We start from the raw sequence: 57,418 nt of genomic DNA on the forward strand, positions 1-57,418 counted from the left end.
GACTCGGTCAGACCGGCTAACATCGGCGTGTTCTCTATCCCACCAGCCTCAGGAGTGCCCGGTACGTATGGCCACCACGATCCAGCATGTTGTCTTCCCTCTGGACAACGATCCCGACATCCTGCCGCTGTACGCCGACCCGGAGACCTGGACCAAGGTCGGTCACGACACCGTCAGGGTGTCTGCGCTGGCCCACATGGACAATGTGCTCTCGCGCAGCAAGGCCCGGGTGCCGGGTGGACGCAGGGTTTCCTATGCTAGCTATTTCAACGCCTTCCCCGCCGCCTACTGGCAGCGCTGGACGACCGTCGACGAGGTGACCCTCACCGTCACCACCACCGGTGCGGCCACCGTCATCGTCTACCGCTCCAATGCCGGCGGCGCGGCTCAGCGCATGGAGTCACGGCTCGTCTCGGGCACTGTGACCAGCGAGTTCGTGCTGCCGGTGAAGAACTTCGGTGACGGCGGGTGGTACTGGTTCGACATCGTCGCCGACGATGGTGACGTCGTGCTGGAGGGCGGGTCCTGGTCCACCGACCGCGAGCCCCGTACCCAGGGCAATGTCTCCCTGGCGATGACCACCTTCAACAAGCCCGGTTACTGCGTCGAGACTCTGCAGACCCTGGCCGCCGAGACCGATCTGCGGACCGAGATCGACAAGGTCTATGTGATCGACCAGGGCACCGAGAAGGTCTCCGACGCCGAGGGTTTCACCGAGGTTGCCGAGGAGCTCGGGGATCAGCTGCAGATCGTCCGCCAGGACAACCTCGGAGGCTCCGGTGGCTTCTCCCGCGGTATGGCCGAGACGGTCCGTGCCGGCAAGAGCGAGTTCGTCCTGTTGCTCGACGACGATGTGCAGATCGAGCCCGAGGGCATCTTCCGCGCGCTGCAGTTCTCCCGCTTCGCCCGCAACCCGATGCTGGTCGGCGGCCACATGTTCGATCTGTTGGACAAGCCGATCCTGCATGCCTTCGCCGAAGTGATCGACATGCGCTACTTCTTCTGGCGCTCGATGTTCGACGAGCAGATCCGTCACGACTTCCGGCGTACCAATCTGCGGCAGACTCCGTGGATGCATGCCCGGATGGATGCCGACTACAACGGCTGGTGGATGTGCATGATCCCGGTCGAAGTGATCAAGGAGATCGGTCTGTCCGTACCGGTCTTCATCAAGTGGGACGACTCGGAGTACGGTCTGCGGGCCCGCGAGGCCGGCTACCCCACGGTCTCCCTTCCCGGTGCGGCCCTGTGGCACGTCTCCTGGGTCGACAAGGACGATGCCTACGACTGGAACGCCTACTTCCATGCCCGCAACCGGATCCTGGCCGCGCTGCTGCACTCCACCCACCACCGCGGCGGCCGGTTGATGTCGAACAGTCGGCGGATCGACCTGAAGCACCTGCTGTGCATGCAGTACTACGCAGTCGACGCCCGGCACCAGGCGATCCGCGACCTGCTCAGCGGCCCGGACCATCTGTACCCCACGATGCGGTCGCGGCTGCCCGAGTTGCGGGCGCGGGCGGCGAAGTATCCGGAGATGCGGGTGATCCGGGGCAACGAGGAGGAGATGCCCAACACCAATGAGGGCAAGCGGATCTATCCTCCCTACCCCGAGCAGCCGCCGATGGGGTCACGGCTGGTGGCCTTCGGCGCCATCAGCGCAGCCCGGCACTTCTTCACCAAGCCGAAACCGAAGAACATCGACCATCCCCAGGCCGAGCTGGCGAAGAAGGACGCCGCCTGGTGGCGGGTCCCCTTCCTCGACAGCGCCCTGATCTCCACCGCCGACGGCAGCGGCAAGTCGGTCTACCGGCGCGATCAGCGCAAGTTCCGCCGGATGTGGCGCGAGGGCCTGGAACTGCACCGGCAGCTGGAGTTGCGCTGGGACGACCTGGCCAAGGAGTACCGCCGACGGATGCCGGAGCTGACGTCGCTGGAGACCTGGGAGAAGCATTTCGGCACCCGCGAGGACTGAGGTTCAGCCGATCCGGTCCACCAGCTCGCCGAGGACCGATGCCTCGGTGTCGGCATGCACCGAGATCCGGATCCGGTCCGGTGCATGCAGGGTGGTACGCAGGCCCGCCGCCAGGGCTCGGTGGTGACGCACCGGCGCATCGGCAGCCCGCACCACCACGATGCCGGCCCGGTCGCCGGGGTCGACCGGTGAGACCACCTCCAGGCCGGCGGCCTGCAGATCGCTCAGCAGGCCGTCGATCAGTTGCTCGATCCGGGTGGCGATGGCCCCGGCCCCGGTGCGCTCCACCAGTTCGACGCCGGCTGCCAGGGCCGCGGCGGCGAACGGCGACTCCCGGGAAACGGTGAACCTCCCGGCATCGGCACGGTGCGGCTGGGGCGTACCGGCCATGCTGCCGGGACGGTCCACACCGGTCCAGCCACTGAACAGCGGGCGGGCCTGCTCCAGCAGCCGGGGTGAGCAGGCCAGGAAGCCGGTACCCCAGCCCGACCGCAGCCACTTCTGTCCCCCGCTGACCACCGCATCGGCCACGGTCCAGTCCTGAGCGACCACCCCGAAGGCCTGGATCGCGTCGACCAGCAGCAGCCGGTCGCCGATCGCCTCGCGGGTTCCGGGCAGGTCCGCCCGGAACCCGGTGCGGTAGTCGACCGCGCTGACCACCACCGCAGTCACCGGATGATCGGCTGCGGCCAGCCGGGAGGCGACCAGCTCCGGTGTCACCGGTCGGGGATGGCGCGGGTCGGTCAACGTCACGACCTCGATCAGGCCGGCCTCGGCCGCCCGCCACCAGGGGTGCAGGTTGGCCGGGAACTCACCCGGTGAGACCAGCACGACCGCACCCGGCAAACCCGAGGCCAGTCCGAAGATCCCACTGGAGGTGTTGGGTACGAAAGCGTGCTGCTCGACCCCGAATCCACTCAACCGGGACACCGCGGCCAGTGCAGCCGTCGTCCACTCCTCCAGCAGCTCGGTCGGCTCACCGTGGGCGGCCTGGTCCATCACCTCGGCGGTGGCGGCCAGTACCGCCTCCGACGGTGGACCGTAGCGGGCGAAGTCGAGGTAACCGCGAGGACCGCTGAACTCGGCGCCGTAGGCGGCCAGCCGATCCTCGCTGCCGATCACTCGGCCGGCTTGCCGAAGATCGGGCGCACCTGATTGCGGTACATCGAGAGCGCCGAGCCGATCGCCATGTGCATGTCGAGGTACTTGTAGGTGCCCAGGCGTCCGCCGAACAGGACATTCGGCTCACCGTTCTGCAGCTCCCGGTAGGCCAGCAGACCCTCGCGGTCGGCGGCTGTGTTGACCGGGTAGTACGGCTCGTCGTCCTTGGTGGCGAAGCGGGAGAACTCGCGCATGATGACCGACCTGTCGTCGGGATAGCGGTCGGCCCGCTCGGGGTGGAAGTGCTTGAACTCGTGGATCCGGGTGAACGGGTAGTCGGCGTCGGCGTAGTTCATCACCGAGGTGCCTTGGTAGTCACCGGTCGGCACCACCTCACGCTCGAAGTCCAGCGTCCGCCAGGAGAGCTCGCCGGCGGCGTAGTCGAAGTAGCGGTCGACCGCCCCGGTGTAGACGACCGGAACCTGGCCGACGGTGGTCGCCTTGGCCACGTCCTGGGAGGTGTCGAAGAAGTCGGTGTCCAGCCGTACCTCGATGTTCGGATGGTCGGCCATGTTCTCCAACCAGGCGGTGTAACCGTTGACCGGCAACCCTTCCCATTTGTCGTTGAAGTAGCGGTTGTCGTAGTTGTAGCGGACCGGCAGCCGGGTGATGATCTCGGCCGGCAATTCGGTCGGGTCGGTCTGCCACTGTTTCGCGGTGTAATCGCGGATGAACGCCTCGTAGAGCGGCCGCCCGATCAGGGAGATGCCCTTCTCCTCCAGATTCCGGGAGTTCTCCGCGGAGAACTCACCGGCCTGTTCGGCGATCAATGCCCTGGCCTCGTCCGGGGAGTAGGCGGCATTGAAGAACTGGTTGATGGTGCCCAGGTTGATCGGCAGCGGGTACACGATCTCGTTGTGCCGGGTGTAGACCCGGTGGACGTAGTCGGTGAAGGCGGTGAAGCGGTTGACGTAGTTCCAGACGGTCTCCACCGAGGTGTGGAACAGGTGCGCCCCGTACCGGTGGATCTCGATGCCGGTGTCCGGATCGTCCTCGCTGTAGGCATTACCGCCGATGTGGTCACGCCGATCGATGACCAGCACCTTGATTCCCAGATCAGCAGCGGCACGTTCGGCGATCGTCAGGCCGAAGAAGCCAGAACCCACCACCACCAGATCAGAATTCATGTTTCAGGCACTCCTGTCGTTGATTCGCGTCTGTTCCGGTACCCGAGGCCGGCCGGCCGTGGCACCGTGCACCCGTGCGAGTGTAGCCGCAGGAGGCGGCGGCAATTCGCCGTCGATCGGGTGTGTTCCGTATGGTGTTCACGCTTCGAACCGTCACGACCAACATCTGAGCTCACGAAATGGATCGGGTGCTCCAACGGAAGGGTGAACAACGTGAAGTTGTCCGTCATCGGCTGCGGTTATCTCGGCGCAGTCCACGCAGCGGCGATGGCCTCTCTGGGGCACGAGGTGGTCGGCATCGACGTCGACCAGGCGAAGATCGATGCCCTGGCCGAGGGGCGCGCCCCGTTCTTCGAACCCGGCCTGCCCGAACTCCTCACAGAGACCCATGGCAGCGGGCAGCTGGTGTTCAGCACCGATGTGGCAGCCGCCGCCGACTGCCAGGTCCATTTCATCGCCGTCGGCACTCCGCAGCAGGTCGACGGGCCCGGCGCGGACCTGCGGTTCGTCAATGCCGCGGTCGACTCCCTGCTCCCCCACCTGAAGCCCGGTGACCTGGTCGTCGGCAAGTCGACCGTCCCGGTGGGTACCGCCGATTCGTTGGCACCCCGGATCGAGGCCACCGGTGCCGAACTGGCCTGGAATCCGGAGTTCCTCCGGGAGGGGTTCGCGGTGAAGGACACCATCGAACCCGACCGGCTGGTCTACGGGGTACGCAGTGAGCGCGCCCGTAACCTGCTCGATCAGGTGTACAGCACCGCCGTTGCCGCCGGTACGCCGCTGGTCGTCACCGACTACCCGACCGCCGAGCTGGTGAAGACAGCCGCCAACGCCTTCTTGGCCACCAAGATCTCGTTCATCAATGCAATGGCCGAACTCGCCGAGACCACCGGTGCCGATGTCACCCAGCTGGCCGACGCGATCGGTTACGACAAGCGCATCGGGCGCAAGTTCCTCAATGCCGGCGTCGGCTTCGGCGGCGGCTGCCTGCCGAAGGACATCCGCGCCTTCCGTGCCCGCGCCGAGGAACTCGGACGGGGTGAATCGCTGGCCTTCCTGCGGGAGATCGACGAGATCAACCTGCGCCGCCGGCAGCGTGTGATCACCCTGGCCACCGAACTGCTCGGCGGATCGGTCTACCAGCGACGGATCGCCGTCCTCGGCCTGGCATTCAAGCCGAACAGCGACGACATCCGTGACTCACCGGCCGCCGATGTCGCCGTGGGCCTGAACGGCTTGGGCGCCGAGGTGGTGGCCTACGATCCGGAGGCGATCGAGAACGCCCGCCGGACACACCCGCAGCTGACCTACGCGGCCAGCACGAAGGAGGCCCTGGCCGATGCCGAGGCAGTCGTGCTGGTGACCGAGTGGGACGAGTTCAAGCAACTCGACCCGACGGTGGTGGCCGATCAGGTCAGCCAGCGGGTGATCATCGACGGCCGCAATGTGCTGGACCGGGAGGCCTGGCGCGCAGCCGGCTGGCGCTACGCCGGGCTCGGCCGCAGCTGAGCCGCCCGGTGTGGCCCGGGCCGTCAGCCCCGATCGCCGGCTCGGCCGGTGAAGGTGGTGACGCCGGTGAAGGTGGTGACGATGGCCCGGGCCATGGCCGGCCAGCTGTTCTCGGTGACGAAATCGGCCGCAGCTGCGCCCTTGACCCGGCACTGCTCGGCGTCGATCCCGTCGATCACGGCGGCCAGCGCCGCTGAGTCGTCGACCGGGAACAGCCAGCCGGTACGGTCGTCGACCACGTCGTCGAGCCCCGGCACATCGGAGGCGATCACCGGTTTGCCGTGATGGTAGGCCGAGGCGACGATGCCGCTGCCGGTCGCTGAGCGGTACGGCAGCACGACCGCATCGGCCCGTTCGAAGAACTGGGCGGCCTCCCCGTTGCTGACATAGCGCAGGACGAGTTCGACATCCAGATCGGCCGCGGACGCGATCAGGTCCGCCGGGTCGTCCCAGGACTCCCCCACCACCGACACCGCGATCGCCGAGGGATCCTGCACCTGCCGCAGCGCGTCGAGGAAGACGTCCAGGCCCTTGTAGGGACGGATGAAGCCGAAGAAGAGCAACTCCAGCCGACGCCGCCGAGGCAGCGGATCGGTGACCGCCGGGTAGTAGTCGTAGACCGGATGCGGCCGCTGCAGCACCGGGGTACCGGGGCTCAGTTCGGCCAGGATCTCGCGTTGCCGGGCGCCGTGCACGACGTACCCGTCGGCGCAGGTCAGCAGCTTGTGGCTCACACGGGTCTGGATTCCCGGGGCGTCATGATCGGCCAGATTGTGCACCAGGTAGACGACCTTGATTCCTCGCGCCCGCAGGTACCGTGCGATCACGAACCAGGCCGGTTGCCAGTAGACGGTCCACCAGTTGATCAGTACCAGGTCGGGCTTCGTGCGAGCGACGGCGGCAGCGGTACGCAACCAGCTGATCGGGTTCAGGGCATGCAGGCTGTAATGCGCATCGTCTCGGCGGGCGGCGCCCTCCTCCACGTCACTGGCCCCGGGATAGAGCCGCTCGGGGTAGAGCTTGTCGAACGACCAGACGGTGAGGTCGCTGACCGCCGACAGGCCATCGGCCAGACTGGTCGTGTACTGGGCGATGCCGCCGCGGTACGGACGCACCGGGCCGATCAGGCTGATTCGCGGCGTGCGGGTTCCTGGCGTGGTCGCGGATTGCATCAGCTGCTCCTGGCTGGATCGGTTCGCCGGTCGTCGACCGTCGACGGGGTGGACGTGGGGATCACGAGATGGTCGGCGCGGCCGGCTCGGTCCGCCGCCGGTGCCGCCGCTGCCAGCGGTCGATGCCGAACCCGAGGGCGGCGAAGCCGAGATCGGCCAGGACGAACAGCACCCGGGTGAGCAGCCACAGTGCACCGAGCGCGCCGGGGGCGAGTGCGCCGGTCAGGGCGATCTCGATCACACCTTCGCGGATACCGGCGCCGGCCGGTGCGGGTATGAACAACAGGCCGGCTGCCCAGGCCAAGGCCCCGACACCGATGGTCGTGATCACCGATTGCAGGTCGAGGCCGATCCCCAGGCCGACCCCGACGACGAACAGTTGCAGACCGCAGGCCACCCAGCCGGCCAGGCTCAGCAAGGTGGCGAGCCCCAACTTGCCCCAGCTGATCGGTTGCGGCGGTTCCATCCGGGCCAGCCGGAAGGCGAAACGGAGCAGCCAGTTGAACACCGGGGGCAGGAGGCAGATCGAGAAGGGAATGATGAACCAGGCGACCCAGCCCCAGTCCTGCAACAGCTCGGAGGGGGCGAAGATGAAGGTGAGGCAGCCGACCGCCAGTGCCGTCACCAGGCTCATCACCGTGGCAGTCGCCATCGCCGCCGCGGAGGTCCGGCGCGGGATCTGCCGATCCGCGCCCAGTTCGGCGGCGGCCAGGATGTTCCAGACTCCCCCGGGCAGGTACTTCCCGAGCTGACCGATGCCGTAGATCACCGTGATGTCGGCCAGTCGGGTCGGTGCCCCCATACCGGCCAGGAGCACCCGCCAGGCACACATCATGCAGAAGACGTAGACGAAGGTCAGGACCAGGGCACCGACGACCAGCGACGGCGGCAACTGGACGACAGCGGCGGTGAACTGCTCCCACCGGGTGGCCAGCGCCCAGCCGGCCAGTCCGAGGACCAGCAGCAGGAACGCGGCGCGTACCCAGGGAGAGCGGAGGAACGCCAGTACGCGATTCAGCAACGAACGGTCCTCACTTGACCCTTCCGTCGGAGACGAGGTCGTCGGCCGCCTCGAGGGTCTGATAGCCCTTCGGCGGTTGGTCGGCACCGCCTGGCTGAAGCTCCACGGTCGGCTCGGCATCAACCGGGTCGAGGGCCGGCCGGACCTCGCTCCAGGCCGGACCGGCAGGTGGGATCACCCGTTCGGGGTCGTACTGGATCTCCTTCAACCGCTCCAAGGTGTCCTCCAGCAGGGTGCGGTTGGTACGCAACATGTCCGAGATCACGAGCAGGGCGACCGAGATCAGGGCGCCGGTCAGCATCGTCGAGCCGAAGATGAGCGACTGGATGTAGTTCCCGTCGTACCCCATCAGTCGCAGCACCAGGAAGCGCACGAACGGGATCGCGGCGCCGAGGCCGAACAACGCCGCCAGGGTCAGGAACACCGCATGCGGCTTGAACATCACGTAGCTGCGCATGATCGCCTGCCCGGAGCGCGACATGTGCTGGAAGATGTTGTCGAACAGGCGTGATTCGCGGGTCTTGGCATTGGTGGTCACCGGAATGCTGGCGATCCGCAATCGCTTGTTGCCGGCCTGGATGATCGTCTCCATGCAGTAGGAGAACTGGGTGACCACATTGAGCCGGATCAGCGCCTCCGCGGAGTAGGCGCGGAAACCGCTGGCGGCGTCGGGAAGGTCAGTGGTGGCGGCGAAGTTGACCACCTGGCTGCCGAAGGACTGCATCGCCTTCTTGAACGGGGAGAAGTGCTTGATGGTCTTCGTCTGCCGGTCGGCGATGGCGATGTCGGCCTCGCCGCGGATCAGCGGCTGCACCAGGTCGGCGATCCGATCCTGCGGGTACTGGTTGTCGCCATCGGTGTTGACCACGATGTCGGCCCCGTGCGCCATCGCGTAGTCGACACCGTCACGGAAGGACCGGGCCAGCCCCATGTTGCGCGCATGCCGGACGAAATGCACCACACCGAAGGACCTGGCGACCTCGATCGTCCGATCGGTCGAACCGTCGTCGACGACCAGGACGTGGATCTCGTCGATGCCGTCGATCTGCTTCGGGATGGACGACAGCACCAGAGGTAGCGTCCCCTCCTCGTTGAGGCAAGGAATCTGCACAAACAGGCGCATCGGGTCTTCCTACTTCCTTCCGTCGTCGCATCTCGCAGCGAAGTCTGCTGCCGTCTCCGCGGATTCGCCAAACTTCGCGGGCGGCTGCTCACCGTGGTACCCCACGATATGCCGATCAGGCGGACGGAGGCGAACAGTGGGCGCGTGTCGGGTGACGCCGCGTCGGTGGCGTCATGACCCAACCATGATGGGTAGTATCGGTGAACCGTGACGACGCCAGCCCAGACCTCAGCGCCTTCCGACCACCCTGCCGGTCGGAAGGCCCGCCCGATGAACTCGACGGCGGCCCCCCTGGCTGTGGCTCCGGCCGACGACCTGCCGGGAGGACAGGCCGCCGCCGGCGGTCGGATCTGGCAGGTCGTGGCCGCTGGCGCGGTTCTGGTCGCCCTGCTGGTGAACCTGATCGTCGCCTGGAGCGCCGAAGCGCCATCCTTCCCCTTCGACGAGATCAGCCAGCTGCAGATGAGCCGGATGCTGGCGGGTCTGGACACACCGGCCATGCGTGGCGCCGGTTACTACCCCGGCTGGTCGGTGCTGCTCACACCGCTGTGGTGGATCACCGACGACCCTGGCTTCGTCTACCGCGCATCAATCTTCATCGGAGTCGGTGTAGCGATGCTGACGATCTGGCCGCTCAGCCGGCTGGTGGCCATGCTCGGACTGGGCACGGCACAGGCGGTGACGGTGGCGGCCATCGTGATGACGATGCCGAGCCGTGCCTTGCAATCCGACTACGCGATGAGCGAGAAGCTGCTGTTTCTCCTGGTGGTCTGCACCTTTCTGATCTCCTGGCGGCTCTGGCTCCGTCCACGGTGGCAGACTGCCGTGCTGTTGTCGCTCACCGTCGCCGCCGTCCTCTTCACCCACGCCCGAATGCTTCCCTTGGTGGGTGCTGCAGTCATCTGGATGCTCCTGTTCGTCCGCCGCAACTGGAAGATCGCCCTGGTCGGACTGCTGACGCTCGTTCCCCTCGCCTATCTGGCGCAGTTGGGCGGTTCCGAGCTCAACGAGGAACTGATCGGTTCCTTCACCCAGGGAGAGGGAGCCCTGCAGGAGCTCAGAGACAGCCGCCCCTCGCTGTTCGTCCGGGTGGCGCTGGGACAGGCGTGGATCCAGGTGGTCGGATCTCTGGGCCTGATCCTGGTCGGCTTCGTCGGACTTGCGGTGATGCTGTGGAAGGAGCTTCGACGATTCACCGTCGGCCCGGGTGGCTGGCTGATCGCCGGGACGGTCGCCACCTGGTTGGTGTCGTTGATGTCATGGGCCAAGGACGACTCACTGTTCTCCCCTTACTGGCCGCGGCTCGACGCCTGGATCTATGGGCGCTACGTCGATCCCGTGACTGCGGTCGTGGTGGCGGTCGGATTGGCGATGGTGGTCCGCGGGCTCACCAATGCCGGGCCGATCCTCGCCTCGCTGATCGCTGCGCTGACACTGTTCGTCCCCGTCTACTTCTGGCTGGCCCCGCAGGCCTATACGTGGGGCTATGTGACACCGGCACACATCCCCGGCGCGATGCCCTGGTACTGGGCGTTGCCGACTGAAAGATTCCCGGAGGGCAGCTGGATCCTGCCGACGCTGACGAACGAGAATCGCTTCTGGCTGATACCGATGCTGTGCACCCTGCTCGTGCTGGTGGTGATCATGGTCTTTCGGCGGTGGACCAAAGCGATGGCGGTTGGGCTGTCGGTTACCTTCGCTGCTGCCTCACTGGTGGCCAACCAAGCGAGCGATCATTTCCAACAGGTCGAGGGTGATCCGGGTCAGGTGGTGGCGGCTGTGGACGAGATCGAGGCCGAGTACGGTCCGGTCAGCATCGGCTATGACCGCGGTTGCCCTCGGGAGGGCTTCTACGGCGGAGTCGGCCAGATGGTGAACTCGTACTGGGTTCTGCCGACCGTCGTGACCGAGGTGGACCGGGAGCAACAGACGGTGGCAGAGATGGACGTCGACCTGGTGCTGAGCTGTGATGACGGCTGGCCCGAGGGACGGGCCGAGGGGGCGCTTCGTTACAAGGACGCCACCGACCGCTACAGCGTCATCTGGGTGCTTCCCGGTGCAGTGCAGGACGGACTGCTGGCCGAGGGTCGAGTGGACTGACGAGCCGTCCTGCGTCGGGGAGCGACGGGACTGACCTCAGCCAGCCCCGGACTCGTCACGGGGGGGGGTCGGCTCAGCCGGCCAGCATCGCGTCGATGGCCTGCTCGGTCGGCCCGTCGAAGACCTTCTTCCCCTGCCGGATCACGATCCCCCGGTGGGTGAGCTCGCGGACCAGGTCCTGGTCGTGGCTGACGATCACCATCGTCTTCCCGGCCGCCGAAAGCTCCTTGATCTTGGCCTGGCACTTCTCCTGGAAGGGGCCGTCGCCGACCGACAGGATCTCGTCGATCAGCAGGACGTCGAGCTCGGTGTGGATCGCCACCGCGAAGGCCAACCGCATGAACATACCCGAGGAGTAGTGCTTGACCTCCTGGTCGATGAACTCCTCGATCTCGCTGAAGGCGACGATGTCGTCGAACCGGGCGTCGATCTCGTCCTTCTGCATCCCCAGGATGGCGGCATTGAGATACACGTTCTCCCGGCCCGACATATCGGGATGGAACCCGGCACCGACCTCGATCAGGCCGGCCAGGCGACCCCGGATCAGCACCTGTCCGGTGTCCGGTTCGAGGACCCCGGACATCAGCTTCAGCATCGTCGACTTGCCCGAGCCGTTGAAGCCCAGCAGGGCCACCGACTCCCCCTCGTTCACCGTGAACGAGACATCGTCCAGGGCCCGGAAATGGTTGGGCCGCACATCGCGTCCCTTCAACCACTCGACGAAGGTCTCCTTGAACGAATGGGTACGTCGGATCCGGAACTCCTTGGAGACGTCCTCGACGATGATCGATGCCTTGGCCACCTCCGCGGCGGGCAGACTGGTGTCATCAGCGGTCGGCACGGTACTCAGAGCTCCTGGGCGAACTGGCGTTCGCAGCGACGGAAGACCCACTGCCCGACCAGCAGGCACACCAAGGCCACGCCGAGCGAGATCAGCGAGTGCAGCCAGAGGTCGGGAATCAGGGGCAGGGACCGGTCCGAGGTCAGGAACCAGGTGCCCTTGTGGAACAGTTCGACCGCCATGGTCAACGGATTCAGCTGGTAGATGGTGAACATCCACGACGGTACGGTCTCCTGGACCAGGGTCCAGGAGTAGAGCACCGGTGCCGACCAGGTGGCGAACATCAAGATGATCTCGACGAAGTTGGACGCATCGCGGTAGGCGACGTTCAGCGCCCCGAAGAACAGCCCCATCCCCAGCGCGAGGATGCCGACGATCACCAGCGCGAGCACGATGGCGACCAGATTGCCCAGAGTGGGTATCCAGCCCATGAGCACGCAGACCACCATCAAGATCACGAACTGTGGCAGGAAGTGGGTCAGGGCCACCAGCACCGCCGCGATCGGGAACAGCTCGCGGGGCAGGTAGATCTTCTTCACCAGGGCCCCGTTGTCCACGATCGAGTTGGTGGCGTTGCCGAATGCCTCGGTGAAGAAGTTGATCACCACGATCCCGGAGAACAGGTAGACCGCGAAGTTGTCGATGGTCCGGCTCAGGTTCAGGAACTGGCCCATGACGATGTAGAAGACGGCGAACTGGGCCGCCGGCTTCACATACGACCAGACCCAGCCGAGGATCGAATTGCGGTAGCGGGTCTGCGTTCCCTTGCGTACCAGCAAGCGGAGCAGATAACGCCAGTGGAAGACATCCAGCAGACCGCGGCCACGTCCGGGCAGGTGGAACTCGCTCAGATCGGGTGTGGTCACAGTCCTCCATATCCTGTACCGGCGGTTCGTCTGTGCGAACCTTGCGTTCTCGACACCCAGACATCATAGGAGCGTTGCCCGAGCTCGACCGCAAACCCTACCTCAGCGGCGCGTTCAGACATCGAGGGACGCAGGACGGGAGAAGCGGCGTTGGTAGAGCGCCCGGCGGATCCGTACCGGTACGAAGCGGTAGCCACCGCGGATCAGCAGATTGCGAAGGAACTGGAACCTGTTGGTGAAGCCCGAGCGGAGGAACTCACGCTGGATCGCCCACTCGCTGCGGAACAACCGCCAGCCGCCGCGACGGTCGTAGGAACCGGAGTCCACGCGGTACATGACAAGTGGATCGGGCAGGTTGGCCACCTTGGCGCCGCGCTGGATCATCCGCGCGAACAACCAGTAGTCCTCCATCAGGTCGAGCTCCCGGTAGCCACCTGCGGCACGGACCGCCGAGCGGCGATAGACCACGGTCGGGTGGTTGAAGGGATCGTGGAAGGTGGCGAAGGCGGCGATCTCCGCCGACCCCACCGGTGGCGTCCGCCGGGCGGTGATGGTCTCCTCGTCGGTGAACTCGTACATCCCGCTGCCCACCAGTTCCGCGCCCGCCTCGATCACCGGCAGCTGCGCCGCGAAGCGTCCGGGCAAGGAGATGTCGTCGGCATCCATCCGGGCCACCACGTCGTGCCGACAGACCTCCAACCCGATGCTCAGGGCATGACTGAGCCCGGCATTGACGGGCACCCGGTGGTGCACCAGGCGCACCGGTGACTCGCGGCGGAGACGCTCCAGCATCGACGACAGTGCACCGGGTACCGGACCGTCCTGGATCACCACCAGTTCGTCGGGTCGGCGACTCTGCTCGGTGGTGACGCTGTGCACGGCCCGGCGGAAATGGTCGGGGTCGTCGCCGGCGTAGACCGGCAGCAGCACCGAGAACGGTTCAGCCACGACGCCCCCGTCCGGCGGCCGGGGCGCGGTCGGGCCGGTCCACCGCCTCGGCGACCTCGCGTTGGCCCCGCACCAGCTCGGTGTCGAGATCGGCCAGGACCTCGGCATTCGGCCGCGGCCGGCCGGTGATGCCGTCGCGCAGCCCGCGCCGCAGACCGTCGGCCAACAGCCCCCGATTCTTCGAACGGGCGAAGGTCCGGGCCCAGCGACGCAAGGTGGAACCGCCGTACAGCAGCCGCTCCAGCGGGCCCAGCGAGTTCGATCGGGTCAGTAGCCAGACCTTGTTGCGTACCTCGAGGTAGAACCGTGCACCCGGATCGGCGTCGGTGCCGCCGAAGGTGGTTGTCCGGTGCTCGACCACGCTGTTCGTGACCAGGAATCCCTGCCGTCGGCGCAGCACCCGGGTGCTGAACTCGAAATCGTCGTTCCACAAGAAGTAGTCGGCGATCGGCAGTCCGGAGCGGCGGATCGCGCCGGTGCGGAACATGGCCGAGACGAACGAGATCGACCTGATGGGGTACCCGCCGGCGGCAGCCGCGGCCGCACTGACCCGGGTGAACGGACGGCGCCGCGGCATGTTCATCGGATGTTCGCGGCCGTCGGTCCACAGCACCCGGGAGGCGAGCACCGTGGCCTCGGGCAGCTTCGTGCTGAACTCCAGCATCGCCGACAGCGCTTCCGGCAGCGGTACGGTGTCGTCATCCATCACCCAGACCCACTGCGGGTCGAATTGCAGGGCCCGTTCGATGCCCACCGCGAAGCCGCCGGCGCCGCCGGTGTTCCGCTCCAGGGTGACCAGCTCCACCTCGTCGAAATCGGCGCCGACCATGGCCGTGGTGCCGTCGGTGGAGGCGTTGTCGACGACCACGATCCGGACCGGCGCAACGGTCTGGGCGCGAAGTCCCCGCAGGGTCTCGGCGAGCAGCTCTCGCCGGTTGTAGGCCACGACGACGGCGACCACGGACGCTGCAGGCATCGAACTCCTCACCGGATTGCAGGAATGCGGCCGATCCCGCCGCACCGGCGAGCGTACCGGGTCGGGCCTACCGCCGTCCCTGCCAGAGTTGCCGGATCCGGCCGATCATCGGCCGGTCGGCCGGCAGCCAGTCCAGCGACGGCAGGTCGTCGGGCTCGACCCAGCTCAGGCGGTCATGGCTCCCCAGCGGCCGCGGCGCCTCGTCGGAGGCCAGCCGGGCCCACCACAGACGCAGTTCGAGGCGTTCGTCGATCGGCCACGGCCCACCCGCCGGTGCAGTGATCTCGGTGCCGAGTTCGACCTCGACGGCGAGTTCCTCGGCCAGCTCCCTGACCAGTGCCTGCTCAGGTCCCTCCCCCGGTTCGGCCTTGCCGCCCGGGAACTCCCACTTCCCGGCCAATGACGGCGGATAGCTGCGTCGGGCGGCCAGCACTGCGGTGTCGCTGGTGATCACGGCCGCGACGACGAGCTGCCGGCCGGGTCCGGTACCGGTGCTCACGCCTTCTCGTGCTTGGCGTTGCGGGACCAGACGAAGCAGAACAGGCCGAAACAGATCAATCCCAGCGCCAGCAGCGTCAGCAGGTACGGACCGAAGGGCTGTTCGAGGATCATCCGCAGGGCCTGATCGGTGCCACTGGCCTGCTCGGGATCGGCGCTCAGCCCGGCGAAGCCGAAGAGGGCCCCGACGATCAGCAGGGCGATGCCCTTGGCGACGTAACCGGCGGTCCCGAGCCGGATCGCGGTCCGCGACGCACCGCCGGCCAGATCCTCGGTGAACTTCTGCCGGACACCCTTCACGATCTGCGAGACGGCGATGGCCAGGATGACCAGACCGGCGATCACCACCAGTGCCCGGCCGAACGGCATGGCCAGCAACTGCGCCGAGGCCGACTCCTGGGAGGAGTTGGAGTCGCCCTGGCCACCACCGGCGGCGATCCGGGCCGCGCTGAACCCCAGGGCGGCATAGACGACCGCCTTGCCCAGCGAGGCGATCCGCTTGCCGTACCGCTTCGGGGTCGGTACGTGGGAGTGGCCGATCACGGCCTCGATCAGCTGCCACACGGTGAGCGCGAAGAGACCGACGGCGACGATGATCAGCATCACCATGCCGAACGGCTGACCGGCGAGCTGCTGCAGGGCGCCGGTGGTGGAGGCGTCGCCACCACCCAGTCCCCAGGCGAGCTGGATCGCGATCCAGGCCATCAGCAGGTGCACCACTCCGTAACAGATCAGGCCCAGCGTCACCAGCAGTTGGTACGGCTTCGACTGCTGGACGACCTCACCGGCCTTCTCCCCGTGTTCGGCGGCGTTGTCGGCCGCCCGATCGGCTGCATCCTTGCCCTGCCTGGCCTTCTGCTTGCCTGCCTCGACGGCTCCGCCCCCGGTGGAACTGTGCGCCATTGCCCCTCCTCAGTCGGACGCGGCCGCCTTGGCGGCCCGCTTCTGCTCCTTCTTGTGTGCCCGTACCTGCTGCAGTGACGCCTCGTCGGTGACATCGGCCACCGACCGATGACCGGCCTTGCCGTAGTCACCGGCCGCGGCCTGCCACCCGGAGGGTCGGACATCGCGCTGTTTGCCCAGCAGGGCGAGGAAGATCTTCGCCTTCTGCTCCCCCAGCCCGGGCAGGTTCCGCAACCGTTCCAGCACGGTCGCGGCGTCGTCGACTCCCCGCCAGATGTTCCCGGCATCGCCGTCGTAGTCCTCGACCAGGGCCTGGGCCACCTGGTGCACCCGCTTGCCCATGGAACCGGGGAACCGGTGGATGGCCGGTTTGCGCGAGCACAGTTCGACGAAGTCGTCGACCTCGGTGTCGGCGATCGCTGCCACATCGAAGCGACCGCCCATCCGTTCGGCGATCACCGCCGGACCGCTGAACGCCTTCTCCATCGGGATCTGCTGGTCCAGGACCATCCCGATCAGCAGCGCGTTGTCGCTGTCGGCCAACAACTCATCGGCCTCCGGCCGACCCGTCAGCCACATGTCCTACCTCCGGCTCGTGACGGCTGGTCAGAGGTTGATCATGTGTCCGGCGATACCCTCCACCGTCTCCTTCAGCGCCTCGCTGAGGGTCGGGTGGGCGTGGATGTTGCGGGCCACCTCGTCGGCGGTCAGATCCCACAGCTGGGCCAGGGTCAGCTCCGGCAGCAACTCGGTCACCTCGGGGCCGATCATGTGCGCACCGAGCAGTTCGTTGTGGGTGGCGTCGGCCACCACCTTGACGAAGCCGACCGGTTCGCCCAGGCCGTGGGCCTTGCCGTTGGCCGTGAACGGGAACTTGGCGACCTTGACGTCGTAGCCCTTGTCCTTGGCCTGTTCCTCGGTGTAGCCGAAGGAGGCGACCTGCGGCTGGCAGTAGGTCGCCCGGGGGATCATGTCGTAGTTGATCGGCATGGTCTCGGCACCGGCGATGGTCTCGGCGGCGACGACTCCCTGTGCCTCGGCGGTGTGGGCGAGCAACAGCTTGCCGGTCACGTCACCGATCGCGTAGACGCCGTCTACATTGGTCCGCATGTGGTCGTCGATGGCGATCGCGCCGCGCTCGGTGGTCTGCACACCGGTCGCGTCGAGACCGTAGCCGTCCAACCGGGGTGCGAAACCGATCGCCGACAGCACCTTGTCGGCCTTCAACTCCTGGGAGTCCGAGCCGTCGGCCTTGCTGACGGTGACGGTCACACCGTCACCGGATTCGTCGATGCTGTCGACCTTGGTCGAGGTCAGGATCTTCACACCGAGCTTCTTGTAGGCCTTGGTGAGTTCCTTGGAGATCTCCGGGTCCTCCAGCGGCACGATCCGGTCGAGGAACTCGACGATGGTGACGTCGACGCCGTAGTTGGCCAGTACGTAGGCGAACTCGATGCCGATCGCGCCGGCACCGGCGATGATGATCGAGTCGGGCACCTCGGACTCGAGGATCTGCTCCTCATAGGTGACGACCTTGTCGGACTTGGACACACCCGGGAGCAGCTTGGTGGTCGCACCGGCGGCGATGATCACATTGTCGGCGGTGAGCGTCTCGCTGCTGCCGTCGTTCAGCTCGACAGCGATGGTCTTCGCGTCGGTGAAGGTGCCCCAGCCGTCGTACTCGGTGATCTTGTTCTTCTTCATCAGGAAGTGAACGCCCTTGATCATCTGCTCCGAGACCTTGCGGCTGCGGCTGTGCGCTGCGCCGTAGTCGAAGCTGACCTCACCGCTGATGCCGAAGTCCTTGGCCCGGTGGTTGAAGATGTGTGCCAGTTCGGCATTGCGCAGCAGCGCCTTGGAGGGGATGCAACCGACGTTGAGGCACACACCACCCCAGTACTTCTTCTCCACGATGGCGGTTTTCAGACCCAGCTGGGCTGCTCGAATGGCGGCCACATATCCGCCCGGTCCGGCTCCCAGCACGACGACGTCGAAGTGTGCACTCATGGGCCCAACTCTAGGGCCAAACCGACCTCGGCATGCCACCGGGCCACAGGTGTCGATTGTCTGTGGCGAGCGGGCGGGTATCGTCAATGCTGGTGGCACCGTCAGGGCGCCGAGGCCGACAGCCTCGTACGCGCCGAGCACTCCCCCTCACTCCGGTGCCGCGACCCGCCCGAATCCCCGCCGAGTTCGATTTATCTCGTATATGAGTTATCGTGGTGGGCGTGACCATGACCGACACCTCCTTGGACCGAATCGGCTCCCTCATCCGGGACGCGCGAAAGCATCGTGGACTGACCCAGCACCAGCTGGCCGAAGTGCTCGGCACCAGCCAGAGCGCGATCCACCGGATCGAGGCGGGCAACCAGAACCTCAGTCTGGACATGGTCGGGCGGATCGCCCGGGCGCTGGACAGCGAGCTGATCACCGTCGGCCGCAAGGGCCCGGAGCACCTGCGGGTGCACGGTGGCCGCCCGCTCTCGGGCAGCATCTCCGTCCTCACCTCGAAGAACGCCGCAGTGGCGCTGCTGTGTGCCTCGCTGATCAACCGGGGCACCACGACGGTCCGCAACATCGCCCGGATCGAGGAGGTGAACCGGATCCTCGAGGTGCTGACCAGCATCGGGGTGAAGGCGACCTGGCTGCCCGGGACGAGTGACCTGGTGCTGGAGCGACCGGACCGGCTGGACCTGGAGGCGATGGATGTCGAGGCCGCCCGGCGTACCCGCTCGATCATCATGTTCCTCGGCCCGCTGCTGCACTACTACCCCGAATTCCTGCTGCCCTATGCCGGCGGCTGTGATCTGGGAGCACGGACCATCGAGCCGCATCTGCAGGTGCTCCGTCGGTTCGGGCTGACCGTCGAGGCCACCGAGGGCTACTACCACTGCAGGGTCGACCGGGACTCGGTCGAGGGGAATCGGACCATCGTGCTCACCGAACGTGGTGACACCGTCACCGAGAACGCACTGATGGCGGCCGCGATGACCCCCGGTGAGACCACCCTGCGCAATGCCTCGTCCAACTACATGGTCCAGGACCTGTGCTTCTTCCTGCAGGCACTCGGGGTGACGATCGAGGGCGTCGGTACCACCACCCTCAAGATCTACGGTGTGGAGAGCATCAACCGCGATGTCGAGTACTTCCCGAGTGAGGACCCGATCGAGGCGATGAGCCTGCTGACCGCGGCGATCGTCACCAATTCGGAGCTGACCGTCGAGCGTGCACCGATCGAGTTCCTCGAGATCGAGCTGGCGATCCTGACCGAGATGGGCCTGAAGTTCGATGTCAGCGAGGAGTACGTTGCGCGCAACGGCAAGACCCGGCTGGTGGACCTGACGATCCATCCCTCGCAGCTGAAGGCACCGATCGACAAACTTCACCCGATGCCCTTCCCCGGGCTGAACATCGACAATCTGCCGTTCTTCGGCGTGATCGCCGCCTCCGCCCAGGGACAGACGCTGATCAACGACTGGGTCTATGAGAACCGGGCGATCCGGATGACCGATCTGAACCGCCTCGGCGCCCAGGTCACCTTGCTGGACCCGCACCGGGTGCAGGTCACCGGCCCCACCAAGTGGCGCGGCCAGGAGGTCGTCTGCCCGCCGGCGCTGCGTCCGGCGGTCTGTCTGCTGCTCGGCATGCTGGCTGCCAAGGGCACCTCGATCCTGCGCGATGTCTACGTGATCAACCGCGGGTACGAGGATCTGGCCAACCGGCTGAACTCCGTCGGCGCCTCGATCGAGCGCTTCTCCGACTGAGCCGCTCAGGACCCGCTCGCGTCCCATTCGCCGAGTTCGGCCAGGCTGACCGGGCCGGCCAGCGGGCGCCGGCCGACCTGAGCCAGGGATCGCGCGCTCGGGGTGGGCGTGCGTTCGGTCAGACAGGCTGCGGCGAAGCCGCAGATCCGTCCCTGGCACCAGCCCATACCGGCCCGGGACAAACCCTTGGCGGTCCTGCCGTCGCCGGCGGCGAGATCGTCGCGGACACCCACCAGCTCGGCGACGGTGATCTCCTCGCAACGGCAGACGGTGGTGTCGGGCCGCAACCACTGGTCCCAGCGGGCGGGGACCGGTGATGCCTGGTGCAGGGTACGGGCGAAGCCTCGCTGCCGGGCCAGCTTCGCCGGCGGTCGACGCGGCGTACCCGCTGCTGCCGCGCCGGCGAGCCCGCCCTCGGTCAGTGCCAGGTCCACCCCGCCGACCCCGGTCGACTCCCCCGCCGCCCAGATCTGCGGATGTGAGGTGTGCTGCTGGTCGTCGACGACCAGCACCAGCGACCCGTCGGTGTCGGTACGGGTCTGCAGGCCCAGGGACAGGCCCAACTCCAACTGCGGGGTGAACCCCCAGCCCAGGGCGACCGTGTCGGTCTCGATCCGGCGCTGCGATCCGGGGACCGCCGAGCCGTCGGCCCGCAGCTTCGAGGTCACCACTGCCTCCACCCGGTCCGTGCCGAGAATCTCGGTGATCGCGGTCGAGGTGCGGTAGGGGATCCGGTGCCGCAGCAGCGCCAGCGCGTACCCCGCACCCTCGACCGCCTTCGAGACGAGCGTCGCCCGATGCAACCCGGGCAGCCAGCGGCGGATCGGATTGGCCTCGCAGACAGCCTCCACCCGGACCCCGGCGGCTGCGGCCTGGACGGCCACCGGCAGCAGGAACACCCCGGTGCCGGCGATCACCAGCCTCCGCCCGGGCGCGGTGCCGGAGCCCTTCAACAGGGCCTGCACCCCGCCGGCGGAGAAGACACCGGGCAGGTCCCAGCCGGGGATCGGCAGTTGGCGGTCGTAGGCACCGGTGGCCAACACCAGCCGATCCGCGGTGAGATCCGGGCGCGGCCCGGCATCCCTGGGCGAGTGGGTGTGCAGCAGCAGGCCGGTTCCGGTCTCCCGGATCGCGGCGACCTGGGTGTCGGTGTGCACCACGACCCGGCCGGCGGCCCGCAACTCGGCCAGTCGGCGGCGCAACCGCAGATGTTCGGCCCAGTGGTGGGCGCCGCTGTTCACCGGCTCACCCTCGTCGCCGTGCCGGACGCGTTCGCTCGGGTGCCGCCAGAACTGTCCGCCCGGCTGGTCACCGGCATCGACCAGGATCACCCGGGCCCCGTGCTCGACCGCCGCCACGGCGGCGGTCAGCCCGGCCGGCCCGGCCCCGACGACGGCCACCTGCAGCGACTCCTCGGTCACCGTTCGACCTCCCCGTCGAGTTGCACCCGCATCCCTTCGGCGACCTCCACCAGACAGGTACGCCGCGCCGCCACGTCGTCGATCGTCGCCAGACAGTCGAAACAGACCCCGATACCGCAGAAGGCACCGCGTGGCCGGCCACCGTGGCGGGTCCGCCGCCAGGCCACGTACCCGGCCTCCAGCAACGCCGCCGCGACGCTCTGCCCGGCCCGGGCCGGGGTGGGCTCCTGGTTCACGATCAGCTGGATCCGGTCGCCACTCATGCTGCCCCCGCGCTCGCCCGGTCGAAGCGGGCCGGATCGAACGGCAGCAAGGACAGGTCGGGTTCGGCACCGGTGATCGCCTGTGCGAGCAGCTTGCCGGTGCCCACCGACAGGCCGATCCCCGCACCCTCGTGGCCGCCGGCATGCCACAGACCTGGCAGTCGTGCATCGGCACCGATCGCCGGCAGATGGTCGGGCAGATAGGGCCGGAAACCGTGATAGTGGCGGATCGCCCGGACCCGGGCCAGGAACGGGAACAACTGGGTGGCATTGCGGGCCAGGGCGGCCAGGGCCTGATCACTGGGCCGGTCGTCGAACCCGACCCGTTCGCGGCTGGAGCCGATCAGCACCGTACCGGCCGGGGTGCCCTCGATCACCGGTGAGGACTGCAGTGCGCCGTCGCCGCTGCCGACGTCGCCGACATACTCGGCGGCATAGACCTTGTGCCGGATCATCGGCGGCAGCGGTTCGGTCACCAGTACGTACCCGCGGCGCGGCGCGACCGGCAGGCTCACCCCGGCCAGGGCGGCCACCGTGGCGGCCCAGGGTCCGGCCGCGTTGACCACCGCACCGGCATGGACCGGCCCGGCCTCGGTGCGTACCCCCAGCAGCCGGTCGCGGTCGACGATCAGCTCCCGTACCTCGGTCCGGGTGCTCAACTGTGCACCGGCGTCGCGGGCGAGCCGGAGCAGTGCGGCGGTGGCCAGGATCGGCTGCACCTGACAGTCGTCGGGGTAGAACGCACCACCGGCCAGGTCGGGCCGCAGGTGTGGCTCGTGGTCGGCGAGATCCTCGGCTTCGACCAGCTCGACCCGCGTGCCGTGGGCGCACTGCTCCTCGACCAGGGTGGTCAGACCGGCGTACCCGCCGACCCCACGGGCCACGACCAGACCACCCTTGGGCTCGAACTCCCAGCGGTGGGCGTGTTCGGCCAGTTCACCGCGCCAGATGCCCAGCGAATGGTGGGCGAGGTCGAGCTCGGGGCCCGGCTCCTTGTCCGAGACCAGGATGTTGCCCTCCCCGTGCGAGGACGTACCGGAGGCGACCTCGCCGCGCTCCAGCACCCGTACCGACATCCCCGCCCGGGCGCAGAAGTAGGCGGTGGCGGCACCGACGATGCCGGCGCCGATGATCACCACATCGGCGGTGCTCATCCGTTCGCTGCATCCGCACCGGTCGGAGCCGCGGCGGTCCCGGCCCACAGCCCCCGGGCATGACCGATGTGCCGCCGGAGCAGGTCCTCGGCGGCGGCCGGTTCATCGGCCTGGATCAGGTCCAGCAGTTGCTGATGCTCCAGGGCGGAGGCGACGAGTTGCTCATCGGCCAGGTTCCGCAGACCGTACATCCGGGTACGCGAGCGCAGCGCGGTCGCCAAATGCACCAGCTGCCGGTTGCCGAACTGCTCGAGCAACAGCGCATGGAAGGCGCGATCGGCCCCGAGATAGCCGGTCAGGTCACCGGCCCGGGCGGCGGTGACGATGTCGTCGGCGTGGCCGGCGAGTTCGCGCTGCACCGGCTCGGCGAGCGGGCCGGCCTCGGCGACCTGACGGACGGCCGGTGCCTCGATCATCGCCCGCAACTGGGCGAGCTCGTCCAGCTCGGCGTCGCTGACCACCGTCACCCGGTAGCCGCGGTTCTTCACGCTCTCCACCATGCCCTCGGCGGACAGGTCGACCATCGCTTCGCGCACCGGGGTCGCCGACACCCCCAGCTGGGCGGCCAGACCCGGCGCGGAGTACATCTCCCCCTCCGACATCTCACCGGAGATGATCGCCGCCCGGAGGCGCTCGGTGACGGTCTCCCGCAGACTCTGGCGCGGTTCCAGGGGGCGGATGCTGGTTTCGTGGTCGTTCACAACAAGAACCCTTCGGCGAACGGGTCATCGGGGTCGAGGAAGTACTGCGCGGTGCCGGTCAACCAGGCGCGGCCACTGACCGTCGGGATCACCGCCGGCAGACCGGCCACCTCGGTCCGGTCGACCAACCGGCCGAGGAAGCGGGAACCGATGAACGACTCGTTCACGAAGTCGGTGTCCAGGCCGAGTTCGCCGCGGGCGTGCAATTGGGCCATCCGGGCACTGGTCCCGGTGCCGCACGGGGAGCGGTCGAACCAGCCGGGATGGATCGCCATCGCATGCCGGGAGTGCCGGGCGGTGGAGTCCGGGGCGTTCAGGTACACGTGGTGACAGCCGTTGATGTCGGACCGCTCGGGGTGCACCGGCCGGTCGGTGGAGTTGATCGCCTCCATGATCGACAACCCGGCGGCCAGCAGCTCGCCCTTGTGGCTGCGGTCGAAGGGCAGACCCAGATCGGCCAGTTCGACCACGGCGTAGAAGTTGCCGCCGAAGGCCAGGTCGTAACCGACGGTGCCGTGACCGGGGACCTCGACCTTGGCGTCGGTACGCAGGGCGAAGGACGCGACATTGGTCAAGGTGACCCGCTCGGCGTGGCCGTCGTGGACCGCGACCGCTGCCCGTACCAGACCGGCAGGGGTGTCCAGGGTGATCGTGGTGACGGGTTCGACCACCTCGACCATGCCGGTCTCGACCAGCACGGTGGCCACTCCCATGGTGCCGTGACCGCACATCGGCAACATTCCGGAGACCTCGATGAAGAGCACCCCGAAATCGGCTTCCGGATGGGTCGGTGGCTGCAGGATCGCGCCGCTCATGGCGGCGTGGCCGCGGGGCTCGTACATCAACAACCGACGGATCCAGTCGCTGTGCTGCATGAAGTGCAACCGTCGCTGGGCCATGGTGGCGCCGGGAATGGTGCCGACGCCGCCGGTGATCACCCGGGTCGGCATCCCTTCGGTGTGGGAATCCACCGCGTGGAAGATCCGCGAGGTACGCATCACCCTCCTGTCCTGCCGACGGGTCGGCCGCCGACCTGCCGCCGGCGGCCGATCCTATCGCTGCCTGCTGTGGTTCAGCCCTGAAACCTGGGACTACTTGTAACCCTTGGCCAGCACGGCCTCGGTGTCGGCGACCACCTTGGCGCGATCGGTCTCGGCGAGTGCGCCGCGCGGCGGACGGCAGACCCCGCCACGCAGGCCGACGATGTCCATCGAGAGCTTGATCGCCTGCACGAACTCGGTCTTGGAGTCCCAGCGCAGCAGCGGGTGCAGATCGCGGTAGATCTCCCGGGCGGCGAACAGATCCTCGGGGTTGCCGGAGGTGGAGAGCCGGTACAGCTCGATGGTCGAGGTGGGGATCGCGTTCGGGTAGCCGGCGACCCAGCCGACGGCCCCGGCCAGCCCCATCTCCAAGACGGTGTCGTCGGTGCCGATCAGCAGATCCATACCGGGCGCGAGTTCCTTGATCTCGTAGGCCCGGCGGACGTCGCCGGTGAACTCCTTCAGCCCGACCATCAGGCCCTCGGCGTGGAGTTCGGCGATCAGTGACGGCAGCAGGTCGACCTTGGTGTCGATCGGGTTGTTGTAGCCGACCACCGGAAGTCCGGCGGAATTGGCGTGGCGGTAGTGATCGATCACGTCGCGGGTGGTGGCGCGGTAGGCATTCGGCGGCAGGCACATCAGGGCGGTGGCGCCGGCATCGGCGGCCTGCTTGGCCCAGTACTCGGTCTGCCGACCGCCGTAGGCGCCGACCCCGGCCATCACGGTGAAGCCCTCCGGTGCCGCTTCGACAGCGGTGGTGATCACCTTGGCGCGTTCGGCCTCGGTCAGCGACTGGTACTCCCCGAGCGATCCGTTCGGGGCGACGCCGTCGCAGCCGGCGGCGGCGAGCCAGCGGACATGATCGGCGAAGGCGTCGTAGTCGACACTCAGATCGTCGTGGTACGGCAGCGCCGTCGCCACCAGTACTCCGTGCCAGGGTTTGCGGGTTTCGGTCATCGGGGCTCCTTGAGGTTCCACGAGCTCATCGGCAACATGTAACATTGTACATAGTTCTCTGGGTGAAGGGAAGCGGCTGTCAGGGACTCCCTCAGCGCAGCTTCTGGACGGCGAACTGCTCCGGTGGCGAGGCGATCGCGTCCTGCGCCGCGACCAGCGCGAGCTCGGCCTGTCCGGACTCGTCGGTGATCCGGAGAACGGCGTAGACCACCGCCGCGGTGGTGGCCAGGGCCGATGCCGCATCGGCACCCGAGAGATGCTCGGAGAAGAACGTGGAGGCCGTCAGGTCACCCGACCCGGTGAAATTGCGATCCAGCTTCGGCGTGGTCACCGCCCACGCCCCGTGCGCGTCCACGGCCACCATCGACACCCCCGGGCCGTCGGTTGCCAGCTCCGGCACCTCCACACTGGTCACCAGGACCAGACCCGGACCCTGGGCGCGGATCCGATCGGCGGCGGTCAGCACATCGGACAGCGACGCGATCGGGGTGTCGGCGAGGAAGGCCAGCTCGAACTGGTTGGGGGTGACGATGTCCGCGGCCGGGACCACGGTGTCGCGCATGAACTCGGGAATCCCGGGACGGACGTAGAAGCCGCGGCCGACATCGCCCATCACCGGATCACAGCAGTACTCCGCGCGCGGGTTGCGCCGGCGTACCAGTGCCAGGGCCTGCAGCACCGCCTGGCCGGTCTCCTCCGCACCCTGATACCCCGAGAGGACCCCGTCGACGTGGGCCAGTGCCCCGCGTTCGTCGATCCCGGTGACCACGTCGACGATGTCGGCGGCCTGCAGCACCGGGCCGCGCCAGGCGCCGTACCCGGTGTGGTTGGAGAAGTGCACGGTGATCACGGGCATCACCTCGTACCCGCGACGCATCAGCGGGAAGGTGGCCGCGGAGTTGCCCACGTGCCCGTAGGCGACACTCGACTGGATCGACAAGATGGTGGTCACCCGCTGCATTGTGCCAGCGCCGACGCCGCTGCGTGGTGATGTTCTCCCCCGTGGCCGGGTGGGCGTTCGACCAGGTGCCCGGGGTGGCACAATCCGGGCTGTGATGACCGATCGGTCCGGGGTCCGTCGAATCTATCCCGGTTTCGCCGCACTGGCCCACCGCGGCGGCCCGGGTCTGCCGGCCAGTCGCGGGCGGGAGAACTCGATGCTCGCATTCGGCAACGCGATCGAATGGGGTTATCGGTGTCTGGAGACCGATGTGCAGGCGACCCGTGACGGGGTGCTGGTCACCTTCCACGACGCGACGTTGGACCGTACCACCGACTCCTCCGGCACTCTCACCGCGCTGCCCTGGAGCGAGGTGCGGCAGGCCCGGATCGGTGGCACCGAACCGATCCCGACCCTGGACGAGGTACTGGACAGCTTCGACGCCACGGTGAACATCGACCTGAAGAGCGAGAACGCCACTGAGCTGGTGGCCGGGGCCGTTCATCGTCACCGCGCCGAGGACCGGGTGTGCGTGGTCTCCTTCGACGACAACCGGTTGCGCCGGTTCCGGCGGTTGACCGGTGGTCGGATCGCCACCGTCTGCACCCAGTCGGCCGTCGCAGCGGTGATCGGCAGTCCGAGCGTACGGCTGGGCCGCGGCATCGGCGGGGACGTCTTCCAGGTCCCGGTGACCCATCGGGTCGGGCCGCTGCGGGTCCCGGTGATCAACCGTCGGTTCCTCGAGCGGGCCCATGCGCTCGGCAGACCGGTGCACGCCTGGACGATCAACGACTCCGAGCAGATGCATGGGCTGATCGATCTGGGCATCGACGGCATCATCACCGACCGGATCGACGTCCTTCGCGAGGTCCTGACCGAACGCGGTCTGTGGTGAGCCCCGACCCCACGCCGACGGCACACCAACCCGTGGGCGACCGTCCGGTGCCGAAGTACAAGATCGCCACCTGGGCCCTGTGGGACTGGGGATCGGCAGCCTTCAACGCCGTCATCGTCACCTTCGTCTTCGCCCCCTACGTGGCCTCCTCGGTCGCACCGGCCGACGGCCCGATCAGCGGAAGCGAGTACATCGCCCGGGCGATGGCGGTCACCGGTCTGGTGGTCGCACTGATTGCTCCGCTGATGGGCCAGCGTTCGGATGCCCGCGGTACGCGGAGACGCAGTGTGGCCATCTGGTCCGGACTCACCTGGCTGTCGATGGCGGCGCTCTACCTGGTCGAGGACACCCCGGACCATCTGCTGCTGGCGCTGGTCCTGCTCGGCGTCGGCAACCTGTTCTTCGAACTGGCGGAGGTCAACTACTTCGCCATGATCGGCCAGATCTCCACCCCCGAGAACGTCGGCCGGATCTCCGGGATCGGTTGGGCCGCCGGCTACTTCGGCGGCATCGTGTTGCTGGCGCTGCTCTACTTCGGCCTGATCGCCCCCGATGTCGGCTGGTTCGGTGTCACCTCGGTGGACGGTCAGCGCTACCGGATGGTCGCCCTGCTCGCCGCCGGCTGGTTCGCGATCTTCGGTCTGCCGCTGCTGTTGACGATCGAGCGGAACACTCCGCCGGCGGGTGCTCGGGCGCTCGGGCTGCTCGATTCCTACCGCAAACTGTTCGCCGACCTGCGACGGTTGTGGCGCTCGGATCGGCGCGCGGTCTGGTTCCTGCTGGCCGCGGCGATCTATCGCGACGGTCTGGCCTCGGTGTTCACACTCGGTGCCGTGCTGGCCGTGAGCATCTACGGGCTCTCCGAGGCCGATGTGCTGATCTTCGGCATCGTCGCCAATGTGGTCGCCGGGGTGGCGGCACTGGCCGGCGGGTGGATCGAGGACCGGGTCGGTACGAAACGGGTGATCCTGATCGCCTTGGGGATACTGGTCGCCTCCGCGACGGTGCTGCTGTTCGCCGCCGGACCGACCATGTTCTGGATCTTCGGGTTGATCCTCTGCATCTCGGTCGGGCCCGCTCAGGCCTCCTCCCGGTCCTACCTGGCCCAGATCGCACCGCGCAGCGCCGAGGGTGAGATGTTCGGTCTCTACGCCACCAGCGGTCGGGCGGTCTCCCTGCTCGGCCCCGGGCTCTTCGCGCTGATCGCCGCCATCGCCTCCGAACGCTTCGGCATCCTCGGGATCATCCTGCTGCTGGTGGTCGGTGCGGCGATCCTGTGGCGGCTGCCGAACCGCCCCGAGGAAACCCCCGCGATCGCCGACTGAGCGTCGCTGCGCGCACTGACCCCCACAGGCGTCACGCGCCCCCCGATTGCGTCTGTTCCGCAGCATCTGCAGCTATGAGGCCGGTTTGGCTGCGTTTCCTGCGGAATAGATGGGACGGGCGACACCGTTTCGCTCCAAGCGCCGAGGGCCTGGGAGTCGGCGGGCTGGGAGCCGGAGAGGCTGGAAAACTCGGCTGTATCTGGGGAAAAGCCCCCGGATCCCACCGCCGGGGCGTCGCGCGTGCCACGATGGGAGCAGCTTTCACCGGGAACATTTTCCCGCCGCCCGACGTTGACAACGATGAGTCCACGACCCGAGGAGACATGATGGCCGATCGTTCATTGCGTGGTACGGGCCTGGGCAGCAAGAGCTTCGAGGACGAGGGTGGCGTCGAGTTCGCCGCTCGCCAGGAGCTCGGCTTCGACTGCCCGCGCGGCCACCACTTCACCAAGACCTTCGCTGTGGAGGCCGAACTGCCCACCGAGTGGGAGTGCCCCCGCTGCGGTGCCGAGAGCCTCCGATCCGACGGCGTCCGGGGTGAGGCGAAGGAGACCAAGCCGGTACGTACCCACTGGGACATGCTGCTGGAACGCCGTTCGATCGCCGAGCTGGAGGAACTCCTCAGCGAGCGGTTGACCCTGCTCCGGGCCGGCGAACTGCGTCCGATGGAGATCCACAAGCCGCAGACCACCCGTCGCCGCAGCGCCTGAGCGCGTAGCGCGAAGGCCCCGACGTGACCGGGGCAGCGGCTCGGACAGCGACGAGAACAGGGACCGAGCCCGATGGGGCACGGTCCCTGTTGCATGTCCGGGGTTGCATGTCCGGGGTTGCATGTTCGGGCCCGGTTCGCTGATGATCACCGGCAGCTGGTCCTCGGTGACCTGTCTTCACCTCCGAGCCCGGTAGTCGCGATCGGACGGCGCTCAGGGGATCGCTAGGGCTCGAGCCGACGGTGCTCGGGATCGACGACATCACCGGAGACCACGTCACCCTCGACCACCTCGCCGTCGATCACCGTGCCGCCCATCCGACCGCGCTGGGTCTGGAACTGATCGGTCAGGCCACCGAACCGACGCCGCAGACAGCGCGACAGCAGGCGCCTCGGCAGAGGCCGGGTGAACGGCAGCAGCAGGATCAGGGCGATCACGTCGGTGATCAGACCGGGGACGATCAGGGCGATCCCGCCCAGCATCACCAGGCCGCTGTCGAGCAGTTCGGTGGTTGGGGTACGACCGGCGGCCGAGGCCTCGGCCAGACGCTCCCAGGTCTTGCCGCCCTCCCGCCGGGTCAGCCAGCTGCCGAGCAGGGCACCCACGATCAGCACCAGCAGGGTCCACCAGCCGATCCAGCGCACCACCTGGACCAGGACCAGGATCTCCAACAAGGGCAGCAGCAGGAACAGGGCCAGGACCAACCGGCCCTTGAAGCCGAGGCCCTGCCCGGCCGGTCGTCGGGGCATCGTCCCGTCACTGCTCATGGGTCAAGTCTGCCCGATCGGGCCAACTCGGTGAGGCGGTTCAGCGACCGCCGGAGCGGGAGGAGACCGATGCCCGCCGAGTACGTCCGGCCAGCCGGCGGCCAAGCTGTCGCAGCTGCCCGAGCCGGTGGTTGATCCCCCACCAGGCCGTCCGCAGCATGGCCTCGACGACGATGTCCTTGCTCATCTTCGAGGCACCGTGTTCGCGCTCGACGAAGGTGATCGGGACCTCCACCACCCGGAACCCGCTGCGCAGAGTCCGCCAGGTGAGGTCGACCTGGAAGCAGTAACCGGCCGAGGCGACATCATCGAGCTGGATCGCCCGCAGGGTGTCGGCGCGGAACGCGTTGTAACCACCGGTGGCGTCCTTGACATCGATGCCGAGCCACAGGCGTACCCAGATGCTCGCGCCGCGGGAGAGGATCTCCCGCGAGGCCGGCCAGTTCACCAGTTCGCCACCCGGCACCCAGCGCGAGCCCTTCACCATGTCGGCGTGGTCCAGCGCGTTCAGCAGCCGCGGCAGTTGCTCGGGCTGGTGGGAGCCGTCGGCATCGCACTGGACGATCACGCCGTACCCGCGCTGCAGCGCCCAGTCGAAACCGGCCAGGTAGGCAGCGCCGAGCCCTTCCTTGCCGGCCCGGTGCAGGACGTGCACCTGCGGATCCGCGGCGGCCAGTTCGTCGGCCAGCCGGCCGGTGCCGTCGGGTGAGTTGTCGTCGGCGATCAGCACGTGCGCCGCCGGTACCGCCGAGCGCAGCCGAGCGACCAGGGAGGCAATGTTCTCCGCCTCGTTGTAGGTCGGGACGACCACCAAGGGCGTGGCGGTGCCCGGTTCGGATGCCGTGGGGTGTTCTGCGGACAAGGGTGAGGATCCTCGCTGGTTGGTCGTGCGTACTGCGGCGATGCTACTTGCTGGCACGCCTGCGGCTCAGCAGCGCCATGCCGACCCCGAGCAGTCCGAGTCCGGCCAGAGCCCAGCTGAGCTGGCTGCCGATCACCATGGCCGGGGTCCTGGCCGTCCGCAGCGGCATTTCCACCACCGTCGAGTCCGAGGTACCGGCCTTGGTGGACCAGACGATGGTGCCGTTGCGGTCGACGAATCCGGACAGCGCGTTGGTGGTGGCGATCGCCACCTCCCGGCGGGTCTCCATCGCCCGGGCCCGGGTGATGGCGAACTGCTGGTCGAGCTGTCCGGTGCCGAGATAGGTGGCGTTGTTGGACTGCACCACGAACAGCTGGCTGCTGTCGGTGGCGGCGGCGACGGTGTCGTCATAGGCCAGTTCGAAACAGATCACGTTGCCGATCCGTACCTGCCGCCCGTCGTTCAAGGTGACGTCCAGCACCCCCGGTCCGGTGCCGGGTACGCCTTGGGAGCCGACCAGTTCGAGCATCGGGATCAGCGGCAGAAGCTGGTCGCGGAAGGGGATGTACTCACCGAACGGCACCAGGTTCTGCTTGTCGGTACGGGCCTCGATGCTGCCGTCGGGGGTCCACCACAGGGCACTGGTCTGCCGCTCGTCCTCCCCCGGTCCCTGCATCACCGCACCGACCAGGATCGGTACGGCGGCCACGGCGACGGCATTCTGCACCGTCAGCCTGGTCTGCGGATCACGGGTGGGATCGATGTCGGTGGAGTTCTCCGGCCAGAGCAGGAAGTCGGGCCTGGCCAGTCCCTGACCGCTGTTCACCTTCGCCATCAGACCGACGGTCTCGCTGAGGTGGTTGTTGGTCACCGCCCTGGCCCGGCCGATGGCATAGAGGCCGACGCCGTCGACATTGCCCTGCACGATGCCGACCTGCACCGAACCTGCCGTACCGGCTTCGGGTTCGGGTTGCCAGGCCCGGGCCGCCAGACCGATCACGATGGCCAGGGTGGTCAATCCCACCCCGGTCGCCACGATCCGCCGCCGATCACCCCGCGGCCAGGCCAGGACCGCCGCCGCCAGCCCCTGGGCTGCCAGTGCGGTGAGGAAGCTGAGCCCGCTGACGCCGACGAAGGCCAGGGTGCCGGCGAGCGGGGTGTCGACCATGGCGTAGCCCAACCGGCTCCAGCCGAAACCGTCGAAGGGGATCCGGGAGTAGGCGAACTCGCAGGTGGTCCACACCGCAGCCGACCACAACGGCCACCAGCGAAGCCGACTGGCCAGGGCCAGGCCGATACCGAGCAGCCCGAAGAACAGCGACTCGAAGGCGACCAGCGCGATCGCCACCGGGACCGCGATCACCTGCACCCAGCCGATGCTGACGGTCAACATGCCGAGGCCGAAGACATAACCGATGGCGAAACCCTGGCGCGGTCGCCTGCCGCGACACAGCAGGCTCAAGGCGGCGACCCCGAGCAGCAGCAGCGGCCACAGGGCGAACGGTTCGAAACCGAACCCGACCGCCAGCCCGGCGAGCAGGGCGACACCGACGCGCCGCCAGTTGGTCGCCGGACGTGAGGTCGTGGTTTCGGCAGGTGGGCTGAGCAGCACGGGCCAAGAGTAGGTCAACCGACGGGTTCACCTCACCGCGACGGGCTCAGAGCACCACCCGGTCCTCGAACGGCACCGACAGCACCAAGGTGGTCAGGGTCGCCACCGCCAGTTCGGTCCGGATCCGGGCCAGCAGACCTTCCAGGGCCAGCGGGTGCTCGACCTGCACCTTCAACAGATAGCTCGAGTCGCCGGCGACGGAGTAGCAGGAGACGATCTCCGGTATCGGAGACATCCGTTCGGGCAGATCGTCGTGCAGGCTGGGATTCAGTGGCCGGATCGCGATGAACGCGGTGAGGGTACGGTCCAGTGCGGCCGGGTCGATCCGGGCGTGATAGCCGGTGATCACCCCGCGTTGCTCCAGCCGGCGGACCCGCTGCTGGGCCGCAGAGGTCGACAGTCCGGTGTGCTTGCCGATGTCGGTGTAGGACATCCGGCCGTCGGCGGCCAACAGCGCAAGGATCTTCCGGTCGGTTTCCTCCATCCGGCCATCTTTGCAGCAATCACCACCACGGGTCGCGCAGATCCGATCCGTGGTTCAATCGGCCTCGATGAACTCGCTGATGCTGGTCGACACCGCCTCGCTGTACTTCCGGGCCTTCTACGGCCTGCCCTCCACCTTGCGCTCACCCGAGGGCGAACCGGTCAACGCCGTCCGTGGCCTGCTCGACTTCCTGGCCCGGTTGATCACCGATCAGCGCCCGAGCAGTCTGGTCTGCTGCTGGGACAACGACTGGCGGCCCGGCTGGCGGGTCGACCTGCTCCCCAGCTACAAGACCCATCGGGTGGCCGAGGATGCCTCCGCGGTGGCCGACATCATCGGTGCCGGCGGCACCGGTGCGGAGTCGGGTCAGGCCGAGGAAGCACCGGACGAACTCGGTCCGCAGGTGCCGGTGATCGCCGAGGTGCTGCAGTCCCTGCAGATCCCGATTCAGGGGGTGGACGGGTATGAGGCCGATGACGTGATCGGCAGTCTGGCCAGCCAGGCGGACCGGCCGGTCGACGTGGTCACCGGGGACCGGGACCTGTTCCAGCTGGTCGATGATGCCGAGGGCATCCGGGTGATCTACACCGCCCGGGGAATGAGTCGACTCGCCATGGTCGACGAGGCTTGGATCCGCGACAAGTACGGCATCAGCGCCTCCCAGTACGCCGATTTCGCCAGCCTGCGCGGTGACCCCTCCGACGGCATCCCCGGGGTGAGCGGGATCGGGGAGAAGACCGCGGCGAGTCTGCTCAGCACCTACGGCGACCTGAACGGCATCCTGGCCGCCGCCTCCGATCCGGACAGTGCATTGACCACCGCCACCCGGCGCAAGTTCGCCGCGGCGATCGACTATCTCGGCGTCGCCGGGGAGGTGGTACGGGTGGCCCGCGACCTGCAGCTGCCGGCACCTCCGCCGCTGCCCGGCCCTCCGGGGGCGGCCTTCGACGCCCTGGCCGAACGCTGGGGCCTGGGCAGTTCAGCCGATCGGATCCGTACCGCGCTGGGCGCCACGGCTGACTGAACCGGCGAGCCGCCCGCAAATTCACTGACAATTGGCGCTGCGCTCATTACCCTGTTCCTGTCCGGCCACCGAGGTCGGACATGTTGACCACGTCCGCCATCGGCGGCGCGCAGGCGGAAGGGGGTGCACCCATGGACCGACGGATCGGGAACGGCGGACCGAGGAATCTCGGACATGCCGAGGAACTGACCCCGCGTGGAATGCGTGTGCGGATACCTGTCCGCCCCAGGAGGACCCCGATCGGTGTCCTTTCTGCCGATCTGCCGCCCGCGCCTCGTGCCGGGCGGTTTTTTGTTGCCCGGGTGGATGTTGCCCGGATGCACGCCGGCCGCTGCCGGCATCCCCGACCGCGTTGGAGGAGGTCTCGGTGATGAGTGGTGTGCTGGTTCTGAACGCCGACAACACCGCATTGCACACGGTGTCGGTGAAGCATGCGATCGGGATGCTGGTCCGCGAGGTCGCGATCGTCGAACAGGCCCGCGAGGGGGCGGTGATCGGACCGTACCCGTGGCCGCTGGTGCTACGGCTGGTCCGGTACGTGAAGACGGCCTTCCTCTATTCCCGGGCCCCGGGGTGGACCAAGCGTGGGGTGTTGCGCCGGGACCGGCACCGCTGTGCCTACTGCGGTGCCCACGCCTCGACCGTCGACCACCTGCAACCGGTCTCGCGCGGCGGCCAGAACACCTGGTTGAACACCGTGGCGGCCTGCGGTCCATGCAATGCCCGGAAGGCGAACCGGACACCGCGGGAGGCCGGGATGAGCCTGGCCTGGAAGGCGACCGTACCGACCCGGGCTTCGCTGGTCCGCTGATCCCGACGGGGGTCAGCGGGTCAGTTCGTAGACTGCCGAGCCGGCGCGCAGGTTGGCCACCTTGGTCGACCAGTCGCGTTGGCGTCCCTGTTCGTCGAGGATGATCCGGCGTTTGATCCGCAACCCGACATCGGCGAAGAAGTCCTCCAGGTCGACGATCGTCGCGTGGTGGATGTTGGGCGTGTTGTACCACGCGTAGGGCAGTTCCCGCGACATCGGCATCCGGCCGCGGAGCAGCCGCAGACGGTGCCGCCAGAGGCCGAAGTTCGGCACCGAGACGATCATGGTCGGCGCGATCCGGCTCATCTGCCCCAGCACCTCGGCCGGTTGCCCGATCACCTGCAGGGTCTTGGACAGGATCACCACATCGTAGGAGTCGGTGCCGAAGTGACCGACATGATCATCCACGTCACGCTCCAGCACCGGTACGCCGGCCCAGATCGCCTGCAGCACCGCGTCCGGATCGATCTCCACACCGGTGATCCGGCAGCCGTGATGGTCCCGCAGGTGCACCAGCAGGTCACCCGGGCCGCAGCCGAGGTCGAGCACCCGGGAGTCGTTGGGGACCAGTTCGGCCAGCAGTTGCAGGTCCTGGCGCAGACCGATGTGGTTCATACCCCTCCCCCGTCCTCTTCGGGCCCGTGATGGCTGAGGAAGGCCCGGACGGTGTCCTGGTAGCGGTCGACATCGAGCAGGAAGGAGTCATGTCCCCACGGTGAGGGGATCTCCCGGAAGGTGACCGAGGCACCGCTGTCGAGCAACTGGTCGACGATCCGCAGTGAGTGCCCGGTGTCGAAGCGCCAGTCGGAGTCGAAGGAGATGACGCAGAAGTCCGTACCGACCTCGGCGGCCCGGGCGGCCACCCCTTCGGTGGCGAAGGGGTCGAAGTAGTCCATCACCCGGGACAGGTAGAGATAGGACAAGGCGTCGAAGCGATTCAGGAAGCTGGTCGCCTGGTGGGCCAGGTAGGACTCGACGGCGAAGTCGATGCCGAAGCCACCGCCGGTGCGCCCCGGGCTCTGGAACCGGCGACCGAACTTCTCCGACATCGCCTCCTCCGACAGGTAGGTGATGTGCGCCATCATCCGGGCGATGGACAGACCGGTCGAGGGTACGCTGCCGGTCTCCCCGTACCGTCCGCTGGCGAAGCCGGGATCGCGCAGGATCGCCTCCCGGGCGACCGCGGAGAAGGCGATGTTCTGTGCGGTCAGCCGGCTGGAGGCGGCGATGATCACCGCATGCCGCAGATCCTGGGGATGGTCCAGCGCCCACTGCAGCACCTGCATCCCGCCGAGTGAACCACCGACGGCGGCGTGCAGTCTGCGTACCCCGAGATGGGCGGCCAGGGCCCGGTGGACGGTGACGAAATCGGCCATCTGCAGCAGCGGGAAGTCCAGCCCCCAGATCTCGCCACCGTCCTCGCGGGCACAGGACGGACCGGTGGTCCCCTGGCAACCGCCGAGCAGGTTCGGGCAGATCACGAAGTAGCGGTCGGTGTCGATCGGTTTGCCCGGCCCGACCATGGTCTCCCACCAGCCGGGCCGGCCATCGGTGCGGGGCCCGATGACCTGGGCATCACCGGTCAGGGCGTGACAGATGAAGACGGCGTTGTCACCGGTCTCGTTCAGTGTGCCGTGGGTGGTGTAGGCGACGTCAACGAGCTCCAGCTGCTGACCACTGGCCAGGGTCAACGGCTGGTCGGCATCGTAGAGGCGGACCGTCGGCACTCCCGCACGCTATGGTGCGCCGCCCGGGTGAGGCGCGGTCGTCTCAGTGTGTGGAACCGGTGGCGCCGGTGCCGTGGCCTGCCAGGGGCAGCCGGGCGAGCACTTCGTGTCGGGCGCCGGTGCTGTGCAACCGGGAGCTGAACAGCAGCAGTTCGGAGATCTCGAAGACCGGGCCGGAGTAGGTCTGCAGGATGCCCAGCCATCGACCGACCTCGAACCGCTGACGAGCCCGGGCCAGGGTCAGGTGGGCGGTGAAGGCGGCACCGTCGGGATCGGCGCCGACTCGGCTGCCGGCATTGCGGGTACGGCGGCTCAGCGCCGACAGTTCCTCGGCTCCCGGATCGACTGCCAGCCACAGCACCCTGGCCGCTTCGGGCCGGCCGAAGAAGCCGGCACCGCGCAGTCGGGCCTCGAAGGGCGCCGACCTGGCCACCGCGGCGGCCAGCTCCTCGATCAGCGGTTCGACCACGCGTTCGGCCACATCGCCGAAGAAGGCGGTCGTCAGATGCCACTGCTCCGGCGGGGACCAGCGCAACCGTTCATCGGCACCCATCCGGGGTTCGACGAAGGTGAGCAGATGCTGCTGCACCGGTTCGGACAACTGGGCGGCGACGAACAGACGTAGACCCATCCCGGTCAGTCTAGGCCGATCCGCCTGCCGCAGAACCTAGTCTGTCCCCATGGCAGAGATCGCTGACAATCCCGGTGCCGACCCGCACCCGACGGGATCGGATCCCGCCCCGGCGGTCACAGCACCTGCCGGGCAGAACGAGAGCACCCGCACCGTGATCATCGCCTTCGTGGCCAATGCGGTGGTCGCCATCGCCAAGTCCGTGGCGGCGGCGATCACCGGTTCGGCTTCGATGCTGGCCGAGGCCGCGCACTCCTGGGCCGACACCGGCAACGAGATCTTCCTGCTGATCGCCGACCGGCGCAGCCGCCGGCCACGGGATCGGTCCCATCCGCTCGGTTACGGCCGCGAAGCCTATGTCTGGTCGATGTTCGCCGGGTTCGGTCTGTTCACCGTCGGTGCCGTGGTGTCGATCGCCAATGGTGTGGACGCGCTGCTGAACCCCGAGGCCGCCTCCGACTTCGTGATCAACTACATCGTGATCGGCATCGCCTTCGTGCTCGAGGGGACCTCGTTCCGGCAGGCGCTGAAGGAGGCGCGAACCGAGAGCGACCTGGCCCATGTCTCAGTCGGCGAGGTGATCAACCACACCTCGGTGCCGACCCTGCGGGCGGTCTTCGTCGAGGACTTCGGGGCGCTGCTCGGCCTGGCGGTGGCGTTGCTCGGCAACATCGCCCACCAGGTGACCGGCAGCTCGTTGCCGGATGCGATCGGCTCGATCCTGATCGGCCTGTTGCTGGCGGTGATGGCGATCTTCCTGATCGAACGCAACCGGGAATTCCTGGTCGGTCAGTCCGTGCCGCCGCGGGTGTTCAATGCCGCGCTGGCCGAGCTCCGGGCCCGCCCGGAGGTCGATCGCGTGAGCTACCTGCACTGCTCCTTCGTCGGGCCCCGGCAGATCTACCTGATCGCCGCCGTCGACCTGGTCGGCAATGCTCCCGAGGCCTCCCTGGCGGTACGACTGCGCTCCCTGGAGGCCGATCTGGAGCAACGTCCGACGATCGCCGATGTGGTCCTCACCCTGTCCCTGCCCGATGCCCCCGAGGTCGAGCCGCGACCGCTGACCCGCAGCCGCCGCCGCTGAGCTCAGTCCTCGACCGGAATCACCCAGATCAGCTCACGCTCGGCAGCGGAGAGCTCGACGACATCGCCACCCACCCGTACCTGCAGCGAGGGGTTCGCGCCGCTGGCCGATGCCAGTTCCAACTCCCGGCCCGGCAGCAGGCCCGCCCCGGCCAACTGGCTCAGCTGCTCGGCGTCGTGATCACTGACCCGGCTGATCCGGTATCTACCGGCGGGCATCTGGGCCAGCACCTGCGACCGGTAGTCCGGCAGGTCACCGGTGCTGGTCGGGATCGGGTCCCCGTGGGGGTCGGTGGTGGGTCGGCCGAGGGCGCGGTCGATGCGTTCGACGAAGGTGGCCGAGACCGCATGTTCCAGGCGCTCGGCCTCGTCGTGCACCTCGTCCCAGCCGTACCCGAGGTGTTCGGCCAGGAAGGTCTCCAGCAGCCGGTGCCGGCGTACCATCTCGACCGCCAGCCGTTCGCCGAGCGGGGTCAGGCTCACCGGACGGTACGGCTGGTAGTTGATCAATCCCTGGGCGGCCAGCCGCTTCATGGTGTCGGTGACGGCGGCTGCCGAGGTGTCGTGACGGGCGGCCAGTGCCTTGGTCGTGACCGGCCCGCCGCCCCATTCGGTGGCCGACCAGATGACCTTCAGATAGTCCTGGGCAACCGGGGTCAGCTCGGAGACGTCCATGATCGCCGGCTAACCCGTACCGGTGACGGTGAGGACGATCAGCACGACGTTCAGGGTGCAGATGACGACCGAGATCACGATGCCGATCAGCTTGGTCGCCAACCGGTTCACGAACTGGCCCATCAGCTCCCGGTCCGAGGTCAGCAACAGCAGCGGGATCACCGCGAACGGGATGCCGAAGCTGAGGATCACCTGACTGATCACCAGGGTCCAGGTCGGATCGGCTCCCAGCAGCAGGATGATCAACGCCGGGACCAGCGTGACCAGTCGCCGGACCACCACCGGGACCCTCCGGTGCAACAGGCCGCCCATGATCGCCGAACCGGCATAGGCGCCGACCGCCGTCGAGGCCAGCCCGGAGGCAAGCAGGCCGATCGCGAAGATCACCCCGACGGTCGCGCCCAGATGGGAGACGATCGCAGCGTGGGCGCCGGTGATCGTGTCGGTACCACCGACCCCGCGCAGACTGCCGGCGGCGAGCAGCAGCATGGCGACGTTCACCCCGCCGGCGACGGTCAGCGACAGCCCGACGTCCCAGCGGGTGGCCCGCAGGATCTCCAGGATCCGGGGCTTGCTCAGTTCGACCCCGTGACGGTCCCGGGTGAGGGCGGAGTGGAGGTAGATCACGTGCGGCATCACCGTGGCCCCGAGCATGCTGGCGGCCAGCAGCACCGATTCCGATCCGGCGAACCGTGGTACGAGACCCCCGGCGACCTGTCCCCAATCGGGTGGCGAAACGAACAGCCCGGCGAGGAAGCCGACCACGATCACCCCGAGCAGGGTGATGATCACGGCCTCGAAGATGCGTTGACGCCGTCGTGTCTGCAGCACGAGCAGCCCCATCGAGGCGATGCCGATGATCAGTCCGCCGACCGGCAGTGGCAGCCCGAAGAGCAGGTACAGGGCCAGCGCACCACCGATCACCTCGGCCACGTCGGTCGCCGCGGCGATCAACTCGGCCTGGGCCCAGTACGGCAGCCGCGCCCAGCCCGGCAGCCGGTCGCGCATCAGTTCGGGCAGGGTCCGCCCGGTGACCAGTCCGAGCTTCGCCGACAGGTACTGCACCACCGCAGCCATCAGGCCGGCCAGCACCAGGACCCAGACCAGCAGGTAGCCCAGGGTCGCTCCCGCAGTCAGGTTGGCCGCGACATTGCCCGGGTCGACATAGGCGACCGCTGCGACGAAGGCAGGTCCGAGCAGGAGTGGTCCGCGAACCCGGTGCTCGGTTTTCCTCACGGCCAAAGTTAAGCACGCTTAACTTGCTGCGACAATGACCGCGGGGGGTGTCGCCGACAGCGACCGGTGATTCCGGCCGGGGACGCGCCAACGGGCCGGAGCCGCCGATGCACTCGGTGCAGATCGGTAGCTTCGGCCCGTCGCGGTCGGTGCTCGGGCAGCCGGTGCTGCCCGGAACTCAGAACTACCCGGTACGCAACCCGCTACTCAGGGCTGGTCGACCAGTAGCTCCCCGGAGTTGTACTGCTTGCGGATCACCTTCTTGTCGAACTTGCCGACCGAGGTACGCGGTACTGCCGGGATGAAGCTGAAGGCATCCGGCAACTGCCACTTGGCGAAGCTCTCGGCCAGGTGGTTGCGCAACTCCTCCGGTGTGGCGCTGGCCCCCTCCTTCAGCACCACGGCGGCCAGCGGCCGCTCCTGCCACTTCTCGTCCGGAATACCGATCACCGCGGCCTCCTTCACCGACGGATGACCCATCAGGGCGTTCTCCAGATCCACCGAGGAGATCCACTCGCCACCGGACTTGATCACGTCCTTCGCCCGGTCGCTGAGGCTGATGTGGTGGTAGCGGTCGAGGCTGCCGACATCACCGGTACGCAGCCAGCCGTTGTCGAACTTCTCCGCCACCTCCGGATCGTCGCTGTTGTAGTAGGTCGCGGTCACCCAGGGGCCACGGACCTCCAACTCGCCGACCGAGACTCCGTCGGCCGGCAGCACACTGCCGTCGTCGGCGACGATCCGCGCCTGCACACCGACCAGCGGTCGTCCCTGCAGACCGCGATAGGCCCAGATCTCCTCCCCTTCCACTCCCAGGGGCTCGCCGGAGACCGAGGCCAGGGGCGAGGTCTCGGTCATCCCCCACGCCTGCTTGACCAACAATCCGTGCCGATCGAGCAGCGCCTTCTGCAGGCTCACCGGCACCGCCGAACCGCCGCAGAGGATCAGCCGCAGCGACTTCGGCGCCAGCTCGGGGTGCTGATCGAGGTAGAGCAGGACATCGTTCCAGATGGTCGGCACGGCACCGGAGACCGTCGGCAGGCTGGCGTTCATGAACCGGGTCAGCGGTTCGGCCTGCAGCCAGCGATCGGGCATGCACAGCGAGGCGCCACTCATCAGTGCCGCATAGGCCAGTCCCCACGAGTTGGCGTGGAACATCGGCACGATCGGCAGCACCCGGTCGGCGAAGGTCAGGCCGGCGACATTGCCGGTGCAGGCAGCCTGGGAATGCAACCAGGCCGAACGGTGGCTGTAGACCACACCCTTCGGGTTGCCGGTGGTACCCGAGGTGTAACACATGGCTGCGGCCGAACGCTCGTCGACCTCGGGCCAATCGAAGGAGGTGGGCTGCTCGGCCAACAGGTCGTCATAGATCAACACCTGCTTGCCACTGGCACGCAGCGAATCCAGATCGGCGGCTGCGGCATCCGGGCCGGCGACCAGGACGTGGTTCACCGTCGTCATCTGCGCCAACTGCGGCGCCAGCAGCGGCACCAGCGAATCATCGACGATGATCACCTTGTCCTCGGCGTGGTTGGCCACATAGACCAACTGCTCGGGGAACAACCGGATGTTCAGGGTGTGCAGGACCGCGCCCATCGACGGGATCGCCAGGTAGGCCTCGAGATGCTCGGCATTGTTCCACTGGAACGTGCCCACCCGGTCGTCGCCGGAAATACCCAGTGCCCGCAGGGCATTGGCCAGCTGCGCGGCCCGGGCGCCCAGTCCGCCGTAGGACTGCGAACGCGTACCGTCGGCGGTGGCTGTGACCACCTCGGAATCGTGGTGGACAACCGTCCCGTGCTGCAGGATCGAACCGATCGTCAGATCGACCTCTTGCATCGTGCTCTTCATCGAACCCCTCCCGTACCGTCATTGGTGGGCAGTCTTGCCGGGTACGGCGGGGGAGCACAAGATGGCCGCGCCGGAGAGAGATCACGGAGACAGGTCGACCCGGTTCAGGCCGGTCCGTTCAGGACGACCTGTTCAGGACGACCTGTCAGGCCGGTCCGAGGGTGGCGGTCAATGCGGCGTCGAGGTCGGCTCGCAGATCCTCGACCGCCTCCAGCCCGACCGAGAAGCGCAGGTGCCCCCAGCGGCGGAACGGCTCGGGATAGGCCGCCACCCGGGGACCGCCGGTACCGACATGGACGATCAGGGACTCGTCATGGCCCAGGGAGACCGCGGAGGTGATCACCTTCAGCTGGGCGACGAACCGGTTCTGCACGTCGGCGTCCCCGCGCAGGGCGAAGCAGAGCATTGCGCCGTACCCGCGTCCGCCGAACTGCCGGGTGGCCAGATCGTGCTGTGGATGCTCCGGAAGCCCCGGATGGGCGACATAGGCGATCCGGGGATCGGCGGCCAGGTGCTGGGCCAGGGTGAGGGCACTGGCCTGCTGCTGGGCGAGCCGCAAGGGCAAGGTGATCGAGCCACGGGAGATCAGCCAGGCATTGAACGGGGAGATGGCCCCGCCGACGTCGACCATCGCCTCGGAACGGATCCGGTCGATCAGCTCCCGCCGGCCGATCACCGCACCGCCCATGGCATCACCGTGACCGTTGATGTACTTGGTCAACGAGTGGACGACCAGATCCGCACCGTCGGCCAGCGGCCGGTACAGCGGCGGCGGGGTGAAGGTGGAGTCCACCGACAGCAGCGCACCGTGCTCGTGCGCGATCCGACCGATCGCGGCGATATCGGTGATCTTGGTGGTCGGATTGCCGATCGTCTCGGTGTGCACCAGTCGGGTCCGTGGCCGGATCGCCGCCCGTACCGCCTCGGCGTCGGAGGCATCGACGAAGGTCGCCTCGATGCCGTACTTGTCGGGCAGCAGTTCGGCGAACAGCCGCCAGGTCGCCTCGTAGGTCACATCGGCGACCACCACATGGTCACCGGACCGGAGGAAGGTGAAGAAGATCGCGTGCAGGGCCGCCACTCCGGTGGCCAGCGCAACAGCGTCTTCCCCGCCCTCCAGGGCGGCGAGCTTCTGCTGCAGGGCGATCTGGTTCACCCCCGAGTTGCGGGTGTAGAGCGCGACATCGGTACCCGACCAGTCGATCGTCGACGGATCCTCGGGCAGCGCATAGGAGTTGGCCATCACCAACGGGGTACGGATCGCCCCGGTGCCGGGATCGATCCGGTTGCCGGCATGGACTGCCACGGTGGCGAACTCGAGGGACTCGGGCTGGTGTTTGTCCGGGCGGCTCATCGGTCCAGCCTAGGCATCCGGGGCCCGGCGGATCAGTGGTGTTCGCTGTGCGGAAGGTCGAACCGATGCCGGCGTACGACCACCGGACCCTGCCCGCCGCTGACCTGCAGCGCCAGCAGTTCGCGGCGTGATCGCAGCCACCACACGAGCAGCCGACCGAGGCCGAGCGCGGTGATCAGCGCGATCGTGCCGAACGCCCAGCGGTAGCTTTCGGCGACCCCGGTCCGGGCGCCGGCCAGATCCAGCACCACACCGACGGCGACCGAGCACAGGGCGGTCGCCGTCCAGCCGCCGGCATTGGCATACCCGGTACCGGTGGAGAGCCGCTGCCGGGGCTGGTAGTCACGGGCGAGCATGAAGGCGACGGCCGAGGCCGGGCCACCCGATGCCATCACCGTGATCGCGGCGATCACCACCGGGAACGGCGGCCGACCGTCTGGCCAGGCGGTGAAGGTCACCCAGACGAGCAGGTTCAGTAAGCAGGTGACGATCACCAGGGGCATCCGCAGGTCGGGCCGGGATCCCATGAACCAGCCGAAGACGACGGCGAGTCCGAGCTGGACCACCACCATCAGCATCAGCAGCGCCGAGGCGAGCGCGCGGTCGTACCCCAGGGCCTCGGTGAGGTACGGGAAACCCCACAACAACAAGAAGGTCGCCGATCCGCTCATGGTGGTGAAGTGCACCCAGAAGCTGAGCCGGCCGCCGGTCAGCGTGGCGGCGTCGCGGACATCGCGCAGCATCGCCCGCAGGTCGAAGTTCTTGGTCCGGGTCGGCGGATCCTGTTCCAGCGGCAGTTGCAGGTAAGGCGGTGTGACCGTACCCGGGCGGACCAGGATGAGTGCGTAGACCAGGCAGATGATCGCGGCGGTGGCGAACGACGGTCCCCAGCCGGCCACTGGCAGCAACATCGCCAGCGGCACCGTGGCCAGCACATTGCCGACCATGCCGAAGAAGCCCGACAACGAGGCCAGCATGGCGTAGCGCTCACCGGGGAACCAGGAGGTGAGCAGCCGCAGGACCGAGACATAGGTCAGCGCATCACCACAGCCGAGGACTCCGCGGGCCAGCAACGCCAGCCCGTAGGAGGGTACGAAGGCGAAGGTCAGCTGACCGATTCCCATCGTCAGGGCGGCGGCCAGCAACACCTTCCGCGGGCCGAACCGGTCGACCAGCAGGCCGGCCGGGATCTGCATCACGGCATAGACGCCGACCTGCAGCAGGACGAAGACACTCAACTGCCCGGGACCGATGCCGAACTTGATCATGGCGTCTGGACCGGCGACACCGAGGGTGCTGCGGTTGAAGACGGCCAGCAGGTAGACACCGGCGCCGGCGAACCAGACGAACCACGATCGCATCGTGACCGAGGGCTCAGCGCTCGACACCACTACCTGCCTTCACACCTCGTCCGTCCGGTCATCGGCATGCTACCCCTGCGATGGCCGCCGCAGCAGTGGTCCCACATCCTGCGATGTCAGCGGCCCCCGACAGCGGGTCCGTCGTACTCCAACGGCAGCGCCGGGGCCAGCCGCCGCAGTCGCAGGTTCGTCGACAGCAACGCGTCGTAGAGCTCGTCGAAGATCGGCAGCAACCCGGCCAGGGTGGCCGCCGCGGCAGGCTCGGGGCGGACCACGGTCTGCACGGTCATCAGATCGGCGGCCAGTTCGATCGAGCCGATCATCCCCAGTGCCTCCATCCCGAGCAGCGCGGCTCCGAAGCTGGAACCCTGCTCACCTTCGAGCAGCCCGATCTGGCTGCCCAGGGCATCGGCCAGGGTCTGTCGCCACAACCGATGGCGCATCACTCCCCCGGTCGCACGGATCTCGTTCACTGCGAGTCCGGCGGCCCGCATCGACTGCAGCACCAGCGCCAGTTGCAGACAGACCCCTTCGACCGCGGAGCGGATCAGGTGCCGGCGCTCGTGGGCCCGGGTCAGTCCGATCCAGGCACCGCGGGCGACACTGCTCCAGTGCGGTGCCCGCTCACTCAACAGGTACGGCAGCATCACCAGGCCACCGGAGCCGACCGGCACCTCGGCGGCCAGGTCGAGCAGGGCCCCCGGATCCAGATCGGGCTCGGCGATCTGCTCGCGTACCCAGTCCAAGGTCACACCACCGTTGTTGATCGCACCGCCGATCACCCAGCGGTCCTCGGTCAGGGCGTAGCAGAAGACACCGCCGCGAGGATCGACTGCGGGTTTGTCCACGGTCACCCGCAGCGCCCCGCTGGTTCCGATCGAGCAGGCGGCCACGCCGGGCCGGACGGCGCCGACCCCGAGATTGGCCAACGGTCCGTCCCCGGCACCGACCACCACCCGGGTCCCGATCGGCAGGCCGGTCAGCTCGGCCGCTTCCTGCGTGATGCCGGGCAGGATTCTCGTGGTCGGCACCAGCTCGGGAAGTTGATCATCACGGATCCCGGCCAGGCCGAGCGCCTCCGGATCCCAGGCCAGGCGACCGATGTCCAGCAGGCCCGATCCCGATGCCAGTGAGTGGTCGACCACCAGCGCCCCGCAGAGCCGGAACAGCACCCAGTCCTTGATCCCGACCCAGAACGCCGCCTGGTCACAGATCCGGTGCTCCTGTTCGCGGAACCAGATCAGTTTCGTCAGCGGCGACATCGGATGGATCGGGGTACCGGTCCGGCGGTGCAGTGCGAGACCGGCGGTGGAGTTGCGCAGCCGCTCGGCCTGGGTGGCTGCCCTGGTGTCGGCCCAGGTGACCACCGGGGTGATCGGCGCCAGTTCGGTGTCCAGGGCCATCAGGCTGTGCATCGCCGAGGAGAAGGACAGCCCTGCCAGGCGGTCCGGATCGATCTGTGCGCTCACCTCGGCAATGGTCTGCAGCACGGCCTGCAGGATCAGTTGCGGATCCTGCACCACGTGGCCGGGGTGCGGGTCGTCCAGCGGATATCCCTGGGAGGCGGACACGAGTTCGGCCCCGGCGCTGCTGAAGGCGACCGACTTCGTCGCCGTGGTGCCCATGTCGACACCGATCACGATGTCGGCGGTGGCGCCGGTCGGCGTCGCCGGCTCCCTGCTCGGGCGGACGTCGCGGTCCATGCTGTCCATGGTCACACCTCAGGCGATCGCGTAGATGATCAACACCAGGACGAAGCCGACGACGGACTCGATCGACTGCTGGACCGTCCAGGTCTTCAAGGTGGTCTTCACATCCATCCCCATCAAGCGGCCGACCAACCAGAAGCCGGAGTCGTTGACGTGGCTGGCGAAGACCGAGCCGGCGGCCGCGGCAAGGGTGATGGCTCCGACCTCGACGGCATTGAAGCCACCGGTGGTGACCGCCGGGCCGAGCAGACCGGCGGTGGTCACAAGGGCGACGGTGGCCGAACCCTGGGCGACCCGCAGGGCGACCGCGATCACGTAGGCGGCGAAGATCACCGGCATCCCGAGGTCGGACAGGGTGTTGGCGAGTGCATCCCCGATGCCCGAGGTACGCAGCACTCCGCCGAACATGCCACCGGCGCCGGTGATCAGGATCACCGAAGCCACCGGGCCCAGGGTGCCGTCGACCAGCTTCTCCAGCGCGGTGCCGTTCTGCCCGCGGAACTTGCCCAGGACCAGCAGCGCCACCAGGGCGGTGATCAACAAGGCGATCGGTGAGTTGCCGAGCAGGATCAGCGCCTGTGCCCAGGTCTGCGAGGTGTCGACGACACCGGCCGTGCCGAGGCTGGTCAACCCGGTGTTGAGGAAGATCAACAGCAACGGCAGGGCCAGGATCGCCACCACCGTGCCGGCCGAGGGCGGATTCTCCGGCTGGTCCTCATCGGTGGCACCGAACAGATCGGGCACGATCATCGGGTACTTCGAGTTCACGAACTTCGCCCACAGGTAACCCGACACGTACCAGGTGGGGACCACGATCGCCAGACCGATCAGCAGCACGATCCCGAGATTGGCGCCGAAGAACTCCGAGGCCGAGACCGGGCCGGGATGCGGTGGTACGAAGACGTGCATCACCGAGAAGGCAGCCGCGCCGCTGAAGCCGTAGAGCAGCAGGTTCTGCCCGCCGATCCGCCGGGCGACGGCGAAGATGATCGGCAACATCACGACCAGGCCGGCGTCGAAGAAGATCGGGAAGCCGAGGATCAATGAGGTGAGGCCGAGGGCGAAGGCTGCCCGCTTCTCGCCGAAGATCTCGACCATCTTGTCCGCCACGGCCTTGGCGCCGCCGCTGGATTCGATCAACCGGCCGAGGATCGCACCCAGACCGATCAGCAGGGCCACCGAACCCAGCGTGCTGCCGAAACCGTCGACCAGGGTGTCGACGATCGAGCCCAGCGGAATGCCGGTGGCGACCGCGGTCAGCAACGAGACCACGATCAGCACCAGCAAGGCGTGCAGTTCGACCTTGATCACGAGGAAGAGGATCAGCACCACTGCGGCAAGGGCGATGCCGAGCAGCGGGCCGGCGCCCAGGGTCTGGGTCCATTCGTCCATGGGTTTCTCCGTTGAAAGCGCGGGTGTTCCCGCTGACAAATACTACTTATCGGCAGGCTAAGGTATCCCCCTGACATCCAGCAAGGGGGTTCGATGGCGAACGCAGTCCACCGCGGAGTGGTCGACGACCTCGGTCGACGGATCACGGCCGGCACCGTCGCGCCGGGCGCCGTCTTCACCGTCGCCCGACTGGAGGCCGACTACCAGGTCTCCCGCACCGTCGTCCGCGAGGCCGTCCGGGTGCTGGAGAGTCTGCGGCTGGTGGAATCCCGACGTCGTGTCGGACTTCGGGTACGGCCGCGCGACGAGTGGTGCGCCCTCGACCCGCAGGTGATCACCTGGAGCCTGGAAGGACCGTTCCGGCAGCGCCAACTGGCGGCCCTGATGGAGTTGCGGGTGGCGATCGAACCGGTCGCCGCCGAACTGGCCGCGACCCGGGCCAGCACCGCACAGCGGGCCGAACTGAACCGGCTGGCCGAGCAGCTGCGCTTCCTGGGCGAACAGTCCAAGGGCAACGACCCGGAGTTCCTGGCCGCGGACCTGGCCTTCCACGACACCTTGTTGCTGGCCTCGGGCAACCCGATGTTCATCGCATTGCGCGGGCCGATCGGCGAACTGCTCTGCGCCCGTGCGTCCTTCGGCCTGCACCCGGCCGTTCCCGAGGAGGGCACCCTGGAGGAGCATGTGGCCACCGCCGAGGCGATCGGGCAGGGAGCCGCAGCCGAGGCAAGGGCACACTCGGCCCGCCACATGGGCATCGTCCGTCGTGAGGTGGAACACGCCTGAGCCGGGCTGGGCAGCACCGCGACACCATCGGTGGCTTCATCCGAATGGCTTCCTGGATTCATCGCAGGACCCGTTGGACCACCGCACCAGGGCGACCCGTTAGATTCGCACCATGACGACGGCCAGGACAACGATGTACGCCAACCAGCTCGACTCCCCCGCCCCGCTCGCCGATCGGCCGCTGCACTGGCGGGAGACCGAGCGCCCCGTACCCGCAGCCGGGCAGCTGCTGATCAAGGTGATCGCCTGCGGTGTCTGCCGCTCGAATCTGCACATGATCGAAGGCGACTGGGTCGACGGGGGCGTACCCGCCATCTCCCCGATCGTTCCCGGGCACGAGGTCACCGGCACCGTGGTCGAGCTCGCCGAGGATGTCACCGGGTTCGAGCTCGGACAGACCGTCGGTGTGCAGCCGCTGTGGTGGACCTGCGAGGAGTGCGAGTTCTGCACCAGCGGCCGGGAGATGCTGTGCCACCAGCGCAAGATCACCGGTGAACACGTCGACGGCGGGTACGGCGAGTACATGCTGGCCACCGCCGCCCACACCTACGCCCTGCCCGACGGGCTGGACCCGGTGGACGCCGCTCCCCTGTTCTGCCCCGGCATCACCGCCTTCGGTGTGGTCGACAAACTCGACCTCGGTCCCGGCGACGTGGTGGCCGTCTTCGGCCTCGGCGGCGTGGGACACATGGCCGTGCAATTCGCAGCCCTGACCGGAGCCGAGGTGGTGGGCGTTGGCCGCAATCGCGACCACCTGGCCGTGGCGGTCGAGCTCGGCGCCTCCCGTACCGTCGACTCCACCGATGCCGATGCCCTGGCCGAGATCGCCGGCACCGCCGACGCGGTGCTCAACTTCGCCCCCGTCGACACGGTCACCGAGCAGGCTCTGGCCACCCTCAAATGGGGCGGCACCCTGGTCAGTGCCGTGCCGGTGACGGTCACCGACTTCCCGTTCAACACCGAACAGACCATCCGTGGCTCGGTCCTGGGCAACCGAGAACAGATGCAGGAGGTGCTGCGGCTGGCCGCCGAGGGCAAGGTCCGCACCGTCACCGAACGCTTCCCCCTGGACCGGGCCACCGAGGCACTGGACCGGCTGGCCGCCGGCACCCTGCGTTCGCGGGCCGTACTGGCTGCCGCCGAGACGCTCGACTGAGGAGACGCCATCGGCCGGGTACGGGTCGGCGGCGGGCATGATCGTCTTGGTGGGTTTCAGGCAGTCGGCTAGCATCGTTGCGACAGTGCCGGCGAACGTCCGGTGATGTTCAAGGACAGGACGAATTGACAGGGCCAGCTCCCGACCCCGCCAAACCCCATTCACCCCGCCCGGCCCTTCGCCCCGGCATCTCCCCGCAGCAGCCGATCGGTCACGCTGACCCGATCCCGGCACCCGGGTCGAGGACGCCGGTCGTCGATCGGCGGGCCACGCGCCAGGGCGAACCGCACCGTTCGGTGGTGCTGCCATGCTGATGACCCTGCTCTCGCTGCTGCTCGGCGTGCTGGTGGTCTTCGCGATCACTGCCGCCACAGGCTACTTCGTGGCCCAGGAGTTCGCCTACATGACCGTCGACCGGTCGCGGTTGCGCGCCGCCGCCGAGGCTGGCGATCCGGCCGCGGCACGGACGCTGAAGGTCACCCGCCGTACCTCGTTCATGCTCTCGGGTGCCCAACTCGGGATCACCGTCACCGGCCTGCTGGTCGGTTATGTCGCCGAGCCCCTGATCGGGCAGGCCTTCGGTGAGCTGCTCGGCGTCACCGGCGTACCGACCGCGGTCGGTGTCGCCATCGGTACGGTGCTCGCGCTGATCTTCGCCACCTTGGTGCAGATGCTCTTCGGTGAGTTGTTCCCGAAGAATCTCAGCATCGCCCGGCCCGAACCGGTCGCCCGCTGGCTGTCCCGCTCGACCCTGGGCTATCTGACGATCACCGGCTGGCTGATCTGGATCTTCGACACGTCGTCGAACCTGCTGCTGCGGGCCCTGCGGATCGAGCCGGTGCACGATGTGGAGTCCTCGGCCACGGTGACCGACCTCGAACACATCGTCGCCGACTCCCGGGAGTCCGGTGAGCTGACCGAGGAGATGTCGATCCTGCTGGACCGGGTGCTGGACTTCCCCAAGCACGACGTCGAACATGCCATGGTCCCCCGCAGCCGGGTCGACTACGTCGATGCCGACATCACCCTCGGTGAGGTGCGGGAGCTGATGCAGAGCGGGCATTCGCGCTACCCGGTGATCGGTGCCGACGACGAGATCCTCGGCGTGGTCCACCTGGTCGATGTGCTCGGGATCGAGGCCGAGGGTGATCAGGCCCGCTGGTCGGATCCGGCCACCAGCCTGCTCCGGCCGGCCGTGGTGGTACCCGAACTGATGCCGATGCCGAATGCGCTGCAGGCGATCGGGGCGGCCAAGGAGCAGCTCGCCGTCGTGATCGACGAATACGGCGGCATGACCGGCATCGTCACCGTGGAGGATCTGGTCGAGGAGATCGTCGGGGAGATCCGCGACGAGCACGATGAACCGGTCGAGCCGGAGTACCGCGTCGATGCGGTCAGTGGCGACTGGGTGTTCCGCGGCGACCTGCCGATCGACGAGGTCGAACGGGTGGTCGGGCGCGATCTTCCCCACGGTGACTACGAGACGATCGCCGGGTTGTTGATCGCCGAGAACGGTGCGCTGCCCGAGACCGGGGAGACGATCCGGTTGCGCTTGCCCGACGATCCGGGCGATCTGGCGGTGACCAGGGAGCCCGATCCCTGGTACCTCGAGGTCGAGGTCCGCGAGGTCGAGCAGTACGTACCGTCGCTGGTGATCGCGAAGCTGATCCCACCGGCGGACGATGATGATCATGACGACAGGTCGGTGGACCCGGCCAGTACCGACCAGCAGGAGGCGGACCGATGATGGAGAATCCGATCGTCGTACTGATCGCCACCGTCGCGCTGATCGGCCTCAGTGCCTTCTTCGTCGCCGTCGAGTTCGCGCTGATCTCGGCCAAGCGTCACCGCTTGGAGGATGCGGCAGGCCAGAGCCGGGCCGGGCGGGCGGCCCTGCGCAGTTCCACGGAGTTGTCGGTGATGCTGGCCGGTTCACAGTTGGGGATCACCGCCTGCACCCTGGCGCTGGGATCGGTGACCAAACCCGCGGTGCACCACTGGCTGACGCCGCTCTTCGAGTCCTGGGGCCTGCCCCTGATCGCCGCGGACGTGGCCGGTTTCGTGATCGCGTTGATCATCGTCACCTTCCTCCACCTGGTCGTCGGTGAAATGGCACCGAAGTCGTGGGCGATCGCCCATCCGGAGAAGTCCGCGACGTTGCTCGCCGTTCCGATGCGCGCCTTCATGTGGGTCACCCGGCCGGTGCTGAACCTGCTGAACAATGCGGCCAATGCTCTGCTGCACCGCGTCGGCGTGGAACCGGTGGACGAACTGGCCACAGGTCAGAGCCCGGATGCCCTGCGCCAGCTGGTGCGGCACTCGGCGAATGTCGGCGCACTGGATGCCAGCTACTCCGAGCAACTGTCCGGTGCGCTCGACCTCGGTCGGTTGCAGGTACGCGACCTAGTGGAGCCGCAGACCCCGGTGGCCGTTCCGGTCGAGGCCACCGTCGGCGAGGTGCAGCAGGCGAGCCGCCGCAGCGGGCACCTGCGGATCCTGGTCGGCGATCCGCAGCAACCAACCGGCCTGATCCACGTCCGCGACACGCTCACCCTTGCCTCGGACGGCCCGATCGATTCCCTGATCCGTCCGCTGTACGTGCTGGAACCCGATGCCACCGTGCTCACCGCGCTGGCCGAGATGCAGGAGGCCGGCTCGCAGCTGGCGGTGGTCCAGGACCGTGACGGCCTGCTCGGGGTGCTCACCCTGGCCGACATGCTGCGCGGACTTTTCCCCGAGGAAGCCGCGGCCTGAGCAGGCTGCGACTGCCACCACAGGAGCCTGGACCTGTCGGGTCCCGGCTCCTGCTGTTTTCGCCTGCTTCGCCGTGGGTCGGACCCGCAGGTCATCACCGTTCACCGGCGCATCGGCGAGTGTCGGTCAGGACTCCTCTGCCGACGCTTCGGCTCCCGGGCCACCGCCCGATGGCGGCTCACCGGACGGGGGCTCGCCGCCACCGGATGGCGGCTCTCCCCCGCCGCCGGGGCCGCCCTCACCACCTGCGCCGGGTCCGCCTTCGCCGCCCATCTCGCCGGCGGTGGGTTCTGTGCCGGTGTCGATCGGTACCTGCAATGAGGCGTGATAGCCCGCGTCGAGGTCACCGGTGACGGTTGCCAACTGGTTGACGCCTCCGTCGTCGCCGAAGACGTTGTCTGTCTCCAGGGTCAGCTGGGACATGTTGGTCACCGACTGCTCGTAACCGGTGGTGGCGTAGACGGTGTCGCAGATGTCCTGTGGCAGCGCCATCTGCGAGGTCGACAACCGTGCGTCGTAGTCGGTCATCGACGCCTCATCCGGGTACACCTCGAAGTGCACATGCGGCCAGCGGCCGGTGTAGCAGGCGGGGAAGATCGCCGTGAAGTTGACCTTGCCCTCGTCGTCGGTGATCTGGACGCCACGCAGGTAGTTCTCGTCCTCGATGGACTCGGTGTACATCGAGTAGTCACCATTGCGGTCGCAGTGCCAGACGTAGACCGCTGCGCCGACCATCGGGGCGTTCTCGTTGACCATGTCCAGCACGGTCAGCTCGAAGGTGAACGGGACCCCCTCAGCCGTCCCGGAAGCGTCACCGAAGCTGGAGCGGATGTCGGACCGGATGATCCCGTCCATCTCCAGTACATCCGGGCCATTGGACCCGTCGGCCGGATAGGGTCCGTTGGTCTCGTCGGGGATCTCGGTGAGCTCCGAGGAAGAAGTGGTCGCGTCCGAGCTCGTGGTGTCACTGGCTGCGGCACCGCAGGCCGCCAGTGCTGCCGTACCGGCGCCGGCTCCGAGCACGGCCAGCATGCGCCGACGGGAGAACAGCGTCCCGAGGTCGAACCGCAGGCCCTGATCCACCACCTCCTCGGTGGGATCCGGAAGCAACCGGCCCTGGTAGGCCGGGCCTTCAGGGGTGTCGTACGGGCGGGGTTTGTTCATCAGGTCAATTCCTCTTGATCATGGTCCTTCATCAACGTCATACAGAGTGCCCCATCAGATTCAGCGGACTCTGGGAGGTGTCTGTGCCATTCCTGTGACGGATTCGGGCGAGTTCGACGGACCCGGATCTCGATCATGGCGAGGTTCTCCATCGGCTCCCGGACGACAGGGCGGAGTGATCAGCAACCACCTTTGCGGCACGACGGAACGGGAGGGCTGCGCTCGCCCCCACGGCTGGAAGCGGGAGCCCAACCGTACGGATCGAACAGGCGACGCGTAGGTTTGAGTCCTGCCCGGGCAGCTGACGGTGCACCATCGACCGCCACTTCGGTGAGGGAGCAACCATGATGCGCATCGGTGCGATTCTCTGGATCGTCGTGGCCGTGGGCAATTTCGCTCTGCAGTTGATCGTGGTCAGCGCCTGGCCTGTGCCCTATGTGCTGGCCGAACACACCGTCAGCGAGTTGGGCTACACCAGCTGTGGCCCGCAGGAGCGCGCCAGCGGGACGCTGGAGACCTGCTCACCCCGGCACATGCTGCTGAACGCCGGTGGCGTCGTCCAGTACTCCCTGTTGGGTCTCGGTGGCTGGCTGCTGCGGCCGTTGTGGCACCGGTCCCGGCTGATCACGGCCGGCTTCGTGGCGATCACGGTCGGCGGGATCGCGGTCTCGGTGATTCCCGGCGACGTGAACATCACCGCCCATGCCCTGTGGGCACTGCCGCTGCTGCTGGGCGGGTTGGTCGTCCAATTGCTGGCCGCGGCGAAGATGCGCCGCAGCTCTCCCCGGCTGGCGGCGTTCTCCGCGGTCACGGGCCTGATCTCGGTGGCCGGCACGATCTGGCTCGGATTCGCGCTGAGCGGTGCGGGATTGATCGGCTACGCCGAGCGGGTGTCGGCCGAGACGATCTACCTGTGGCTGTTCGTCATCGGACTGGCGGTGTTGATTCGACCCGGCCTGCGATCGGGCGCGTCGGACAGACGCCACGGTAGTGCCGGGTTCGGCACCGTCCGACTGCGTACCGGTCGATCATTCGGGTGGCCGGGCGAGGGCACCCCAGACGCGCCGGTCCCGGTTGACGGGATGGGAATCGCATCGGGTGATCCACCGCCCCTCCTGACGTCGTCCCGGCTCGCCGCACAGGTCACAGGTGTGGAAAGACTTCGCACGGATGATCCGAAGCGCCTCGGACGCCTCCGCCGACAGGTACGGGTCGGTATGGATCTTGAGTCCGCCACCCTTGTTCTGCACCCGCGTGATCACGACATCGGTCATCACTCGAGCAAGCACGAGCTGGGCTTCGTTGTACAGGCGAGTCCATCCCGCGGGCAGGTCCCAGGCATCCCGGGGGCCGGCGAAGGGCACTCGCGACTCGACAGGCAGCGGGAGAGCAGAGCCGTGCTCATCGGCGTACAACATGGCATTCCTCCCTTCTGCAGTACCGAACCCATCGCATCGCCTGTTCTCCGGCGACTCGAGCGACCTGATCGTCGAGCAGGTCTTCGCCGAAGCTAATCCACAGCCGCCGTCAGGTGGCCGACTCCAGTTGCCTCGCGCTGAGCGGCGATCTCTGCTCGGGCCGCGGCGCCGCCCGCGACGACGGTCTCCAGCTCGGCCGGCGAGATGAGCGTGACAGGCACGAAATCGACGCGGCCGAGAGGCGCGTCGATCGTGCCATTGCGTCCGGCGGGAAGGCCGATCAGACCGCCGACGGAACCGTGCTCGGTCGACAACGAGGGAAGTCGGTCACCGAGCGGGAACTCCATCGAGAGAACGCCGAACTGTTCGATCTTGTCGGAGATCCCCCCGAGGTTGGCGACGTTCTGGGCAAAGTTCTCGATCACCGTGAAGTACGGACTGGTCTTGATCTGTTCGAAGTCGGCACCGGCGAGATCGGCCGTTTCGATGTACACCTCACAGCCGAATCCCGACCGGTCGGTGTCGTCCCGACCGGGGTCGGAGAGCCCATCCGAGGCAATGATCACGGTCTGCTCGGTCCGCACCACGCGGTACGACTGACGGGTGTTCGGCCAGGCGGGCGCTCCGGAGAACATGGGGTTGATCAGATAGCTGATCCGGTGGCCATCGGTCATTCCGATCTGGTCCCAGTAGCCGTCGACGGCCGCCTGGGTTTCCGCGGCCTGCGCGTGTTCGCGCGCATCGTCGGCCGCTTCCGGCTCTTCTGCAAGACCCGGTGGCGGCGTCGATACAGCGTCGTCGTTCGCCTCGGACGGGGGTACGTCAGCCTTGTCGCGCTTGCCACGCAGTCGATCCCAGAATCCCATTCGTCTGTCTCCTCTGCCCGCAGGTGTGCGTCTGCCGTCGTCTCGGGGGTCCGAGCGTAGTCGTTCGTGAAGTCAGGATTGCGAGGCGGTAGCCACGGCGCGCGAAGGCACAATGCGATCGTTGGCCGTCCGGCACCGCTCCAGGGGGAGCAGAGCGGCCGAGGCAACTGATCCAAAGCACAACGAAGCCCCAGTGAGAAACCTGCTCTCACGAGGCCTTACGCCGGGCTGACAGTGTGTGAGTTCACGACACATGTCAGCCCCGGTGGGTGAAGCGGTCGACCCGATAGCCTCGTTGCATGGCTCAGGTAGTGGTTTACGGACGGAAGGACTCGTTGGCGCGACACCGCGCCGCGATGTCGGCGGCAGTGCACGAGGCGATCATGGTCGCCTTGGGGTACCCGCCAGAGAAGAAGTTCCAGCGATTCGTCGCGCTCGACGCCGACGACTTCCTCTACCCCGAGGACCGTGGCCCGAACTACACGATCATCGAGATATCGATGTTCGAGGGGCGTTCGGAGCAGGCCAGGCGTGCTCTCATCTCCGAGCTGTTCACCAGCATCGAGTCCGCGACCGGCATCGCCCCTCACAGCTTGGAGATGACGATCACGGAGACCCCGAAGGTCAACTGGGGCATCCGTGGCCTGAACGCCGAGGACCTGGGCCTGAACTACCGCGTCGAGGTGTAGCGGCGCACTGTCGAGGGCAAGGGTGCGTGCGCTCGCGGCCCCCCTGGCCTGGGCTGTGAGATTGCGAAGGGCCTGCTACAACACCACACTGGTGCAGCAGGCCCCCCACCAGTTCCTGGCAGTGACATTGCCCATTGGGTACGACAGTGCCCAGGCGAGAAACCTTCTCTCGCCTGGGCAAACGTCGGGCTGACAGGATTCGAACCTGCGACCCCTTGACTCGCATTGGTCAATAGTGTCAACCGTGCACCCCAGCCCGCTTCAGGCCTGTTTACAAGGCTGTTTGTCGATCCAGGTATCCCAGCAGAGCCCGACACATCCCGGTGGTTCCCGCTACTTGCGGTGACTTCTGCGGTTACATCTCCGGCTTCTCGCGGAGGATGGAGGCGGCCTCAACCACGCTCTTGGTGTCGGTCACCGCGGTGTAGAACTGCCGGTTGACGGCCGGGGAGTGGCCGAGCAGTCGCGTGCGCGTGGCCTCGGGCAGACGGTCGTACAGCAGCGTGTTCAAGGTGGTGCGCCACAGGTGCCCGCGCTCGAACTCAAATAGGTCGATCTTCAGGTCCGTGGCCATCTCCTGGTACAGCGCGGCGATCTTCCGGTCGCGCGTGCG

53 protein-coding genes and 1 pseudogene (1 of these 54 only partly in view) are annotated in these 57,418 nt (G+C 67.7%); 16 read left to right on the forward strand and 38 right to left on the reverse strand.

All coding sequences use genetic code 11. The features are described 5' to 3' along the window. The first annotated feature begins 67 nt into the window (after nt 1-67). On the forward strand, nt 68-1,975 hold the full coding sequence (locus CLV29_RS04830) for a glycosyltransferase (protein ID WP_133753887.1): 1,908 nt from the start codon (nt 68-70) through the stop codon (nt 1,973-1,975). A 3-nt stretch (nt 1,976-1,978) separates the two neighbouring features. Here the strand turns inward: CLV29_RS04830 and CLV29_RS04835 are convergent, their stop codons facing one another. Next, the gene (locus CLV29_RS04835; RefSeq protein ID WP_133753888.1) at nt 1,979-3,097 is read right to left on the reverse strand and encodes an aminotransferase class V-fold PLP-dependent enzyme; all 1,119 of its coding nucleotides are present in this window, start codon (nt 3,095-3,097) and stop codon (nt 1,979-1,981) included. Then, nucleotides 3,094-4,263, reverse strand: coding sequence for a UDP-galactopyranose mutase (gene glf / locus CLV29_RS04840; RefSeq protein WP_133753889.1), 1,170 nt, complete (start codon nt 4,261-4,263; stop codon nt 3,094-3,096). The genes CLV29_RS04835 and glf overlap by 4 nt, the downstream gene beginning before the upstream one ends. Nucleotides 4,264-4,476: 213 nt before the next feature. Here glf and CLV29_RS04845 point away from each other — a divergent pair, with 213 nt between their 5' ends. Continuing rightward, nucleotides 4,477-5,772, forward strand: coding sequence for a UDP-glucose dehydrogenase family protein (locus tag CLV29_RS04845; protein WP_133753890.1), 1,296 nt, complete (start codon nt 4,477-4,479; stop codon nt 5,770-5,772). Nucleotides 5,773-5,795: 23 nt separating this feature from the next. On the opposite strand, the gene CLV29_RS04850 is transcribed toward CLV29_RS04845, so the two are convergent. The 3 genes from CLV29_RS04850 to CLV29_RS04860 form a co-directional block, all read right to left on the reverse strand. Then, nucleotides 5,796-6,944 carry a glycosyltransferase gene (locus CLV29_RS04850; protein ID WP_133753891.1) on the reverse strand — a complete coding sequence of 383 codons (1,149 nt, stop codon included), beginning with the start codon at nt 6,942-6,944 and terminating at the stop codon, nt 5,796-5,798. Nucleotides 6,945-7,005: 61 nt separating this feature from the next. Then, nucleotides 7,006-7,965, reverse strand: a complete 960-nt coding sequence (locus CLV29_RS04855) for a lysylphosphatidylglycerol synthase domain-containing protein (RefSeq protein ID WP_166649130.1) — start codon at nt 7,963-7,965, stop codon at nt 7,006-7,008. A 10-nt stretch (nt 7,966-7,975) separates the two neighbouring features. Continuing rightward, nucleotides 7,976-9,088: a glycosyltransferase family 2 protein gene (locus CLV29_RS04860; RefSeq protein WP_133753893.1), complete on the reverse strand. Its 1,113-nt coding sequence runs from the start codon at nt 9,086-9,088 to the stop codon at nt 7,976-7,978. A 270-nt stretch (nt 9,089-9,358) separates the two neighbouring features. Between CLV29_RS04860 and CLV29_RS04865 the strand changes: the two genes are divergently transcribed. Next, complete coding sequence (locus CLV29_RS04865; RefSeq protein ID WP_133753894.1) at nt 9,359-11,188, forward strand: hypothetical protein; 1,830 nt, start codon at nt 9,359-9,361, stop codon at nt 11,186-11,188. Between the two features lie 73 nt (nt 11,189-11,261). Here the strand turns inward: CLV29_RS04865 and CLV29_RS04870 are convergent, their stop codons facing one another. The 8 genes from CLV29_RS04870 to lpdA all read right to left on the reverse strand — a co-directional run bounded on the left by CLV29_RS04870 (nt 11,262) and on the right by lpdA (nt 18,227). Beyond that, nucleotides 11,262-12,029, reverse strand: coding sequence for an ABC transporter ATP-binding protein (locus CLV29_RS04870; RefSeq protein WP_243831727.1), 768 nt, complete (start codon nt 12,027-12,029; stop codon nt 11,262-11,264). 5 nt (nt 12,030-12,034) lie between these two features. Next, nucleotides 12,035-12,895: an ABC transporter permease gene (locus CLV29_RS04875; RefSeq protein WP_208292755.1), complete on the reverse strand. Its 861-nt coding sequence runs from the start codon at nt 12,893-12,895 to the stop codon at nt 12,035-12,037. Nucleotides 12,896-13,009: 114 nt separating this feature from the next. After that, nucleotides 13,010-13,843: a glycosyltransferase gene (locus tag CLV29_RS04880; protein ID WP_243831728.1), complete on the reverse strand. Its 834-nt coding sequence runs from the start codon at nt 13,841-13,843 to the stop codon at nt 13,010-13,012. Continuing rightward, nucleotides 13,836-14,819, reverse strand: a complete 984-nt coding sequence (locus tag CLV29_RS04885; protein ID WP_133753897.1) for a glycosyltransferase family 2 protein — start codon at nt 14,817-14,819, stop codon at nt 13,836-13,838. The genes CLV29_RS04880 and CLV29_RS04885 overlap by 8 nt, the downstream gene beginning before the upstream one ends. A gap of 67 nt (nt 14,820-14,886) precedes the next feature. Beyond that, entirely contained in the window at nt 14,887-15,318 is a 432-nt protein-coding gene (locus tag CLV29_RS04890; RefSeq protein ID WP_133753898.1) for a (deoxy)nucleoside triphosphate pyrophosphohydrolase, read from the reverse strand. After that, a complete protein-coding gene (locus CLV29_RS04895) occupies nt 15,315-16,220 on the reverse strand; it encodes a DUF1206 domain-containing protein (RefSeq protein WP_133753899.1) in 906 nt (301 codons plus the stop codon). Before CLV29_RS04895 ends, CLV29_RS04890 begins: the two co-directional genes overlap by 4 nt. A 9-nt stretch (nt 16,221-16,229) precedes the next feature. Beyond that, on the reverse strand, nt 16,230-16,799 hold the full coding sequence (locus CLV29_RS04900) for an HhH-GPD-type base excision DNA repair protein (RefSeq protein ID WP_133753900.1): 570 nt from the start codon (nt 16,797-16,799) through the stop codon (nt 16,230-16,232). A gap of 27 nt (nt 16,800-16,826) precedes the next feature. Next, complete coding sequence (gene lpdA, locus CLV29_RS04905) at nt 16,827-18,227, reverse strand: dihydrolipoyl dehydrogenase (RefSeq protein ID WP_133753901.1); 1,401 nt, start codon at nt 18,225-18,227, stop codon at nt 16,827-16,829. 227 nt (nt 18,228-18,454) lie between these two features. On the opposite strand from lpdA, the gene CLV29_RS04910 reads away from it, so the two are divergent. Further along, nucleotides 18,455-19,984, forward strand: coding sequence for a UDP-N-acetylglucosamine 1-carboxyvinyltransferase (locus tag CLV29_RS04910; RefSeq protein ID WP_133755034.1), 1,530 nt, complete (start codon nt 18,455-18,457; stop codon nt 19,982-19,984). 5 nt (nt 19,985-19,989) lie between these two features. On the opposite strand, the gene CLV29_RS04915 is transcribed toward CLV29_RS04910, so the two are convergent. From CLV29_RS04915 to pdxY, 7 genes are all read right to left on the reverse strand, one after another. Further along, nucleotides 19,990-21,405: an FAD-dependent oxidoreductase gene (locus CLV29_RS04915; protein ID WP_133753902.1), complete on the reverse strand. Its 1,416-nt coding sequence runs from the start codon at nt 21,403-21,405 to the stop codon at nt 19,990-19,992. Continuing rightward, the gene (locus CLV29_RS04920) at nt 21,402-21,668 is read right to left on the reverse strand and encodes a (2Fe-2S)-binding protein (protein WP_133753903.1); all 267 of its coding nucleotides are present in this window, start codon (nt 21,666-21,668) and stop codon (nt 21,402-21,404) included. Before CLV29_RS04920 ends, CLV29_RS04915 begins: the two co-directional genes overlap by 4 nt. Beyond that, on the reverse strand, nt 21,665-22,822 hold the full coding sequence (locus CLV29_RS04925) for an NAD(P)/FAD-dependent oxidoreductase (RefSeq protein ID WP_133753904.1): 1,158 nt from the start codon (nt 22,820-22,822) through the stop codon (nt 21,665-21,667). The genes CLV29_RS04920 and CLV29_RS04925 overlap by 4 nt, the downstream gene beginning before the upstream one ends. Further along, nucleotides 22,819-23,523: a GntR family transcriptional regulator gene (locus tag CLV29_RS04930; protein WP_133753905.1), complete on the reverse strand. Its 705-nt coding sequence runs from the start codon at nt 23,521-23,523 to the stop codon at nt 22,819-22,821. Before CLV29_RS04930 ends, CLV29_RS04925 begins: the two co-directional genes overlap by 4 nt. Then, the gene (locus tag CLV29_RS04935) at nt 23,520-24,521 is read right to left on the reverse strand and encodes a proline racemase family protein (protein ID WP_133753906.1); all 1,002 of its coding nucleotides are present in this window, start codon (nt 24,519-24,521) and stop codon (nt 23,520-23,522) included. Before CLV29_RS04935 ends, CLV29_RS04930 begins: the two co-directional genes overlap by 4 nt. Nucleotides 24,522-24,614: 93 nt before the next feature. Further along, the gene (locus tag CLV29_RS04940) at nt 24,615-25,520 is read right to left on the reverse strand and encodes a dihydrodipicolinate synthase family protein (RefSeq protein ID WP_133753907.1); all 906 of its coding nucleotides are present in this window, start codon (nt 25,518-25,520) and stop codon (nt 24,615-24,617) included. A gap of 91 nt (nt 25,521-25,611) precedes the next feature. Next, nucleotides 25,612-26,472, reverse strand: a complete 861-nt coding sequence (pdxY, locus tag CLV29_RS04945) for a pyridoxal kinase PdxY (RefSeq protein WP_243831729.1) — start codon at nt 26,470-26,472, stop codon at nt 25,612-25,614. Nucleotides 26,473-26,575: 103 nt separating this feature from the next. On the opposite strand from pdxY, the gene CLV29_RS04950 reads away from it, so the two are divergent. The 3 genes from CLV29_RS04950 (at nt 26,576) to CLV29_RS04960 (ending at nt 29,390) form a co-directional block, all read left to right on the forward strand. Beyond that, nucleotides 26,576-27,355, forward strand: a complete 780-nt coding sequence (locus tag CLV29_RS04950) for a glycerophosphodiester phosphodiesterase family protein (protein ID WP_133753909.1) — start codon at nt 26,576-26,578, stop codon at nt 27,353-27,355. Beyond that, nucleotides 27,352-28,680: an MFS transporter gene (locus tag CLV29_RS04955; RefSeq protein WP_243831730.1), complete on the forward strand. Its 1,329-nt coding sequence runs from the start codon at nt 27,352-27,354 to the stop codon at nt 28,678-28,680. Before CLV29_RS04950 ends, CLV29_RS04955 begins: the two co-directional genes overlap by 4 nt. A 326-nt stretch (nt 28,681-29,006) precedes the next feature. Continuing rightward, nucleotides 29,007-29,390, forward strand: a complete 384-nt coding sequence (locus tag CLV29_RS04960) for an RNA polymerase-binding protein RbpA (protein ID WP_133753910.1) — start codon at nt 29,007-29,009, stop codon at nt 29,388-29,390. 224 nt (nt 29,391-29,614) lie between these two features. Here CLV29_RS04960 and CLV29_RS04965 read toward each other — a convergent pair whose 3' ends face one another. From CLV29_RS04965 to CLV29_RS04980, 4 genes are read right to left on the reverse strand one after another with little or no spacing between them, the layout of a single operon-like run. After that, entirely contained in the window at nt 29,615-30,157 is a 543-nt protein-coding gene (locus CLV29_RS04965) for an FxsA family protein (RefSeq protein ID WP_133753911.1), read from the reverse strand. Nucleotides 30,158-30,197: 40 nt separating this feature from the next. Beyond that, nucleotides 30,198-31,019 carry a polyprenol monophosphomannose synthase gene (locus CLV29_RS04970; RefSeq protein WP_133753912.1) on the reverse strand — a complete coding sequence of 274 codons (822 nt, stop codon included), beginning with the start codon at nt 31,017-31,019 and terminating at the stop codon, nt 30,198-30,200. A gap of 43 nt (nt 31,020-31,062) precedes the next feature. Further along, nucleotides 31,063-32,631, reverse strand: coding sequence for an apolipoprotein N-acyltransferase (gene lnt / locus CLV29_RS04975; protein WP_133753913.1), 1,569 nt, complete (start codon nt 32,629-32,631; stop codon nt 31,063-31,065). A gap of 46 nt (nt 32,632-32,677) precedes the next feature. After that, nucleotides 32,678-33,115 carry an Lrp/AsnC family transcriptional regulator gene (locus CLV29_RS04980; RefSeq protein WP_133753914.1) on the reverse strand — a complete coding sequence of 146 codons (438 nt, stop codon included), beginning with the start codon at nt 33,113-33,115 and terminating at the stop codon, nt 32,678-32,680. 67 nt (nt 33,116-33,182) lie between these two features. Here CLV29_RS04980 and CLV29_RS04985 point away from each other — a divergent pair, with 67 nt between their 5' ends. Together CLV29_RS04985 and CLV29_RS04990 are read left to right on the forward strand one after the other, a co-directional pair. Beyond that, nucleotides 33,183-34,139, forward strand: a complete 957-nt coding sequence (locus CLV29_RS04985) for a 5'-3' exonuclease (protein ID WP_243831731.1) — start codon at nt 33,183-33,185, stop codon at nt 34,137-34,139. Between the two features lie 370 nt (nt 34,140-34,509). Then, nucleotides 34,510-34,950, forward strand: a complete 441-nt coding sequence (locus tag CLV29_RS04990; protein WP_133753915.1) for an HNH endonuclease — start codon at nt 34,510-34,512, stop codon at nt 34,948-34,950. A 12-nt stretch (nt 34,951-34,962) separates the two neighbouring features. Here CLV29_RS04990 and metW read toward each other — a convergent pair whose 3' ends face one another. Genes metW through thpR form a run of 3 tightly spaced genes read right to left on the reverse strand, consistent with a single transcriptional unit; the run spans nt 34,963 to nt 37,308 of the window. Continuing rightward, entirely contained in the window at nt 34,963-35,565 is a 603-nt protein-coding gene (metW, locus tag CLV29_RS04995; protein ID WP_166649131.1) for a methionine biosynthesis protein MetW, read from the reverse strand. Further along, nucleotides 35,562-36,677 (reverse strand): homoserine O-acetyltransferase MetX, encoded by a 1,116-nt coding sequence (gene metX / locus CLV29_RS05000; RefSeq protein WP_133753916.1) that lies wholly within the window; start codon nt 36,675-36,677, stop codon nt 35,562-35,564. The genes metW and metX overlap by 4 nt, the downstream gene beginning before the upstream one ends. Before the next feature lie 43 nt (nt 36,678-36,720). Beyond that, entirely contained in the window at nt 36,721-37,308 is a 588-nt protein-coding gene (gene thpR, locus CLV29_RS05005; protein WP_133753917.1) for an RNA 2',3'-cyclic phosphodiesterase, read from the reverse strand. A gap of 49 nt (nt 37,309-37,357) precedes the next feature. Here thpR and CLV29_RS05010 point away from each other — a divergent pair, with 49 nt between their 5' ends. Beyond that, entirely contained in the window at nt 37,358-38,392 is a 1,035-nt protein-coding gene (locus CLV29_RS05010; RefSeq protein ID WP_133753918.1) for a cation diffusion facilitator family transporter, read from the forward strand. Nucleotides 38,393-38,394: 2 nt separating this feature from the next. Here the strand turns inward: CLV29_RS05010 and CLV29_RS05015 are convergent, their stop codons facing one another. The 7 genes from CLV29_RS05015 to CLV29_RS05045 form a co-directional block, all read right to left on the reverse strand. Next, nucleotides 38,395-39,066: a metal-dependent transcriptional regulator gene (locus tag CLV29_RS05015; protein ID WP_133753919.1), complete on the reverse strand. Its 672-nt coding sequence runs from the start codon at nt 39,064-39,066 to the stop codon at nt 38,395-38,397. Nucleotides 39,067-39,075: 9 nt separating this feature from the next. Next, the gene (locus CLV29_RS05020) at nt 39,076-40,302 is read right to left on the reverse strand and encodes an Nramp family divalent metal transporter (RefSeq protein WP_424991523.1); all 1,227 of its coding nucleotides are present in this window, start codon (nt 40,300-40,302) and stop codon (nt 39,076-39,078) included. Between the two features lie 207 nt (nt 40,303-40,509). Then, entirely contained in the window at nt 40,510-42,156 is a 1,647-nt protein-coding gene (locus CLV29_RS05025) for a long-chain fatty acid--CoA ligase (protein WP_133753921.1), read from the reverse strand. 145 nt (nt 42,157-42,301) lie between these two features. After that, nucleotides 42,302-43,510: a trans-sulfuration enzyme family protein gene (locus CLV29_RS05030; RefSeq protein ID WP_133753922.1), complete on the reverse strand. Its 1,209-nt coding sequence runs from the start codon at nt 43,508-43,510 to the stop codon at nt 42,302-42,304. 32 nt (nt 43,511-43,542) lie between these two features. Then, on the reverse strand, nt 43,543-44,898 hold the full coding sequence (locus CLV29_RS05035; protein ID WP_133753923.1) for an MFS transporter: 1,356 nt from the start codon (nt 44,896-44,898) through the stop codon (nt 43,543-43,545). A gap of 89 nt (nt 44,899-44,987) precedes the next feature. Beyond that, the gene (locus CLV29_RS05040; RefSeq protein ID WP_208292756.1) at nt 44,988-46,583 is read right to left on the reverse strand and encodes a gluconokinase; all 1,596 of its coding nucleotides are present in this window, start codon (nt 46,581-46,583) and stop codon (nt 44,988-44,990) included. Between the two features lie 9 nt (nt 46,584-46,592). Continuing rightward, nucleotides 46,593-47,972, reverse strand: a complete 1,380-nt coding sequence (locus tag CLV29_RS05045) for a GntP family permease (protein ID WP_133753924.1) — start codon at nt 47,970-47,972, stop codon at nt 46,593-46,595. Nucleotides 47,973-48,065: 93 nt separating this feature from the next. Between CLV29_RS05045 and CLV29_RS05050 the strand changes: the two genes are divergently transcribed. The 4 genes from CLV29_RS05050 (at nt 48,066) to CLV29_RS05065 (ending at nt 52,668) form a co-directional block, all read left to right on the forward strand. Further along, complete coding sequence (locus tag CLV29_RS05050) at nt 48,066-48,758, forward strand: FadR/GntR family transcriptional regulator (RefSeq protein ID WP_133753925.1); 693 nt, start codon at nt 48,066-48,068, stop codon at nt 48,756-48,758. Between the two features lie 112 nt (nt 48,759-48,870). Beyond that, nucleotides 48,871-49,914: an alcohol dehydrogenase catalytic domain-containing protein gene (locus tag CLV29_RS05055; RefSeq protein ID WP_133753926.1), complete on the forward strand. Its 1,044-nt coding sequence runs from the start codon at nt 48,871-48,873 to the stop codon at nt 49,912-49,914. A 307-nt stretch (nt 49,915-50,221) separates the two neighbouring features. Beyond that, nucleotides 50,222-51,661, forward strand: a complete 1,440-nt coding sequence (locus CLV29_RS05060) for a hemolysin family protein (RefSeq protein ID WP_243831732.1) — start codon at nt 50,222-50,224, stop codon at nt 51,659-51,661. Continuing rightward, complete coding sequence (locus CLV29_RS05065) at nt 51,658-52,668, forward strand: hemolysin family protein (protein ID WP_243831733.1); 1,011 nt, start codon at nt 51,658-51,660, stop codon at nt 52,666-52,668. Before CLV29_RS05060 ends, CLV29_RS05065 begins: the two co-directional genes overlap by 4 nt. Nucleotides 52,669-52,794: 126 nt before the next feature. Here the strand turns inward: CLV29_RS05065 and CLV29_RS05070 are convergent, their stop codons facing one another. After that, nucleotides 52,795-53,832: an intradiol ring-cleavage dioxygenase gene (locus CLV29_RS05070; RefSeq protein WP_133753927.1), complete on the reverse strand. Its 1,038-nt coding sequence runs from the start codon at nt 53,830-53,832 to the stop codon at nt 52,795-52,797. Nucleotides 53,833-54,176: 344 nt separating this feature from the next. Here CLV29_RS05070 and CLV29_RS05075 point away from each other — a divergent pair, with 344 nt between their 5' ends. Beyond that, nucleotides 54,177-55,346 carry a DUF998 domain-containing protein gene (locus CLV29_RS05075; protein WP_133753928.1) on the forward strand — a complete coding sequence of 390 codons (1,170 nt, stop codon included), beginning with the start codon at nt 54,177-54,179 and terminating at the stop codon, nt 55,344-55,346. On the opposite strand, the gene CLV29_RS05080 is transcribed toward CLV29_RS05075, so the two are convergent. Further along, nucleotides 55,343-56,116 (reverse strand): Suppressor of fused protein (SUFU), encoded by a 774-nt coding sequence (locus CLV29_RS05080; RefSeq protein ID WP_133753929.1) that lies wholly within the window; start codon nt 56,114-56,116, stop codon nt 55,343-55,345. The two genes, CLV29_RS05075 and CLV29_RS05080, sit on opposite strands and share 4 nt — an antisense overlap. 299 nt (nt 56,117-56,415) lie before the next feature. Between CLV29_RS05080 and CLV29_RS05085 the strand changes: the two genes are divergently transcribed. Then, on the forward strand, nt 56,416-56,805 hold the full coding sequence (locus CLV29_RS05085; RefSeq protein WP_133753930.1) for a tautomerase family protein: 390 nt from the start codon (nt 56,416-56,418) through the stop codon (nt 56,803-56,805). A 184-nt stretch (nt 56,806-56,989) separates the two neighbouring features. Here the strand turns inward: CLV29_RS05085 and CLV29_RS05090 are convergent. Both CLV29_RS05090 and CLV29_RS05095 read right to left on the reverse strand, forming a co-directional pair. Beyond that, nucleotides 56,990-57,064 (reverse strand): annotated as a pseudogene (locus CLV29_RS05090). Between the two features lie 96 nt (nt 57,065-57,160). Then, nucleotides 57,161-57,418: the 3' end of a site-specific integrase gene (locus tag CLV29_RS05095; protein ID WP_133753931.1), read on the reverse strand. It continues 990 nt past the right edge of the window; 258 of the gene's 1,248 nt are visible here — the last part of the coding sequence; the start codon falls outside the window, past its right edge; its stop codon occupies nt 57,161-57,163.

The sequence above is a fragment of the Naumannella halotolerans genome, assembly GCF_004364645.1.
Lineage (GTDB): Bacteria > Actinomycetota > Actinomycetes > Propionibacteriales > Propionibacteriaceae > Naumannella > Naumannella halotolerans.

Coding starts and splice junctions, on each gene's coding strand:
- CLV29_RS05025 (WP_133753921.1), bottom strand. CDS start 42,156: ATGAAGAGCACGATGCAAGAGGTCGATCTGACGATCGGTTCGATCCTG.
- CLV29_RS04830 (WP_133753887.1), top strand. CDS start 68: ATGGCCACCACGATCCAGCATGTTGTCTTCCCTCTGGACAACGATCCC.
- CLV29_RS04935 (WP_133753906.1), bottom strand. CDS start 24,521: ATGCGTACCTCGCGGATCTTCCACGCGGTGGATTCCCACACCGAAGGG.
- CLV29_RS04990 (WP_133753915.1), top strand. CDS start 34,510: ATGAGTGGTGTGCTGGTTCTGAACGCCGACAACACCGCATTGCACACG.
- CLV29_RS05040 (WP_208292756.1), bottom strand. CDS start 46,583: ATGGACAGCATGGACCGCGACGTCCGCCCGAGCAGGGAGCCGGCGACG.
- CLV29_RS04950 (WP_133753909.1), top strand. CDS start 26,576: ATGACCGATCGGTCCGGGGTCCGTCGAATCTATCCCGGTTTCGCCGCA.
- CLV29_RS05075 (WP_133753928.1), top strand. CDS start 54,177: ATGATGCGCATCGGTGCGATTCTCTGGATCGTCGTGGCCGTGGGCAAT.
- CLV29_RS05015 (WP_133753919.1), bottom strand. CDS start 39,066: ATGGACGTCTCCGAGCTGACCCCGGTTGCCCAGGACTATCTGAAGGTC.
- CLV29_RS04865 (WP_133753894.1), top strand. CDS start 9,359: ATGAACTCGACGGCGGCCCCCCTGGCTGTGGCTCCGGCCGACGACCTG.
- lpdA (WP_133753901.1), bottom strand. CDS start 18,227: ATGAGTGCACACTTCGACGTCGTCGTGCTGGGAGCCGGACCGGGCGGA.
- CLV29_RS04895 (WP_133753899.1), bottom strand. CDS start 16,220: ATGGCGCACAGTTCCACCGGGGGCGGAGCCGTCGAGGCAGGCAAGCAG.
- CLV29_RS05055 (WP_133753926.1), top strand. CDS start 48,871: ATGACGACGGCCAGGACAACGATGTACGCCAACCAGCTCGACTCCCCC.
- metW (WP_166649131.1), bottom strand. CDS start 35,565: ATGAACCACATCGGTCTGCGCCAGGACCTGCAACTGCTGGCCGAACTG.
- CLV29_RS05010 (WP_133753918.1), top strand. CDS start 37,358: ATGGCAGAGATCGCTGACAATCCCGGTGCCGACCCGCACCCGACGGGA.
- CLV29_RS05065 (WP_243831733.1), top strand. CDS start 51,658: ATGATGGAGAATCCGATCGTCGTACTGATCGCCACCGTCGCGCTGATC.
- CLV29_RS04860 (WP_133753893.1), bottom strand. CDS start 9,088: ATGCGCCTGTTTGTGCAGATTCCTTGCCTCAACGAGGAGGGGACGCTA.
- thpR (WP_133753917.1), bottom strand. CDS start 37,308: ATGGGTCTACGTCTGTTCGTCGCCGCCCAGTTGTCCGAACCGGTGCAG.
- CLV29_RS04920 (WP_133753903.1), bottom strand. CDS start 21,668: ATGAGTGGCGACCGGATCCAGCTGATCGTGAACCAGGAGCCCACCCCG.
- CLV29_RS04980 (WP_133753914.1), bottom strand. CDS start 33,115: ATGGAGGAAACCGACCGGAAGATCCTTGCGCTGTTGGCCGCCGACGGC.
- CLV29_RS04965 (WP_133753911.1), bottom strand. CDS start 30,157: ATGAGCAGTGACGGGACGATGCCCCGACGACCGGCCGGGCAGGGCCTC.
- CLV29_RS04925 (WP_133753904.1), bottom strand. CDS start 22,822: ATGAGCACCGCCGATGTGGTGATCATCGGCGCCGGCATCGTCGGTGCC.
- CLV29_RS05050 (WP_133753925.1), top strand. CDS start 48,066: ATGGCGAACGCAGTCCACCGCGGAGTGGTCGACGACCTCGGTCGACGG.
- CLV29_RS05030 (WP_133753922.1), bottom strand. CDS start 43,510: ATGAGCCGCCCGGACAAACACCAGCCCGAGTCCCTCGAGTTCGCCACC.
- CLV29_RS05085 (WP_133753930.1), top strand. CDS start 56,416: ATGGCTCAGGTAGTGGTTTACGGACGGAAGGACTCGTTGGCGCGACAC.
- CLV29_RS04900 (WP_133753900.1), bottom strand. CDS start 16,799: ATGTGGCTGACGGGTCGGCCGGAGGCCGATGAGTTGTTGGCCGACAGC.
- CLV29_RS04850 (WP_133753891.1), bottom strand. CDS start 6,944: ATGCAATCCGCGACCACGCCAGGAACCCGCACGCCGCGAATCAGCCTG.
- CLV29_RS04960 (WP_133753910.1), top strand. CDS start 29,007: ATGGCCGATCGTTCATTGCGTGGTACGGGCCTGGGCAGCAAGAGCTTC.
- CLV29_RS05060 (WP_243831732.1), top strand. CDS start 50,222: ATGCTGATGACCCTGCTCTCGCTGCTGCTCGGCGTGCTGGTGGTCTTC.
- CLV29_RS04940 (WP_133753907.1), bottom strand. CDS start 25,520: ATGACCGAAACCCGCAAACCCTGGCACGGAGTACTGGTGGCGACGGCG.
- CLV29_RS04985 (WP_243831731.1), top strand. CDS start 33,183: ATGAACTCGCTGATGCTGGTCGACACCGCCTCGCTGTACTTCCGGGCC.
- CLV29_RS05045 (WP_133753924.1), bottom strand. CDS start 47,972: ATGGACGAATGGACCCAGACCCTGGGCGCCGGCCCGCTGCTCGGCATC.
- CLV29_RS05070 (WP_133753927.1), bottom strand. CDS start 53,832: ATGAACAAACCCCGCCCGTACGACACCCCTGAAGGCCCGGCCTACCAG.
- CLV29_RS04910 (WP_133755034.1), top strand. CDS start 18,455: ATGACCGACACCTCCTTGGACCGAATCGGCTCCCTCATCCGGGACGCG.
- CLV29_RS04885 (WP_133753897.1), bottom strand. CDS start 14,819: ATGCCTGCAGCGTCCGTGGTCGCCGTCGTCGTGGCCTACAACCGGCGA.
- CLV29_RS05080 (WP_133753929.1), bottom strand. CDS start 56,116: ATGGGATTCTGGGATCGACTGCGTGGCAAGCGCGACAAGGCTGACGTA.
- glf (WP_133753889.1), bottom strand. CDS start 4,263: ATGAATTCTGATCTGGTGGTGGTGGGTTCTGGCTTCTTCGGCCTGACG.